The sequence below is a fragment of the Bacillus sp. FSL W8-0848 genome (assembly GCF_038007805.1).
Classification (GTDB): domain Bacteria; phylum Bacillota; class Bacilli; order Bacillales; family Bacillaceae; genus Bacillus; species Bacillus glycinifermentans.
This window is the reverse complement of sequence record NZ_JBBOYB010000001.1, coordinates 3215230-3272900: the sequence shown is the minus strand read 5'-3', so window position 1 is coordinate 3272900 and position 57671 is coordinate 3215230. Positions and strand designations below refer to the sequence as shown.

General features: G+C 48.3%; 56 protein-coding genes (2 of these 56 only partly in view). 45 read left to right on the top strand and 11 right to left on the bottom strand.

Annotated features, from left to right (window positions below; genetic code table 11):
- The 13 genes from NSQ39_RS17245 to NSQ39_RS17185 form a co-directional block, all read left to right on the top strand.
- A protein-coding gene (locus NSQ39_RS17245) for a phage tail tape measure protein (RefSeq protein WP_341016177.1) crosses the window boundary here: on the top strand, nt 1-2924 show its 3' portion. Its footprint begins 214 nt before the window's first position; 2924 of the gene's 3138 nt are visible here — the last part of the coding sequence; the start codon falls outside the window, past its left edge; the stop codon is at nt 2922-2924.
- Between the two features lie 2 nt (nt 2925-2926).
- The gene (locus NSQ39_RS17240) at nt 2927-3739 is read left to right on the top strand and encodes a phage tail family protein (protein ID WP_236689802.1); all 813 of its coding nucleotides are present in this window, start codon (nt 2927-2929) and stop codon (nt 3737-3739) included.
- Nucleotides 3740-3750: 11 nt separating this feature from the next.
- Complete coding sequence (locus tag NSQ39_RS17235) at nt 3751-5100, top strand: phage tail protein (RefSeq protein WP_046132541.1); 1350 nt, start codon at nt 3751-3753, stop codon at nt 5098-5100.
- A gap of 15 nt (nt 5101-5115) precedes the next feature.
- On the top strand, nt 5116-7680 hold the full coding sequence (locus NSQ39_RS17230) for a peptidase G2 autoproteolytic cleavage domain-containing protein (protein WP_341016170.1): 2565 nt from the start codon (nt 5116-5118) through the stop codon (nt 7678-7680).
- Nucleotides 7681-7692: 12 nt separating this feature from the next.
- The gene (locus NSQ39_RS17225) at nt 7693-9039 is read left to right on the top strand and encodes a phage baseplate upper protein (protein ID WP_341016165.1); all 1347 of its coding nucleotides are present in this window, start codon (nt 7693-7695) and stop codon (nt 9037-9039) included.
- Between the two features lie 14 nt (nt 9040-9053).
- The gene (locus tag NSQ39_RS17220; RefSeq protein ID WP_048355856.1) at nt 9054-9338 is read left to right on the top strand and encodes a hypothetical protein; all 285 of its coding nucleotides are present in this window, start codon (nt 9054-9056) and stop codon (nt 9336-9338) included.
- A 1-nt stretch (nt 9339) separates the two neighbouring features.
- Nucleotides 9340-9561, top strand: a complete 222-nt coding sequence (locus NSQ39_RS17215; protein ID WP_048407040.1) for an XkdX family protein — start codon at nt 9340-9342, stop codon at nt 9559-9561.
- A 3-nt stretch (nt 9562-9564) separates the two neighbouring features.
- Nucleotides 9565-9771 (top strand): BhlA/UviB family holin-like peptide, encoded by a 207-nt coding sequence (locus NSQ39_RS17210; protein WP_046132536.1) that lies wholly within the window; start codon nt 9565-9567, stop codon nt 9769-9771.
- A 69-nt stretch (nt 9772-9840) separates the two neighbouring features.
- Nucleotides 9841-10779, top strand: coding sequence for an N-acetylmuramoyl-L-alanine amidase (locus NSQ39_RS17205; protein WP_341016158.1), 939 nt, complete (start codon nt 9841-9843; stop codon nt 10777-10779).
- 20 nt (nt 10780-10799) lie between these two features.
- Nucleotides 10800-11030: a phage holin gene (locus NSQ39_RS17200; protein ID WP_046132534.1), complete on the top strand. Its 231-nt coding sequence runs from the start codon at nt 10800-10802 to the stop codon at nt 11028-11030.
- Between the two features lie 286 nt (nt 11031-11316).
- A complete protein-coding gene (locus NSQ39_RS17195) occupies nt 11317-11472 on the top strand; it encodes a hypothetical protein (protein ID WP_161797081.1) in 156 nt (51 codons plus the stop codon).
- A 5-nt stretch (nt 11473-11477) separates the two neighbouring features.
- On the top strand, nt 11478-12077 hold the full coding sequence (locus NSQ39_RS17190; RefSeq protein ID WP_046132532.1) for an N-acetyltransferase: 600 nt from the start codon (nt 11478-11480) through the stop codon (nt 12075-12077).
- A 204-nt stretch (nt 12078-12281) separates the two neighbouring features.
- Complete coding sequence (locus tag NSQ39_RS17185) at nt 12282-12623, top strand: hypothetical protein (RefSeq protein WP_052948561.1); 342 nt, start codon at nt 12282-12284, stop codon at nt 12621-12623.
- 50 nt (nt 12624-12673) lie between these two features.
- Here NSQ39_RS17185 and NSQ39_RS17180 read toward each other — a convergent pair whose 3' ends face one another.
- Complete coding sequence (locus NSQ39_RS17180; protein WP_046132530.1) at nt 12674-12886, bottom strand: helix-turn-helix domain-containing protein; 213 nt, start codon at nt 12884-12886, stop codon at nt 12674-12676.
- 162 nt (nt 12887-13048) lie between these two features.
- Between NSQ39_RS17180 and NSQ39_RS17175 the strand changes: the two genes are divergently transcribed.
- The gene (locus NSQ39_RS17175; protein WP_341016148.1) at nt 13049-13864 is read left to right on the top strand and encodes a helix-turn-helix domain-containing protein; all 816 of its coding nucleotides are present in this window, start codon (nt 13049-13051) and stop codon (nt 13862-13864) included.
- Nucleotides 13865-14149: 285 nt separating this feature from the next.
- On the opposite strand, the gene NSQ39_RS17170 is transcribed toward NSQ39_RS17175, so the two are convergent.
- The 4 genes from NSQ39_RS17170 to NSQ39_RS17155 form a co-directional block, all read right to left on the bottom strand.
- Nucleotides 14150-14581: an SMI1/KNR4 family protein gene (locus tag NSQ39_RS17170; protein WP_046131842.1), complete on the bottom strand. Its 432-nt coding sequence runs from the start codon at nt 14579-14581 to the stop codon at nt 14150-14152.
- A gap of 196 nt (nt 14582-14777) precedes the next feature.
- Complete coding sequence (locus tag NSQ39_RS17165) at nt 14778-16307, bottom strand: glycoside hydrolase family 32 protein (protein ID WP_046131843.1); 1530 nt, start codon at nt 16305-16307, stop codon at nt 14778-14780.
- 86 nt (nt 16308-16393) lie between these two features.
- Nucleotides 16394-17845 (bottom strand): glycoside hydrolase family 68 protein, encoded by a 1452-nt coding sequence (locus tag NSQ39_RS17160; RefSeq protein ID WP_175075583.1) that lies wholly within the window; start codon nt 17843-17845, stop codon nt 16394-16396.
- A gap of 347 nt (nt 17846-18192) precedes the next feature.
- Nucleotides 18193-19284 (bottom strand): NADH-dependent flavin oxidoreductase, encoded by a 1092-nt coding sequence (locus NSQ39_RS17155; RefSeq protein WP_175075581.1) that lies wholly within the window; start codon nt 19282-19284, stop codon nt 18193-18195.
- A gap of 178 nt (nt 19285-19462) precedes the next feature.
- Here NSQ39_RS17155 and NSQ39_RS17150 point away from each other — a divergent pair, with 178 nt between their 5' ends.
- The 9 genes from NSQ39_RS17150 (at nt 19463) to NSQ39_RS17110 (ending at nt 28431) form a co-directional block, all read left to right on the top strand.
- On the top strand, nt 19463-19786 hold the full coding sequence (locus NSQ39_RS17150; protein ID WP_175075579.1) for a winged helix-turn-helix transcriptional regulator: 324 nt from the start codon (nt 19463-19465) through the stop codon (nt 19784-19786).
- Between the two features lie 99 nt (nt 19787-19885).
- Nucleotides 19886-21604 carry a PrpR N-terminal domain-containing protein gene (locus NSQ39_RS17145; protein ID WP_175075578.1) on the top strand — a complete coding sequence of 573 codons (1719 nt, stop codon included), beginning with the start codon at nt 19886-19888 and terminating at the stop codon, nt 21602-21604.
- Nucleotides 21605-21751: 147 nt separating this feature from the next.
- Nucleotides 21752-22639 carry a 4-hydroxy-tetrahydrodipicolinate synthase gene (gene dapA, locus NSQ39_RS17140; protein WP_175075576.1) on the top strand — a complete coding sequence of 296 codons (888 nt, stop codon included), beginning with the start codon at nt 21752-21754 and terminating at the stop codon, nt 22637-22639.
- 13 nt (nt 22640-22652) lie between these two features.
- Nucleotides 22653-23819, top strand: a complete 1167-nt coding sequence (locus NSQ39_RS17135; RefSeq protein ID WP_175075574.1) for an iron-containing alcohol dehydrogenase — start codon at nt 22653-22655, stop codon at nt 23817-23819.
- Between the two features lie 3 nt (nt 23820-23822).
- Nucleotides 23823-25103 carry a four-carbon acid sugar kinase family protein gene (locus NSQ39_RS17130; RefSeq protein ID WP_236809556.1) on the top strand — a complete coding sequence of 427 codons (1281 nt, stop codon included), beginning with the start codon at nt 23823-23825 and terminating at the stop codon, nt 25101-25103.
- 3 nt (nt 25104-25106) lie between these two features.
- Nucleotides 25107-26105 carry a 4-hydroxythreonine-4-phosphate dehydrogenase PdxA gene (gene pdxA / locus NSQ39_RS17125; protein WP_341016135.1) on the top strand — a complete coding sequence of 333 codons (999 nt, stop codon included), beginning with the start codon at nt 25107-25109 and terminating at the stop codon, nt 26103-26105.
- Nucleotides 26106-26132: 27 nt separating this feature from the next.
- Nucleotides 26133-26639: a hypothetical protein gene (locus NSQ39_RS17120; protein ID WP_236809555.1), complete on the top strand. Its 507-nt coding sequence runs from the start codon at nt 26133-26135 to the stop codon at nt 26637-26639.
- On the top strand, nt 26620-27078 hold the full coding sequence (locus NSQ39_RS17115) for an NAD(P)-dependent oxidoreductase (RefSeq protein WP_236809554.1): 459 nt from the start codon (nt 26620-26622) through the stop codon (nt 27076-27078). The genes NSQ39_RS17120 and NSQ39_RS17115 overlap by 20 nt, the downstream gene beginning before the upstream one ends.
- Before the next feature lie 69 nt (nt 27079-27147).
- Nucleotides 27148-28431 carry an MFS transporter gene (locus tag NSQ39_RS17110; protein ID WP_175075569.1) on the top strand — a complete coding sequence of 428 codons (1284 nt, stop codon included), beginning with the start codon at nt 27148-27150 and terminating at the stop codon, nt 28429-28431.
- Between the two features lie 38 nt (nt 28432-28469).
- Here NSQ39_RS17110 and NSQ39_RS17105 read toward each other — a convergent pair whose 3' ends face one another.
- Together NSQ39_RS17105 and slrR are read right to left on the bottom strand one after the other, a co-directional pair.
- Nucleotides 28470-28994 carry an NAD(P)H-dependent oxidoreductase gene (locus NSQ39_RS17105; protein WP_175075567.1) on the bottom strand — a complete coding sequence of 175 codons (525 nt, stop codon included), beginning with the start codon at nt 28992-28994 and terminating at the stop codon, nt 28470-28472.
- A gap of 394 nt (nt 28995-29388) precedes the next feature.
- The gene (gene slrR, locus NSQ39_RS17100; protein ID WP_046131057.1) at nt 29389-29847 is read right to left on the bottom strand and encodes an HTH-type transcriptional regulator SlrR; all 459 of its coding nucleotides are present in this window, start codon (nt 29845-29847) and stop codon (nt 29389-29391) included.
- A 236-nt stretch (nt 29848-30083) separates the two neighbouring features.
- On the opposite strand from slrR, the gene NSQ39_RS17095 reads away from it, so the two are divergent.
- From NSQ39_RS17095 to NSQ39_RS17025, 15 genes are all read left to right on the top strand, one after another.
- On the top strand, nt 30084-30836 hold the full coding sequence (locus NSQ39_RS17095; protein ID WP_046131056.1) for a YveK family protein: 753 nt from the start codon (nt 30084-30086) through the stop codon (nt 30834-30836).
- Nucleotides 30826-31509 carry a CpsD/CapB family tyrosine-protein kinase gene (locus NSQ39_RS17090; RefSeq protein WP_175075565.1) on the top strand — a complete coding sequence of 228 codons (684 nt, stop codon included), beginning with the start codon at nt 30826-30828 and terminating at the stop codon, nt 31507-31509. The genes NSQ39_RS17095 and NSQ39_RS17090 overlap by 11 nt, the downstream gene beginning before the upstream one ends.
- Before the next feature lie 256 nt (nt 31510-31765).
- Nucleotides 31766-33583, top strand: coding sequence for a polysaccharide biosynthesis protein (locus NSQ39_RS17085; protein ID WP_175075563.1), 1818 nt, complete (start codon nt 31766-31768; stop codon nt 33581-33583).
- 11 nt (nt 33584-33594) lie between these two features.
- Entirely contained in the window at nt 33595-34743 is a 1149-nt protein-coding gene (locus tag NSQ39_RS17080; protein ID WP_175075560.1) for a glycosyltransferase family 4 protein, read from the top strand.
- Nucleotides 34740-35582: a glycosyltransferase family 2 protein gene (locus NSQ39_RS17075; RefSeq protein ID WP_046131052.1), complete on the top strand. Its 843-nt coding sequence runs from the start codon at nt 34740-34742 to the stop codon at nt 35580-35582. The genes NSQ39_RS17080 and NSQ39_RS17075 overlap by 4 nt, the downstream gene beginning before the upstream one ends.
- Nucleotides 35575-36735, top strand: a complete 1161-nt coding sequence (locus tag NSQ39_RS17070) for a glycosyltransferase family 1 protein (protein ID WP_175075559.1) — start codon at nt 35575-35577, stop codon at nt 36733-36735. The genes NSQ39_RS17075 and NSQ39_RS17070 overlap by 8 nt, the downstream gene beginning before the upstream one ends.
- A gap of 2 nt (nt 36736-36737) precedes the next feature.
- Nucleotides 36738-37841 (top strand): EpsG family protein, encoded by a 1104-nt coding sequence (locus NSQ39_RS17065; RefSeq protein ID WP_175075557.1) that lies wholly within the window; start codon nt 36738-36740, stop codon nt 37839-37841.
- Between the two features lie 69 nt (nt 37842-37910).
- Complete coding sequence (locus NSQ39_RS17060) at nt 37911-38942, top strand: glycosyltransferase family 2 protein (protein ID WP_175075555.1); 1032 nt, start codon at nt 37911-37913, stop codon at nt 38940-38942.
- An 11-nt stretch (nt 38943-38953) separates the two neighbouring features.
- Nucleotides 38954-40033 (top strand): polysaccharide pyruvyl transferase family protein, encoded by a 1080-nt coding sequence (locus NSQ39_RS17055; RefSeq protein WP_175075553.1) that lies wholly within the window; start codon nt 38954-38956, stop codon nt 40031-40033.
- Nucleotides 40030-41049, top strand: a complete 1020-nt coding sequence (locus NSQ39_RS17050; RefSeq protein ID WP_046131047.1) for a glycosyltransferase — start codon at nt 40030-40032, stop codon at nt 41047-41049. Before NSQ39_RS17055 ends, NSQ39_RS17050 begins: the two co-directional genes overlap by 4 nt.
- Nucleotides 41046-42602, top strand: coding sequence for an MATE family efflux transporter (locus NSQ39_RS17045; protein WP_236809550.1), 1557 nt, complete (start codon nt 41046-41048; stop codon nt 42600-42602). The genes NSQ39_RS17050 and NSQ39_RS17045 overlap by 4 nt, the downstream gene beginning before the upstream one ends.
- Nucleotides 42603-42621: 19 nt before the next feature.
- The gene (locus NSQ39_RS17040) at nt 42622-43224 is read left to right on the top strand and encodes a sugar transferase (RefSeq protein WP_175075549.1); all 603 of its coding nucleotides are present in this window, start codon (nt 42622-42624) and stop codon (nt 43222-43224) included.
- On the top strand, nt 43224-43850 hold the full coding sequence (locus NSQ39_RS17035) for an acetyltransferase (protein WP_175075548.1): 627 nt from the start codon (nt 43224-43226) through the stop codon (nt 43848-43850). Before NSQ39_RS17040 ends, NSQ39_RS17035 begins: the two co-directional genes overlap by 1 nt.
- Before the next feature lie 22 nt (nt 43851-43872).
- A complete protein-coding gene (locus NSQ39_RS17030) occupies nt 43873-45018 on the top strand; it encodes a DegT/DnrJ/EryC1/StrS family aminotransferase (protein WP_175075546.1) in 1146 nt (381 codons plus the stop codon).
- An 11-nt stretch (nt 45019-45029) separates the two neighbouring features.
- Nucleotides 45030-45995, top strand: coding sequence for a polysaccharide pyruvyl transferase family protein (locus NSQ39_RS17025; RefSeq protein ID WP_175075544.1), 966 nt, complete (start codon nt 45030-45032; stop codon nt 45993-45995).
- A gap of 21 nt (nt 45996-46016) precedes the next feature.
- Here NSQ39_RS17025 and yvfG read toward each other — a convergent pair whose 3' ends face one another.
- Nucleotides 46017-46229: a protein YvfG gene (gene yvfG / locus NSQ39_RS17020; RefSeq protein ID WP_175075543.1), complete on the bottom strand. Its 213-nt coding sequence runs from the start codon at nt 46227-46229 to the stop codon at nt 46017-46019.
- Nucleotides 46230-46304: 75 nt separating this feature from the next.
- On the opposite strand from yvfG, the gene rpoN reads away from it, so the two are divergent.
- On the top strand, nt 46305-47615 hold the full coding sequence (gene rpoN / locus NSQ39_RS17015; RefSeq protein WP_236809574.1) for an RNA polymerase factor sigma-54: 1311 nt from the start codon (nt 46305-46307) through the stop codon (nt 47613-47615).
- Nucleotides 47616-47645: 30 nt separating this feature from the next.
- Here rpoN and lutP read toward each other — a convergent pair whose 3' ends face one another.
- Nucleotides 47646-49334 (bottom strand): L-lactate permease LutP, encoded by a 1689-nt coding sequence (gene lutP / locus NSQ39_RS17010; protein ID WP_175075539.1) that lies wholly within the window; start codon nt 49332-49334, stop codon nt 47646-47648.
- A 213-nt stretch (nt 49335-49547) separates the two neighbouring features.
- On the opposite strand from lutP, the gene NSQ39_RS17005 reads away from it, so the two are divergent.
- The 4 genes from NSQ39_RS17005 (at nt 49548) to NSQ39_RS16990 (ending at nt 53338) form a co-directional block, all read left to right on the top strand.
- On the top strand, nt 49548-50276 hold the full coding sequence (locus tag NSQ39_RS17005) for a FadR/GntR family transcriptional regulator (RefSeq protein WP_046131064.1): 729 nt from the start codon (nt 49548-49550) through the stop codon (nt 50274-50276).
- Between the two features lie 159 nt (nt 50277-50435).
- The gene (locus NSQ39_RS17000; protein ID WP_341016111.1) at nt 50436-51152 is read left to right on the top strand and encodes a (Fe-S)-binding protein; all 717 of its coding nucleotides are present in this window, start codon (nt 50436-50438) and stop codon (nt 51150-51152) included.
- Nucleotides 51153-51191: 39 nt separating this feature from the next.
- Nucleotides 51192-52619, top strand: coding sequence for a LutB/LldF family L-lactate oxidation iron-sulfur protein (locus NSQ39_RS16995; protein WP_175075538.1), 1428 nt, complete (start codon nt 51192-51194; stop codon nt 52617-52619).
- On the top strand, nt 52616-53338 hold the full coding sequence (locus tag NSQ39_RS16990) for a LutC/YkgG family protein (RefSeq protein WP_175075536.1): 723 nt from the start codon (nt 52616-52618) through the stop codon (nt 53336-53338). Before NSQ39_RS16995 ends, NSQ39_RS16990 begins: the two co-directional genes overlap by 4 nt.
- Before the next feature lie 43 nt (nt 53339-53381).
- Here NSQ39_RS16990 and NSQ39_RS16985 read toward each other — a convergent pair whose 3' ends face one another.
- Complete coding sequence (locus tag NSQ39_RS16985) at nt 53382-55139, bottom strand: CocE/NonD family hydrolase (protein ID WP_175075535.1); 1758 nt, start codon at nt 55137-55139, stop codon at nt 53382-53384.
- The gene (locus NSQ39_RS16980) at nt 55136-55972 is read right to left on the bottom strand and encodes a MerR family transcriptional regulator (protein WP_175075533.1); all 837 of its coding nucleotides are present in this window, start codon (nt 55970-55972) and stop codon (nt 55136-55138) included. The genes NSQ39_RS16985 and NSQ39_RS16980 overlap by 4 nt, the downstream gene beginning before the upstream one ends.
- A gap of 159 nt (nt 55973-56131) precedes the next feature.
- Here NSQ39_RS16980 and NSQ39_RS16975 point away from each other — a divergent pair, with 159 nt between their 5' ends.
- Together NSQ39_RS16975 and NSQ39_RS16970 are read left to right on the top strand one after the other, a co-directional pair.
- Nucleotides 56132-56821: an ABC transporter permease gene (locus NSQ39_RS16975; protein WP_175075532.1), complete on the top strand. Its 690-nt coding sequence runs from the start codon at nt 56132-56134 to the stop codon at nt 56819-56821.
- Nucleotides 56821-57671: the 5' portion of an ABC transporter ATP-binding protein gene (locus NSQ39_RS16970; RefSeq protein WP_175075530.1), read on the top strand. Its footprint extends 76 nt past the window's final position; the window shows 851 of its 927 coding nt (coding positions 1-851); its start codon is at nt 56821-56823; the stop codon falls past the right edge of the window. The genes NSQ39_RS16975 and NSQ39_RS16970 overlap by 1 nt, the downstream gene beginning before the upstream one ends.

Genomic DNA, 57671 nt, shown 5'->3' with positions numbered 1-57671 from the left:
CCAACGTTAAGGCTGTTTCGGGTGCTACTAGTGCGGAGATGGCAAAACTTTCGAAGTTGGCGGAAGATTTAGGGGCAAAGACAAAATATAGCGCGGTTGAAGCCGGCCAAGGTATCGAGGAACTCATGAAGGCCGGTGTATCTACTGCGGATATCTTAAACGGTGGATTAGCCGGTGCACTAGACTTAGCAACAGCGGGCGAGCTGGATCTTTCCGAAGCTGCGGAAATTGCATCGACTGCGCTTAATGCATTCAGAAACGACAATCTGTCCGTGACGGATGCGGCGAATATGCTTGCGGGTGCGGCTAACGCTTCGGCGACCGATGTGCACGAACTAAGATATGGCCTTTCAATGGTTTCTGCTGTTGCTTCGGGGGTCGGATTGTCGTTTAAAGATACGTCGACAGCGCTTGCCGTTTTCGCTCAGAACGGGTTAAAAGGTTCCGATGCGGGTACTTCACTTAAAACGATGCTATTAAACTTAGAACCTACGACTAAAAGTGCTTATGAAACGATGGTCGACTTGGGCATCGTTACGAAGAAAGGCGCCAACTTGTTTTATGATGCTCACGGAAATGTTAAGTCTTTAGCACAAATATCGCAAGTATTACAAGACAAGTTAAAAGGGTTAACGTCTCAAGAGAAGCAAGTCGCACTTAAAACAATGTTTGGTACAGATGCGATTCGTGCAGCGAACATTATGATGGAAGAGGGCGCCAAGGGTGCCGATGCAATGTGGAAGTCAATGTCGAAAGTTACGGCTGCCGAAGTAGCTGCGGAAAAAATGAACAATTTAGCGGGGCAAATAGAAATCCTCAGCGGAAGTACAGCTACAGCGAAAAAGGCGATTGGAGATGCGCTAAAACCAGCTCTAACTGAGATCATAAAATTTTTAAACCGACTCGTTGAAGGTTTTAATAGTCTTTCTCCGCAAATGAAAAAGTTCATCGCTTACGGACTCGCAATAGCAACCGTTTTAACAGGTTTTGTAGCGGCAGTAGGGGTGGCTCTCATGTTCATCGGCTCCGCAGCATCCGGAATTGGCGCCCTAAGTACCGGCCTAGGTCTACTCGCAAACAAATTTAACATGACTCGCGGTGCGCTTTTATTAACGATGGGCCAATTCGCTTTAATCTCCGCAGCAGCCATCGCCCTTGGAGTTGCGCTCGTCTACGCCTACAAACACAGCGATGTCATACGCGAGAAAATCACGGCATTAGGCGAAGCAATCAGCCGGAAAGTGTCGCCGATGGTCGATAAACTTACGAAGTTGTTCAAAGGCCTAGCCGAAACGCTGACCGGAGACTTTACGCAAGGATCGATCGCGCTTCACAACCTCCTGCCGCCTTCTGTTGCGAATGTTGTCGTCAAAGGAGTCGCAATTATCCGAGGCGCATTCGAGGATCTGAAGAAGACGATCACCGACGCCTTTAACGGAGATTTTTCAGGATTAGCGGAATTCATTCCGAATATCATCGGAATCATAATCGGCGGTATTCCGGGATTAATGGTCGCAGGATCGAAATACTTGCCGGCGATCGCGAAAGGTATCGAGCAGAATATGCCGAAGATTCTCGAAACAGCGACTAAAGCCGTTGATTCTTTCGTTAACATGATCGTAAAGAATCTCCCTATTCTCCTACAAGCGGGTATTCAGATTATCCAAGGTTTGCTAGACGGATTTACTCAATCACTACCTAGTATTCTAGCGGCCGTAACGCAGCTTATCGATTCGCTTGTCCAGACGATCGTCACTTTATTACCCGCGTTGATCGGTGCCGGCATTTTGATCTTGACTTCGCTAATCGAAGGAATAGTCGAGGCGCTGCCGCAAATCATCCAGGCGGCGACAACAATGCTGACGACGCTGATTAATACGATCGTAACGCTTATGCCGATGATTATCCAGGCCGGAATACAAATTTTAAATGCGTTAATTTCTGGGATTATCCAGGTTCTTCCACAACTGATCGAAGCGGCGTTACAGTTAATTCTCGCACTTGCAAACGCGATCCTTGAAAATTTACCAACGATCATTAACGCAGGGATTCAAATTTTAACTAGTTTGATTGACGGCATCATTCAAATTCTTCCGCAGCTCATCGAAATGGCGATTTATCTAGTCGTTACTGTAGCGCAAGCGTTAATCGAAAATCTACCGAAAATCATTGACGCCGGGATTCAGTTATTGCTTGCTCTTATTGACGGGATTCTCCAAAACCTACCGCAATTAATTGAGGCAGCGATAGAGCTCATCTTTGCTATTGCGCAGGCTTTGATAGAACATCTTCCTGAAATACTGGATGCCGGGATGCAGATCCTCATGGCGGTAGTTGATGGGATCATGCAAATGCTGCCGGAATTATTTTCAGTGGGTATGGAAATTGTCGGTGAAATTGCCGGCGCAATTATAGATAACAGCGGCCAAATTTTTGATGTAGGCGCTGATATAGTCAACGGTTTATGGGAAGGTATAGATTCGATGAAAGGGTGGCTCAATACCCAAATAGGCGGATTTGTAGACAGCGTTACGGACTCCTTTAAATCCTTCTTCGGAATTCACTCGCCGTCACGTCTATTCCGTGATGAAATCGGTAAATTCCTTCCGATGGGGCTTGCGTTAGGTATCGAGCGCAATATTGGCGTTGTCAAAGCGGCCGCAAACGAAATGGCAAATGCTGCGCTGATCAACCCGCAATCTTACGCTTTTAATCCGAGCATGGCACTTGGCGGAGGAACACTCGTAACGGTTAAATACGCGGTTGAGTCCGGAAACGGAGTAGATCCGAAACAACAGCAGCCGATTGTTATCGAATCTGTATTCGTGGTTGATAGCGAAGAACTTGGCCGTATGACAGAGAGCGCAGTCAGCGCCGAACAAGGAAAGAAAATAACGATTACAAACTACATGCGAGGTGAATGAGGTTGAGTACGACTATCACGACGTTAACCGGAACTGTTTATGACTTAGACCAGATCGGCATCACTACTCGTGAATTTAATCCGTCTTCTCCTTCACCTCGTCACTCGACGGAGCAAGTCGACGGATTAAACGGGCTTGTTGATTGCGGAACAACTTACGACGCCAGGACGATAAAATGTTCGTTTTATTTAAAGGCCGCAGATATTCCGGATTATTACTTAATGCGTGACGAAGTATTTAAACTGTTTGAAACGCGGCAGCCGTTCTATATTACTGAATCGTATAATCCAGGTAAACGTTGGCTCGTCAAAACAAACGCATCATATTCGATAGATCAACAACGGATATACGGTATGTTCGATATCGAACTTATTGCGTTCAGTCCGTTCGCAGAATCGATCGGAACCACGCTTAATCCGTTCACTTTCGATTCGGATTTATGGCAGATCGGCGAAGGGCTAATCGATGAGACCCCGACGTATAAGCACAAAACAACCTCGTTTAAAATTTTTAACGCGGGAACCGAAACGATTAATCCTCGCCAGTTTCCGTTAGTCATCGTGTATAAAGGTGCGTCTAATAACCTGACGATCACTAACAAGACGACAGGTGACGTTTGGAAATACACCGGATCAACATCGTCGGGGGATACGATCATTCTTAACGGAGTACGAGCAACGAAAAACAACGGTAGCATATTCGGTGCTACTAATCGGAAGCTACTGACGATAGCGCCCGGTTGGAACAACTTTCAATTATCGGGTACGAGCGGAAGTTTCGAAATCTCATTCGACTTTCGCTTTTACTATTTATAGGAGGTGGTTGCGTGAAGGATTTATTCATACGAAGCCTCGCCGGCCAGTTCGAAATGCTAACGGATTTTAGTACGACTCGTAAGAATGCGATCAACAACCAAAAAACTATCGATGTAACTGGCGTGTTGACTGACCGAAATCAGCACGCTTTTCCTTTAGTACAGAACGAGAATTTTCTGATCTACGACGAGGAAGAGTACGTCATTATAAACTCGTCAATCAAGCCGTTTGGTACCAAGATAAAAGCTACTGCATCGGCAATTCACCGGATGTTTGTCGATCTGGATAACATGTACATCTATGACGTAATCAAAGGAGAAAAGGCGCTTTCTATTGACGATATGCTTAAATTTGCGCTCGCAGGCACCGGCTATTCTTATCAAGTCGATACCACAGGTCTAGCGAAGTCCGTAACCGTCGAAAACTTCGGAGATTCGAGATCCCTTGCGTTATTAAACTCTATCGCAGAGAAGTTCGGAGTTGAATATGAATGCGTCAATAAAACGATCTATATTGCCAAAGAGATCGCCAGATATACCGATAATCAGCTTAGATATGCGTTCAATATTAAAGAGCCGTCAAAAGACATCGATACAAGTTCGCTCAAGACGTATATTCGAGGATTCGGTAAAAACATCACGGCGGAGTATAAAAGCCCATTGGCGGAAGTCTTCGGTGTTTGGCACGCAGATCCGGTTCGCGATGACCGGTATACCGATAAAGAGAGTTTACTTGCGCGATTAAAGTCCGAACTTCACGATCGCATCGATATCTCGATCACGCTTACCTACGTCGAGCTTCAGTCGTTAGGAATTCAAGACATCCGAAAAGGGGATTACGTTTGGTGCATCATCGAACCGTTCGAAATAGATGTCCAGATTCGCGTGGTACAAGTCGAGGATTATTCGGACCCTTCTAAATCACCGAAATATACACTCGGATCAATTACGAGAAAATCGACGGACATCATCTCCGATTTTAAACGAACGCAAAGGACCGTCTCAAAGATCGTTGACTCGGACACCGGCAAGATTCGCGAAAGCTCAATTAAAATCGGCAGCAATACGACGTTTGATCCGGGATACGATCCGACGAAGCTCAACATTCCGCAATATGGATTAGCTTCGGCCAATTCGGATGGTTTGATGAGTTCGGCTGACTATGTAAAGCTCGCGAACATTCTAGTCGGACCCGACGGTAAAGTCATTGTCGATTTGGCTTCGGAAGTCACTAACGGCTTGATGAGTTCGGCCGATTTTATAAAACTGAAGCGGATTATTATGCCGACAACAGGCGACGTCGATATGCAGTCGATATTGGATCGGATAGCTGCGCTTGAAGCGAAAGTGGGAGGACAATGATAAAGGAGGAGACGAATGGCGAAGTATCCGTACAGAAAAGCTGGTAGTGCGTGGGATCGCATTTTCCGGAACAATTACAATCAGAACATGGAAGATATTGAATCGGATATAAGAAGTGCAAATTATGATTTAGATGCGCATAAAAAAGCTCGAACCGCCCATACATCGGATCAAATCAGCCACGGAGTTTTTTCTTTGCGAACTTATATAGACGGTCTGTACAACCGATTGCGCAACTTAATTTTAAACGCTGACGGGACCAACGTAAAAGAGGTCGTCGATGCGCGGGTCGGTGCTGACGGCGAAGTATTTCCGTTGCTTAAAGAGCGGTTAGATACGGAATACGTTAAACTTTTGCAGAAAATCAAACGGACAGTAAACGTTGATGATTTCGGAGCAGATCCGACAGGCGTTAACGACAGTACAGAAGCGTTTCAAAAAGCGCTCGGAACCGGTAAAGTCCGATTGGTTCTTTCCGCCGGAACTTATCTCGTAAAAGGCGTCAAACTTCCGTCCTGGACGTATATGGTCGGCCAAGGTATCGGAGTTACTACGCTAAAACTTCACGAGGATACTCCGGCCAGCGAATGGGTCGTAACAAACGCGGATCATACGAACGGAAACCGAAATATCATGGTCGAAGGAATGTCGCTTGACTGGAACCCGGAGCGCCAAGGCGGTCTTGGACCGACTGGCGGACTACACTCGAGCTGCCTAACTTTAGCGAATGTTAAGTTCGGAATCGTGCGCGAAGTAGAAGGCATCAATCCGGCCCTTCACTGTTTCGATGCGTCTGCGCCTACCTACAATATTTCGGACGCTGACTATACGAAAAACGGTTGCCGATATATCTGGTTCGATCGATGCGTCGGGTCCGGGTATGGTGACGACGGAGTGACTACGCACTATAGCGAGTACATTTTCATCACAAACTGCGTCATGACAAATCCGAGCGGAAAGGCGCATGCCACGGGGTCCTCAAACTCAAACGGTATCGAAGTCGACGACGGATCTAAAAACGTTTGGGTTATTGATTGTTTTACGTCCGGGAATGTTCGCGGTTACGAGGTGAAGGCGCACACTGAATGGCCGGCACCGTCAAACGTTCATATTCGCGGTTGTGAATCCTACCGTGACGTCCGCGCGTTTGACCTTCGGCATATCGGCCATCACTTAGCAACCGAGCCGTGGAGCGAAACGGCACGAGACGTAACACTAGTCGATTGTACGGCGCGTGAGCCGATATTCAACGATCTATATGTCGGACTTGAACCGAAAGCACTCGTCGTTTCGGCTTATCAGCGTGTCATGATTTCGAATTTCCGTGCGATTGGAGATCCGACATACGACTATAAAGGAACATCAGCGATCGCATTCCAGTACAAGAGTCGGAAAATAAACGTTAACGGGTTGCAAATGTACGGTTTCGCTAAAGCTGGTTCCGATATTCACGTTACCGGCGGCGATCAACGGACAGATGACGTATTTATCTCGAACTTTGCGATTCATGATTCGGCGCCTACCGCCATCAGTTTGGGCGGCGGCGTATATAACGTTAATTTAACGAACGGTATCGCTCACACAAGCGGAGGTACTGCCGGAATCACGTCTCCGAATAACCAAGCGAATATCATTGCGGTGCGTGCCTACGGATATACAGATGCGGCCGTTATTGGGGGCGAGCGTTATTCAACCGTACCAAACAACATTAAGAGCGGATTCCGTGCGGCTTCGTCTTCTGGATCGCCTATATCAAATACAAGCGCAATTATTGCGTCCACTGGCAACGGAAAAACGAAAGGCGACGCGAACGCACTCATCGCAACTCGTACCGGATCATCTACTGAAGGATCGCGGTCTGTCGTAATGGGATCGAACAATTCCCACGTAAAAGGGACCGGTTTAGTTTCGGCAATGGTCCTCGGTTCCGTTAACGTTATCAACGATAAAAGCTATACGACCATTTGGGGATTCGGAAGCGAGCCGTCTACAGCGAATAAACGAGTCGAAATCAACGCCCAGGCAGGATCGGTTCGGGGGATTGGAGCCGTCGAAAGCGTATCCGACCTAAAAGACCTTGCGGAGTATTTCGAATCTAAAGACGGCAGCAAAATTGAGTCCGGATATCTTGTAACGCTTGATGGCGATAAAATTCGGAAAGCGCAAAAAGGCGAAAAAGTTCTCGGAGTTATTTCGGAGACGGCCGGCGTTATCATGGGTGGAGCAGCGTTCTATTGGAACGACCGGTACCTCCGAAATGATTTCGGCGGACTTATTTACGAAACAGTTACCGTAGATGGCGAGAAATACGTGGTTCCAAAGGAAAATCCGAACTATGATCCAGATCTCGAATATGTTCCACGCGAAGAACGTGATGAATGGCATATCGTAGGGCTGATCGGGCAAGTTTTCGTCCGCGTAGACGATACGGTTCAGGTCGGAGATAGTATCGTTCCAAACGACGGAATCGGCACGAAATCGGAAGACGGATCGGGTCTTTTTGTGATGCGGATGCACAAGGAATATGATGCGGATAAAGGATACGGGGTCGCCCTCGTCTTTATTCATCCGCAAATGTAGAGGAGGGGCCGGATGATATATAAAGATTCAAGCGTTCAATTCGATGTGAACTCGCAGACCAAGCGGATCATATCGGTTAACATTCAATACAGTACGCAAGATATCGGGACGGCAAAGATAACGTTCAAGCTGACGAAGGACGGCGAACCGTTGCCGATCTCAAACGCAACACACGGCAAGCTATTCATGCGGATGGCGGACGGCAGCGAATTTTACGTTAATACGGAAGTCGGGGACGCTTTTGAGGGCGTCCTTTTTTACGTCCTAACTGACGATCAAATTAAGCATGCCGGCACCGTAACGGCAGAGCTTTACGTTAGTTATGACAACGGACAGAGTCTAAGCGTCCATAAATTTTCGTTCGAGATCGATAAGGCGCTCATCGATGCCAATATCGCTCCACTTGCGGAATACTATATCGAAGATTTCGAAGATCTGAAGACGGATATCAACCAAACGCTCAACGAAATAAAAGCGAAGTTTGACGAATTCGAGAACATCGAAACGAAAGCCGGAGCCCAAGAGAAGGCAAACGCTGCGGAAACGAACGCGAAAGCTTATACGGATCAGCACGCAGCTAAAACAGATAATCCGCATAAGGTTACGAAAGCTCAGGTCGGCTTGACTAACGTTGATAACGTAAAGCAGGCGGCAAAGACGGATTTTGATGCGCATACTGCGGATAACAATCGGCATATTACGGCTGATGAGCGATCGAAGTGGAACGGAAGTCAGCTATTTAAAGTAACCAATGACGTCGGAGGCGTTTATACATCAATAGCGGATTCTGACGATTTTTATACGAAGATTATCCAAAGCGGGAGACGGTTCGGCACTTTTTATTCTACGGGCAAAGCAACAAACGCGGCTTCTACTAACTCTACAAGAGGCGTTTTTCATATGACGTCGACCGATAGTAGTGGGCAGCCTTCGTACGGTTACGTTATTGCGATCGACTGGCAAAATAACATGTTTACGAATTATTTAGACCCGAATTTAGGATGGCAAGGGTGGCGTCGTGTTTTAACTTCGTCTGACCTATCGCCGGCCTGGAATAACGTGACGCTCATAAACGGAGCTAAACAGGATTCGGTGTATCCGTTGAAATTTTCCGTTAGCAACAACGTTCTATGGTTGCGAGGATCGTTCGGGACTCTCCCGGCTATCGGAACATCTGTCGCGAAATTTACAAATAAGCCGACGCAGACAGTCGATTTTGTCGTACCGACGATCGGATCTTACGGAACGGCTCGGTTCGCACTAACGACTGACGGAGATTTAAGATACGACGGTATGTTGGCGAACGATGGAGCAAGTGTGTCGCGAGTCTCATTTAACATCGGAATTCCATTATGGTAACGGAGGCGATGAATATGCACGTTCTTTTCTACGATGAGAACTTCAAATATGACGGCGAGGCCGATATCGAAATAAATACTGAGGAAGGCGAGGAGCTGCCGCCAAATTGTACAACAGCTTTAATTCCTGCGGGACTTTACGATCCAAAGTATGATCCGAAAAAAGGCGTTTGGGTTGAGTCGGCGACACAAGACTATATCGACAGTGTGAAGCCGCCTGCACCGAAACCAAGCGAAATCGAAGTCCTGTCTCAACAGGTCGCGGATCTATACTATCTAATTGCGATGGGAGGAGCGTAATATGATAGATTGGTTCACGTATATCAAAGGGTTTTATGAAAAGGGTCGATGGACGAAAAAACAAGTTTATGATGTCGTTGCTGTCGGCCGCATCACGCCGGAACAATACGAAGAAATTACCGGGGAACCGTACGATCCCAATACGCCTCCCAGCGAAGACCCTTCTGGGGAAACTAGCGAATCTACTGGGACTAACGAAGAAGTGAGCGGACAGGAGGCGTAGTCATTGGGCGGAGAATTAGACGTAATCAAATATTTCCTAACACAAGGGCCGTTCGCGGTCCTTTTTACGTGGCTGCTGATTTACGTCATGAAATCGAACCGTGAACGTGAGTCGCGGCTACAAGATCTACTCGATAAATTCAGCGATAAATACGACGTCATTATCGACAAGCTCGATAGGCTCGAGGAAAAGTTTCGCGGAAGAGATTAACGCAGCCCGTTCGGTGAGAGTCCGGCGGGCTTTTTATATACGGAAAAATAACGAAAGGGAGACGATTGCATGGCGATCACAGTAAAGAAAAATCTCGTTCCATCCAGTAAGTATTCGGTTAAATGTCCGTATTCAATGGATGCGAAGTACATCACGTTCCACAATACGGCAAACGACGCATCAGCAGTGAATGAGATTGCGTACATGATTCGGAACAACAACGAAGTATCGTATCACTTCGCGGTAGACGATAAGGAAGTCGTTCAGGGACTTCCGACTAACCGTAACGCCTGGCATTGCGGAGACGGTAACGGTGTTAATTCCGGAAACCGTACGTCTATTGGCGTCGAGGTCTGCTATTCGAAATCAGGCGGCGCTAAGTATAAAGCGGCCGAAAAGCTTGCGATTAAATTCATTGCGCAGCTATTGAAGGAGCGCGGTTGGGGCGTTGATCGAGTTAAGAAGCATCAGGATTGGTCCGGAAAATACTGTCCGCACCGTGTACTCGATGAGGGACGTTGGGACGAAGTAAAAGCGGCCATCGCTGCGGAACTTAAAGCGCTCGGCGGTAAGGCATCCTCTGCGAAACCAGCGTCTAAGCCATCCGGTAAAACTTATACCGTAAAGAAAGGCGATACGCTTTCGGAAATCGCGGTGAAAACAGGCGTCAGCATGGCGAAACTTCAGTCCTATAACGGTATTAAAAATCCGAATAAAATCATGGTCGGCCAAGTGCTGAAGCTTACGGGAAGTAGCGGTTCCAAGTCGTCATCTAGCGGTAAGAAATACGTATATCTTCCGGCATCTGCCGACTCATGGCGCATCTATCCGACAAACAAAGCGCCAGTCAAAGGCAATGAATGCGGATTCTTGCGTCCGAAGAAATTCGGCGGCCTTAAATACGAAATCCTTGCGAACCCACAAACGGACGTCTATACGATCAAAACGGATCAGTTCGGAAAAGTGCATATCTACGCGGCGAAATCAACCGGTGCAACTGTAAAGTAAACGAAAAGGGAGACGATATTATGAACGAAAAAACAACTGAAAAAATTAGCGCAGGCACAATCGCTCGGTTCGTGCTACTTGCGATAGCACTCGTTAACCAGACGCTTACGATGACGGGTCACAGCCCGATTCCGGTCGATGAGAACGGCGTGCAACAATTCATCTCGCTCGCGTTTATTGGGGCGACTTCGCTATGGGCGTACTGGAAGAATAACGATGTAACGAAGAAAGCACGGACTAAAGGCGAATAGATAACGGAACAATTTCGGAGAGGACGTTTGAGACGTTTTCTCCGATCATTTTTCATTGCATTTTCCATGCACAAAAACGTGTCATACTTTTGCCACCTAAGGGTGATTAAAAAAGTTTACGATAGGAAAGCCTAAAAAAGGCAACGTAGCGTGCAGAAAAACTTGTTTTCTTTGTGCCAATATTTTATAATCGTAATATACATTGACTATTCGCTGAATGTATATTGCGATTACCATCTCAAAAAAAAGGGTGATCGAAATGAGCGGAAAAGGAGAGAACAAATTTATGGCTAAGCCGATTGAAGCAACGCCTACTTTATACGGTCAAGATGCACAAAAAGTTATTTCAGAAGTATTAAGCAAAACGAAAGTAGCAGACAGCAAAAAGAACCTCTATAAACAAAGTACAGCCTTAATTAAAAAGTTGAACTTTAGGGGATAAGCACTATGATATCGACGGATGATTTTAATATTGATGAATTAGAGATAGCTAAGTTGTCCGAAGAAAATTTGGATGACTTAGCTAATTTTGATTGTTCGGGTGATTGGAAACCAGATAATCAAGATGATGAAATAATAAAAGAGGGCGAAGAAGACATCAACAATTTTTTAAGGCATGATGCTTACATACAGCAACAACAAGGAATGAATACTACATATCTCTTTTATTACAATAATAACATTGTAGCTTTTGTTTCATTAACAGCAGATTCCATTAAACTTAGTAACAAAGAAAAGAAGAAAAGTGAACTACCATATCGAGATGTGCCCGCAGTAAAAATCGGCAGACTCGGCACTGACTATAGATTCAAAAAACGAGGTATCGGTACGTTTGTGATAAATTTTGTGAAAGCTATGGCTTACAATTTGTCCCAAGGATTAGATGTTCGAGGAGAGCCTATTGGTACTAGTATGGGTATACGTTACCTTACCTTAGACTCTTACAAACATAATATAGATTACTATATGAAACAAGATTTTGTGAAAAATCAAAGCGATAAATACGCTGACCAAGAAACAGTAAGTATGAGATATGATCTATTTTAATAATATGCAATCAGACGAAGACTGCCGAAACCGATCGACGGTCTTTTTGTGGTTGCGAAACGTGAGGGAACGACTAAGTAAGCGGAACTTTTTGCGGGCGCCTGCGTATACAGTCGTAGGTGCTCGTGGTACATAATGAGATTGCGGTTAGGTTTGGCGATAGAGTATAATTTTAGTAATGCTATAAGAACGGAGGAAGAAACGGTGGATTTTGTACGAGTAGAAGTTGAACGACGACGGATGACGCCTAAACGGTGGATTCCTCGTTTATTTATGTTTTTTGCTGGTTTTGTGCTCTTATTAATAAGCTTAATTTTGATGATTACTATTATAGGCATCCTGCCGGGCTTAGGTCTAGGTTCGCTCGGCGTCTTTCTTATCTTCGGAGCCTTTTTCGGAGGCGAACGTTTTGAATGCCCTCGATGTGGTTTTAAGAATAACTTTGTGACTTATGGAAAACATAATGAAACTTGCCGGAAATGTAAACAAAATATAGCAATCGATTGGATAAAATATAACAAAGGTGAGAAAGTTAATCTTAATTAATAGTAGCCCCGTCCTTAACCGGATGGGGCGTTTTTTTTGTTTACTTGGATTTAATCAGAAACAATATCGATAATCTCCCTGACATCGTCAATTTCAAACGTATTTACAATTCGGTCTAAATGATCGATAGTGATTCGCGCAACATGGTTTCGAGATAGTTGTGATATTGCAGCAGGACGTATCCCCACTTTTTCCGCAAACGCTCCTTGATTCAATCCGTGACGTTCCATCAATTTATCTATTCGTAAAACTACTCGCCGCATCAACATGCCTCCGTTCATTTTTTATTTAATTATAATGCCCTTTATATTTTTCGTAAATACGCAAAAACGAAAAAAACGCAAAAGCGTAAATTTATGTTGACTTTAAATTACGTATATGCGTAAAATACGTATAAGCGAAAAACGTAAAGGTGGGTGGAGAATATGCATTACTTAGCGGAACACCAAACGTTCGACTCAACGGCTGAACTCAACACGGCTGTTTACGAACATATCAAACGCAATACATACGAATTAAACGACACGGACCGGCTCACGCTGAAGACGATCGCCCGTTACGCGGTCAAGTTCGCCGGGGCTGCGCATCTCAAAGCGGAAACACTCGCGAACCTTATCGGAAAGTCCGTCAAGACTGCGCGTCGTGCCGTCAACAAACTCGCATCACTTTCGATCATCCAAAAGATCGCAACGACCCGGAAAATAAACGGCGGTCACGGCGCAAATATCATCGTTATTTTGCCGGTCGGAAGAAGAGTCGAGGACACGCAATTGTCCGAAGATGACCAGTCGACAATGACCACGCGTGAGGATGCCGAAATGCCAACGGAGACAACGGATGAAGCGCCTAAAACTACGAATGAACCATCGCATTCTATAAATCTTTCAAAAAATCACGTAATAGATACGGTGCCGGCCTGCGGTCTTAAAAACGCGTTACCAAACGAAATCTACTCCGCAATGGCGCGCTACTTCGAAGCAGACGAAATTTATAAATACTACGGAATCTTATTGCGGGCTAAGGCAAGCGTAGATCCAACGCTGATACTCGAAGAACATCCGCAACCATTCGTTGAAGCGTGGCATGCAGCGATTCTCAAACGAAAACAGCGGAAAATTAGACGCTTTGACGACTACCTATACGCTAGCTTCCGACAAGCCGCATGGACAGTAAAAGCCCGTGAAAATCGCGTTAAAAACGTTGGGCTATTGGCGGAGTTCGAAACGTTCCTCGAGGTGTAATTTAATCGTCCCAATTTGAGACGATTGCCGAAAGACGCGGATTTTAAAAGGCGTTGACATACCGTTTAAAATCGTTGTATAATCGCACATGAAAATATCGATTTCGTGTCCGTAAAATGGCGGACCGTTATCGAAAATAAGTGTGCGTAAGGCTTTCGTAAGTAAATACGAACTGGATTTCGTAATAGGTTTCCGGTACCACGTCTGCCGGGGGTTCGAATCCCTCCGAGCGCGTCATATAAAGTCAGGGAAACAAGGGTTTGGCATGGTGCCGCCCTTGTTTTTTTATACATCAAACCAATCATTGTCTATCGCATTTTTAATTTCGTCCAACATAAATTCGTAGAAGTGATCTGCCATATGATAGATTCCTTCTTCGTACGCGCTCCAATTGACGACCGGACATTCTCCGTCCTTCATCTTTTCGGTATCAAGGCAATAGCAGTATTCATCAACATCCTGGATGATGACATACCCTTTTGGAATACGAAAAGACTTGAATGAATGATGGTACGCCAAGATGTCACGGCATCCGTTGATATCAAGTTCATGGCCGCCGCCGCCGAACTCTTTTAAAAACCATCTGAAGCTTTGAGGAAATGTCACTTGAAGCTCTTTTTCAGTTGCTTGAATGTCTTCTTCGCTTTGCTTTTCAAACGTATGTTCACGATGATGCTCTTTTAACAGTTGCCTAATTTTATTTTTGTATGTTTCCAATTGAATCCCCCCGCAGGACCATTTTAACAGCTTTAATCATTTACATCCATTTGAAGCGTGATGCAATACATAAAAATACGCTCCACTCGGATCCCGCATCATCAGGGAGAGAAATTGAAACAGACTGGGCGCGGATTGAAGGAAAAAAGGGGAAAGACAAGGGTTTCATCATGCCCTTGTCTTTTTTCGCTGAGTGTCACTGAAAGTGTTTGATTTTCAAATGTTCAAAAACGGCTATCCCGTTTTCGGCAAACAGGGTGATGCCTTGATCGTGCAAGCCGGGAAAAGCCTGATTTGAATGAACAACCCGGCCGTCGTCAACGAACATTTCCACCGTTGTTTTATCGACGATGATCGTGACATGGACCTTTTTGTTGTTTGCATCAAACGGCGCTTTGCTTTCAATGTAAGTGCGGCTTTTGTCGGGCTGTTTCGTAAAGCCTCTGTTCACATAAGAGTATCCGTCTTCCGCGCATATTCCCGCATCAATGTGGCGCTTTCCGTCAGCCGATTCCCTGAGCCTCAATCCGATATTTTTAGCGTCAGACCAGGAGATATCTGCGTCAAGCATGTAGGTATCTCCTTTGACAGACAGCGTTTTTGACCCGTTGACTTCGATTTTTTCAAACTCATCGGTTGAAACGGTTAATTGGTCTAATTGGCTGATAGGCTGCGATGCGAGGCTGTATGTATTCCCGCCGTCGTGTTTTAAGCGAATCTCCCGGACGATCGAATCTGTCCCGTTGAAGCCGTCATTCTGCGTCGGCGTATCATTTGCATAATCCCAATTATTCATCCAGGCCATGGCATAGCGCTTGTCGTATTGATCGCTGGACTCGCCGTCTTCGAAGGTCACGCCGGCATACCAGTCAAAGCCGTAGTCGAGCCATTTCGGTTCTTCTTGATCGGCCTTGAATTCCTTTCCGGTGAAGGTGCCTGTCCAATATGCATACGTATTCGGTTTGCCTGAAGGCTTGCCGTTGGCGCTCGTGCCGAGCACCCACTTATACGTTCCGTCGTCTGCCCGCATCATGAAGAGATCTGGACATTCGACCGTGCCGATGTTTTGCGTGAGAAATCCTCCTGTATACCGCCATTTCTTCAAATTATGAGATTCGTAAAAACCGATTTTCGCTCCTTCCGCCAGCGCCATTACCCATTTTTGATCCTGCTCATCCCAGATTACTTTTGGATCTCTGAAATCCACCGTACCGGGATTTGACAAAACCGGGTCGTCCCCGTAAGGAGTAAACGTTTTTCCGCCGTTTTTGCTGTACCATAAAAACTGTTCTTCTTGGCCGCTGTCTGATGCCGGCTGGGTCATAATCGCAATGACCGCTCCTTTTCCAAAGCCCGCCGTGTTCTTTGAATCAACGACGACTGATCCGGACCATGGATCACCGTTTTTGTTTGTATATTTCGGAATGGCAACTCCTTCGTCCTTCCAGTGCACCAGATCGCTTGATACCGCATGGCGCCACTCCGTTCCGCCACCGTCCGGATAATCGCGGTTGTAAAGATAATAGTAGTGGTACTGTCCGTTCATATAGACGGGCCTTTGGGGATCGTTTTTCCATTTATCCGGCGCCGTCAAATGAAACGCGGCACGGTGTGATGCGACGGTTCGGATTTCTCCCTTTTGTTCCGTCTCGCGGGCCGGCAGCAGGATTGCCGTGAAAACCCCGAGACAAGAGATAAAAACGCTTATCCGTTGATATACTTTCATATTCAAGCAAATTCCTCACTTTATGTTATAAGATGACACACGAAAAGAAAATGCCGATTGCGACCGGCATTTTCTTTTTCGCTTTATTAATCGATTGTTAATTGTCCTTGCGCCAGAATGCTGTTTTGAACGACGGATGTTTTTGACCCTTCGATGTTTAGCAAAAAGCTTGGCGCAAATGTGGAGTGATGCTCGTTCGAAATACCTCTGTTTGTGATATAGCTTGTGATCACAACTTGATTGCCTTTCGCTTGCGGAACGGCAAAGTGTGAATAAGTAAATGTGATGTCATTGTAATCCTGATCCATATGAAGTACGAGTCCGGATTTATTTAATGGCTTGAATGGCCCGGTCAGAGAATTTGATACATAGCCGAGCATATAAATATCCTTTGAACCAATGCCGTCAATCGTCATTTTTGAGCCCCTTGAATCTGTGAGCAGATACCATTTGCCGTTCATTTTAAAGAGGTTGGCGCGTTCGATTTCGTCTGTCACCGTATTGGAAGCGATCAACGGTTTCATCACTTTTTTCAAGGTGTAATCATTGTTTAATTCAACTATTCCGAGCGCACCGTTTGCCAATTCAGCGTCTTTTTTCTTCGGTCCCTGAAGCAGTTTGGTGCTTTCTTCCTTGAAGAACGATTTGTTTCCGCCGTAGTAAGCTCTGTTGAATAGAGAATCTTCGCCTTGGTAGCCGGTTTTTGTGCCTGTGTTTGCTTCAAACACGAGGTATTTATGGCCGTGGTCTTCGACATAATGCGGATCTCTCATCGTATGATTGTCGCCTGAGCTGTAGTTTCCTTCGTCAATGAACTGCTGGACGTTTTGGTATACCGTTCCGTCGGCGCCGTCAAAGACCGATTTATGGTCTTCCACGCCTTCAATTTTGAGAGTGTCTGAATCCGGCTGAGAGAAATTGACTTGAGCCGTTGTCAGCGTTTGCTTGCCGTATTGCGAGCCGGAGAACGCCGTGTAAAACAGTCGGACTTTTCCGTCTTTTGTTAATGTGGCAGAACCTGACCATTCCTGTGTTTGATATTTAAGGTACGGATCGTTAGGAATGAATTTATCGCTGTCTTTAAACACTCTGCCGGCGTTTTTCCAGCTGTCGATCGATGTCTCGCCTTTCTTTTGATAGAACAGGTAGATCGATGTATCATCGACGTTTTTCGGGTCTCCCGCCAAGGCGAATACGAGATTGTAGCCGTGGTACGTTGCCACTGTGCCGTCAGGATTTTGCAGCGGCCAGCTGTCCCAAACGTCTAAGTCGATTAATTTTCCTGAGCTGTCATATCCTTTTGCCGAAGGAATGTTTTTGATGGATGCCGGATCGAATTGAGGGACTTTAAATTGTGCGCTTTTCTGCTGTTCAGGAATTTTCAGCATATCATTTCTTGTAATGTGCGAAATTCCGTAGCTCTTCTTGTAATCTTTCGTTTCGGTTTCTTTGGCAAAAGCCTGTGTTGCTCCTCCTGTCAGCAGTGCGGCTGCAAAGGTTAGGGCTGCTGTTTGTTTTGCGATTTTTTTGATGTTCATCAAAATTCCTTCCTTTCATGATCGTGATAGGTCAATCTTTCAAAAACGATCTTTTTGGTTGTCAGTCACCTCCAGATGTCGCCGGAACAGAAAAAAGACCTAAAATGTGTAAGGTCATAACGGCAAAAAGATAGACTTTGCCCTTCACACATTTTAGGTCTTGCCTGCTAAAGCACAGTAACAATCCCGACGTTATTGAATTATCATCATTCTAATATACCCGGGTCATAGACTCAACAGGTCTAAGTTCCTTTTTCCTTATACATTTTTTTGAAAACGGCATTTATTTTAAGATAAAAGACACCTTTTTTATATGAATCTATAGTCTGTATAAGGAGGCAAAATCTTTAATCATTGAAATCAATATACATCGGGATGCTTTTCCAAAAAGCGTCTGGCATCATGAGCTTTCTCTGGTCATGTCTTGACAGGGTTGTTTGAATATCGTCCTCTTTTCCGGCTTTAACTTTTTGAAGCCATTCCGGATCCATCAGAAGGCCCCGGCCGATTCCGATGAGATCGGCTCCTGTTTTCAGCGCTTGAACGGCATCTTCCGGTGCGCGAACTTTCCCTGCTCCGATTAGGGGAATGCGGTCTTGGACCGCTTCTTTGATCAGTTCCATCCGCGTGCGGGATTTGTCTGCACCACGGCGCGGAAAAGACCGGAAATCAATCAGAGAAACGTGCAGGTAATCCAATGCTTGTTCCCGCAGTACATTGACGAAAGACAGCGTTTGATCCATCGTGATTCCGGGCGTTTCCGGCTCTTCGGGCGAAAACTTGTAACCGATGATAAAGGATGGTTTATGGCAGTTTTCCGCTACGCGTCTGATTTCTTCTATAATCTGAAGCGGATACCTCATCCGTTTCTCTAAAGTGCCGCCCCAGCTGTCATTGCGCCGGTTGTAATAAGGTGAGAAAAACTGATGGACGAGAAACCCGTTCGCGCCGTGAATTTCTACTCCGTCAAACCCGGCTTCTATCGCTCTTCGCGCCGCCTGGCCGAAGGCATGGATCAGTTCTTGAATCTCTTGTTCAGATAGTGCCCTTGGCACCGGTGCATCCGGATTTGGAGCGACGGCGCTGGCGCTGACTGTCCGCTCTATACCTTTGGCTCCAGGATGGAAGAGCTGCAGGATCGCTTTTGCTCCATGTTTCTTTAAAGTGGCTGCAAGCCGGGTAAGTCCCGGGATTTGATCATCGTTTTCAGCTCCGGGGACGCCGGGGAATCCGGTTCGGGGCTGTATGGTTGTTCCTGATGTGATGACCATCCCGACATCTGTTGCCCGCGCGGCATAATAGACGAGTTCGTCATCAGAAATGAATCCTCCCGGCATTGAGGATGAATGCCCCATTGGCGGCATGATCATCCTATTTTTCAATTGGATGCCGTTTTTAAAAGTAAAGGGCGTGAATAATGAAGCGTATTGTTTTTTCATGTTTTTTCCTCCTTTTCGATATAGCAATAACAATAACAATCACCGGGAGGCTTCACAAGAACGCAATTTTTTTATATATGCTTTACAAAAATAAACTGCAGTACATTTGTCTTGATACCTTTACATTCCTGTGATAGGATTAGTCAAAATTGATCAGCGAAGCAAGGAGGATTTGCTTATGAATTCGGCTGTGCGGTATCAGGAATGCTCTTCTTTGATTCACGATGTACTCCATATTCTGTCGGGAAAATGGTCATTTGCTGTTCTGGCTGAATTGATAAAAGGGAAGCGGCGCTTCAACGAACTTAGAAGAAACTTGGGCAACGTCAACACAAAGGGATTAACGGATACTTTAAGACACCTTGAAGAAAACGGAATGATTTCCCGCAGGGTGTTCCCAACGGTTCCGGTCACTGTCGAGTATGCCTTAACAGAAAAAGGAAAAGAGTTCCACATCGTATTTAAGGAGATGGCCAGCTGGGGAGAAAAATGGCTTCCGTAATGGAGCCTTTTTATTTTGCCTTCGTTTTGCAGTTCCAAATATTTCTGCCTTTTGGTATAGTGTTAATATGTTTAAATTTGCAACAAAAGGTGATCGAATATGAAAGTGATGGCAATTGCTCCTTATGAAGGATTGAAAGAGCTGATGATTCAATTGGCCGGCGGCGAGGATTTTGAATTCGAGGCGGCTTCCGGAGATTTAGAGAAGGGCGTGGAGCTGGCGAAACAAGCGGAAGCAAACGGGACTGATTTGATTATCAGCAGAGGTGGAACCGCTGAGCTGATCCAGCAAGAAGTTTGCATACCGGTTGTGGATATCGAAGTGTCGGGATACGATATGCTGCGTGTGCTTACGCTTGCCAAGGGCTATCCCGGCAAGGCGGCAATTGTCGGATTTCCGATGATTGCCGATGGCGCGTCGGCAGTGTGCGAAATTTTGGATATCCGGATCGATGCCTACGCCGTATCAGACGAACGCGATGTTGAACCGGTGCTTCTTCAGCTCAAAGAACAGGGCTATCAGATCATTATCGGCGATGTGATCACAATTGAGAAAGCAGAGCGGCTCGGTTTAAACGGACTGCTTTTGACATCCGGAAAAGAAAGCATTGCCAAAGCTTTTGCATACGCTAAAAAACTGTATTCCTTTTTAGAGGGCATCAAGCAGAAGTACGCTGTGCCGTATCACATTTTACAAAAGGCCGAAACCGGTTATGCAGTATATAACAAGACATTGCGGCAGGTTTTTCAAAACGGCGTATTTGCCGAACATATCGGCTTGCTGGATAATCTGGAAGAGCTGATCGGGGAAGCGGAAAAGAAGGGAATCATCCATTTTAGACTCCGAAAGCATGGGCGGACATGGAATATCACGGGGCGCAGGTTTTTCGCATCAGACGAGGCATTGACCGTATTTACCGCGGAAAAAGCAAAAGATGTTCGCGTTTCTTCGTTGCCCGGTGCAGCGATTCTTTCTCCTTTGCGGACAAGCTATATGGAAACATCGAGGAATGAAACGATGCAGCAGGTGCTGAAAAAAGCGGAGTTGTTCGCGGCAAGGCGGGAACCCGTATGGATCAACGGAGCGCCCGGCTCAGGGAAAGAGAGCCTGGCCGGGCTGATCCATATGAAGGGTGAGGACAAGCATGAGCCGTTTCGAAAAATCGATGCCGGTTTGCTGTCTGAAGCAGAATGGGAGCAAGCGTGTGAAAGCGAAGAATTCTTTTCAGGGAGAGGAACGCTATACATCAAACAAGTCGATCGCATGCCGCTGTCCTCGCAACGGCTTTTGCTCAGGCGGATCAGCGAACCGTATGATGGGCCGAGGCTGATCGTTTCTTCTTCCCGCAGGCGCGCCGGGGAATTTTCAAATGAATTATATGATGCGCTTTGTCATTTGGAACTGGACGTTCCCCCTCTTTCCGAAAGAAAAGAGGATATTTTATATCTGGCTTATCAATTTATTGCAGAAAGCAATGAGGCATTCGGCAAACAAATCGTCGGCTTTCGAAGTGAAGCTGGTGTTCTGCTTGAAGAAGCGAAATGGCCGGGCAACCTCAGCCAATTGAGAAAAGCGGTCCAAAACTGTGTTCTTGAAGCGCAGGGCGTTTATATCGAGAAAGCTGACGCTGAACGGGTCCTGTGCCGCTTGAACGAAGAAGAAAGAGAAGACATCGATCTATCCGGAACGCTCGAAGAGATCGAAAAAAGGATCATTCAAAAAATCTATGCCGAAGAAGGGAACAATCAAACAAGAACAGCGGAGAGGCTCGGCATCAACAGAACGACGCTTTGGAGAAAATTGAAATCGCCGCATTGATAAACACCCGGTTTAGCCGGGTGTTTTATTTTGTTTGTTTTAATATGCAACGCTAAATAAAAATTATTTAGATAAATAACGTTGATTATTGAAACATTTATGTATATAATCGTTTTTGAAAACGCTTTACAGGAAGGGGAGGCAATCATGGGATTCGTACCAAAGGGGATTTATCCCGCCATGCTGACACCGCTCACAAAAGATCAAAGCATTGATGAATCGGCGTTGAAACAGTTGACGAACCATTTGATCGATGCTCATGTACACGGGCTTTTTGCGTTGGGTACCAACGGGGAATTTCATATGTTCAACATCGAAGACAAGCTGAAAGTTGCAGAAATCATCATTCAAGAGACAGCCGGACGCGTTTCCGTCATGGTAGGGAGCGGGGGAAACAGTACAGAAGAAACGATCTGGCTTTCTAAGGAAATGGAGAGGCTTGGCGCAGATGCGCTGTCGGTCATCACGCCGTTCTTTATCCCGCCGACACAGGAAGAAGCGGTGGCGCATTATAAAACAATCGCGGCATCCGTTTCACTTCCGGTCCTTTTGTACAATATCCCTTCAAAAACAGGTTTCCATTTAGAACCGGAAACGGTGGCAGAGCTTGCAAAAGTGGATAATATCGTCGGAATTAAGGACAGCAGCGGAAAATTTGAAAACATACAGAAGTATATCGAGCAGACGAAACAAGAAGACTTTGCCGTTTTTGCAGGCACCGATTCGCTCATATTGAAGACGCTTCAAGCGGGCGGAGCGGGAGCAGTCGCAGCAACGGCAAATATGCTCCCTGATATCGTGACGTCGATTTATCGCCATTGGACAGAGGGTGAGACTGAAAAGGCGGAGGCTGCCCAGAGGGAGCTTCAGCCGCTTCGCGATACGTTTCGGTTAGGAACGATCCCGGCGGCCCTGAAAAAAGCGGTGGAGCTTTATTCGATCCCTGTAGGCCCGCCGAAAGCGCCCGTCAAAGAGCTGACCGGTCCGGCGCTCTTGGAGGTCGAAAAAATGGTCGCCTACTATCAATCAAAATAGGGAGGTTTCAAAAATGCCAGCGAATTATCAATTTCGGACGGCCGCTCATATCGTCGCAGGCGAACATTCGATCCGCCGGCTGAAAGATCATGTAAAAACGATTGTGCCGAAGGCGGACAGAGCCCTGATTATTACCCAGCCGTCGATCGTCAAGCTCGGCACGATCGGCGAAGTACAGGCTCAGCTTACAGAGATCGGCATCCAGTCAGATGTTTGCACAGCCATATCGCCGGAACCGACCGTTCAAAATATTGAAGATGTATTTAGAGGCATCCGTGAGAAACGATACGACATTCTCATCGGAATCGGCGGAGGCAGCGTTTTGGACGGAACGAAAATATTGTCCGTGCTGCAAACGAATTCGAAAAGGGTCGAGGAGTTGCTCGGGACTGATTTGGTCGAAAAGCCGGGAATCCCGACCGTGCTGATTCCAAGTACTTCTGGGACGGGCGCAGAGGTGACGCCGAACGCAATCGTTACGCTTCCCGAAGAGGAATTGAAAGTCGGCATCGTCAGTCCGCTGATGTTGCCGAAGCTGGTCATTCTTGACCCGGTTATCACCCTTGGATTGCCAAAACCGATTACGGCGGCTACCGGAATGGACGCGTTCACCCATTCGCTTGAATCGTTCATTTCGACGAAAGCAAACCCGATCAGCGATATGTTCGCTTTAGAATCCATCAGACTGATTTCGGCAAGCATTGTGGAAGCATATGAAAACGGTTCATCGATACAAGCGAGAGAAAACATGCTGCTCGGTTCGATGTATGGCGGCATGGCGCTGACGGCCGCAGGAACTGCTGCCGTTCACGCCCTTGCCTATCCGCTTGGGGGGAAATACCGAATTCCCCATGGTGTCGCCAATTCGATGCTCCTTCCGCATGTGATGGAGTTTAATATGGATGCCATTACAGAACGGCTGTCTCTTGCCGCTGAACCGATGGGAATCACCGCCTCTGATCTGACCGTTGAACAAGCGGCTGAGGCCGTTGTGCAGAAAATAAGAGAGTGGACGAAGCGGCTGAATATTCCTCAAAATTTAAAAGCGTACGGCGTAACCGCAAGCGATGTGGACGATTTAGCCGACTCAGCTTCAAAAGTGACGCGCCTGCTTCATAACAATCCGAAACCGCTCAGCTTGGAAAATATAAAAGATATCTATCGAAAACTAATCAACTAAAGGATGAAGACATTGAAAATTGCAATCATCGCGGATGATTTGACAGGGGCGAACGACTGCAGCGGCCAGCTGGTTCATTACGGGATGGATGTTTCCGTCAAACTCGACGCCGAATTCACCAGACGGGAAACGGACGGTGCCGTTATTTTCAATACGGACAGCAGATCGCTGTCAGCCGCAGAGGCGAAGGCGGCTGTGAAAAACATCAGTGAACACATCTCCCGGCAATCGTTTGATATCGTCTACAAAAAAATTGACAGCACGATGAGGGGAAATATCGGAGCCGAACTTCAAGCGATGTCCGAAGTGTTTCAGCCGGATTTCGTGCTGGTGGCTCCCGGATACCCCCAAAACGGACGCCAGGTCATCGGCGGCGTCCATTATGTGAACGGCGCAAAGCTGGAAGAAACCGAAGCGGCGAACGATCCGAAAACGCCTGTAGCAGAATCGAATATTCAAAGGTTAATAGAAAAGCAGACTCGAAAAAAGAGCGGGCATCTATCATATGAAGACATCCGCCGCGGAGACGGGCATGTCCGAAACAAGCTGGAACGCTTTCGGGCGAAGGGGATTTCGTATGTCACGGCTGATTCGGTTCATGAATCCGATCTGCAGGATCTGGCGTTTATCCTGCGGAGTTTGCCGTATTCTATCATTTTGGCCGGCTCGGCGGGCTTGATGAGCTGTCTGCCTAAAGCGTTCAATCTGAAAGAAAGGAAGCTCGGGCAAACCGTTCCCTCTTCCGGTTTACCGGTTATGTTTGTCGTCGGCAGCATGAGCCCGACGGGGAGGAAACAGCTTCAGGAGCTATTTGCCGCACGTTTGGCTGAAAAAGTAGAACTGAGATCAGAACGCGTGCTGTGCGGCGAAGCTGAGAAAAGAAACGAGTTCGAACGGCTGAAGGAAAGGGCGGCGGACGTCCGGCGCCGTTCGAAACACATCGTCCTCTGCACCTCGGATAATGCAGCAGAGACACAGAAGATCGGTGAAAGCCGCGGATTCACCCCGGTTCAAACGAGCAATGCGGTGTCCGGCGCACTTGGCGAATTGGCGGGCGAGCTGATTCAAGCTTTTCATGTGAATCGGCTGTTTTTAACCGGAGGTGACACGGCATACCAAGTGCTGCGTCAGCTTCGCGTCCATGAGATACGATTGCTGGACGAAGTAGAGCCAGGCGTTCCGCTGGGAGCAGCCGGAGACGATTTGTACATTGTGACAAAGGCCGGAAATTTTGGCTCCCGGTCGGTGATGGCAAATGCGGCAATCAAGCTACAAGGAGGATAAACAATGGAGAAACCGGTTATCGGCATTACAATGGGCGACGCGGCAGGCGTCGGTCCGGAAATTATCGCAAAAGCTCTCAAATCCCGCAAAGTGTATGACATGTGCAAGCCGCTCGTCATCGGCGATATGAAAATGATGAAAAAAGCCGCCGTCCAAATCGGATCAGAGGTTGTCATTAACCAGGTGATGCATCCGGACGAGTGCGGTTTTGTACATGGAAAGATCGATTGTCTCGATATCGATCTGCTGCCTGAAAACCTGCCAGTTGGAAAGGTATCGGCTGAAGCCGGAAACGCCGCTTTTCATTTCGTGAAAAAAGCGGTTGAACTCGCTCAAGAAGGCTGTATTCAAGCGATTTGCACAGCACCGTTAAATAAGGAGGCGCTGCATAAAGGCGGACACCGATACCCGGGGCATACGGAAATTCTCGCTCATTTAACAAATACAACCGACTACAGCATGATGCTGGCTTCGCCAAAACTGAAGGTGATTCATCTGACAACGCATCAAGGGCTGATTGAGGCGATTCAGTCGATTACGCCGGAGCGGACCTATAAAGTCATCCGTCTCGCACATGATACATTGACAAGAGCCGGATTCAAACTGCCGAAAATTGCGGTTTGCGGAATCAACCCTCATGCAGGGGAAAACGGGCTGTTCGGAAACGGCGAAGAAGAACGGCAATTGCTTCCGGGGATCGAGCAGGCGGCAGCCGAGGGAATCGATGCCGACGGCCCATACCCCGCAGACACACTGTTTTACAAGGCTGTTCTGGGAGATGTTGACCTTGTCGTAGCCTGCTACCATGATCAGGGGCATATTCCGGTCAAAGTCCTCGGGCTGGAAGAGGGCGTCAACATTACGGTCGGATTAAACGGCGGGATTATTCGCACCTCTGTCGACCACGGAACCGCATTTGACATTGCGGGGCAGAACAAAGCCGATGAAAGAAGCATGCTCGCTGCTTTGCGGTCAGCCGCTGAGCTTGCGCCCAAATCGTAGAAAAATGAAAGAAGGTTGGTGCATCTCATGAAAGTTGTATGTACATCACCGTCATTTGCGAAATACTCTGATGATCCCGTCTTGTTTTTGGAAAAAAGGGGCATGTCGCTCGAACGCCTTCCTGCAGATATAACCGAGGAGCAGTTCATTGAAGCGGCAGGAGGAGCGGATGCCGCGATCGTGGCGTTTAACAAGATTACGCCGTATGTCCTGGATCGTCTCCCTTCTTTAAAAATCGTCTGCAAACATGGCGTCGGCGTTGACAATATCGATCTGCACGCTGCGAAAGAGCGCAGCGTCTGGGTGACGAATGCCCCTAACGCCAACAAACATGCAGTCGCAGATTTTGTATTCGGCCTCATGCTATCGGCTGCAAGGCAGATTCCCGCGGCCGACAGGGAAACAAAGCTAGGAAATTGGCCGAGGATTTTTGGATCTGACGTTTACGGCAAAACGCTCGGCCGGACTTGGCATGATCGGAAAAGAAGTCGCCAAACGGGCGCGAGGCTTCAATATGAGTGTTTTAGCCTATGATGTATTTCCCGATCGTGCATTCGCAGCCGATCATCACATCCAATTCACAGAGCTTGATCAGCTCTTGAAAGAAAGCGATTTTATCACGCTTCATATGCCGCTGACAGCCGAAACTGAAAACATGATCGGCGAACAAGAATTAGCCGCCATGAAAGAAACGGCTTATCTGATCAATGCTTCAAGGGGAGGCATCGTGTCTGAGCGTGCGTTATATGACGCCTTGGATAACGGGAGCATCTCAGGGGCTGCGCTTGACGTATATCAAACCGAACCGCTGAAGCAGCACCCTCTCTTTGAGCTGGACCGTTTTATCGCCATGCCGCATATCGCGGGGTACACCCGCGATGCCGTACAGAACCTTGGCATGATATGCGTCAAAAACATTGCCAGTGTACTGATCGACAAACAAAAACCGGAGTTTGTCGTCAACGGGCTGTGAATGTGTTTTTATTCATGCCCTGCATCAAGATTTGAAAGCGTTTTCTACAAAAGGGATGAGGTGGATAACATGTTGAATCACCCGGTTCAAAAAAAGTCGAATGTACGCTGGGTTGTCGCGTTTATGATGTGGGCTGCCATTGCCATCAATTATATTGACCGGACAGTGCTCTCGGCTGCTGCTCCCTATATTACAGAGGAGTTCAACTTGACAGCCGGCCAAATGGGAATCATCATGTCCGGTTTCTTCTGGTCGTACGCTCTGCTGCAGCTGCCTTCAGGCTGGGCGGCCGACAAGTACGGCCAGAAAAAAACGCTCGGTTTTGCGGTCGTCTGGTGGTCTGTTGCTACGGCGCTGACGGGGCTTGCGACAGGCTTCAAATCCCTGCTCGGGCTGCGGATCGCACTAGGAGTCGGGGAGGCTGCTGCATATCCGAGCAATGCGGGGATCGCCGCCAAATGGTTTCCGAAGAAAGAAAGGGCGACAGTAGCCGGAATTTTTGACAGCGGGTCAAAGTTTGGCGGAGCTGTTGCAATGCCTTTGATCGCCTGGATGATTGCGGTCTTTGACTGGAAGCTGACATTTCTTTTGATCGGACTTGTCGGCGTCGTGTGGGGAATTGTCTGGATGATTTTCTTTAAGGAGAATCCCGCCGATCATAAGCGCGTCAATGAGGCTGAACTTGCCCATATTAGGGAAGGGCAGGCTCACACGGAAGAAACGGGCGGCGGCCAGCCGCTGAAGTGGTATCAGCTATTTAAATATCGCAACATATGGGCGATGTGCATCGGATTTTTTATGATCAATTATAATTCTTACTTCTTTATCACATGGCTGCCGACTTACCTTGTCAAAGAAAGGGGTATGGATTTAATCGAAATGGGGATCATGGCGTCTCTCCCGCTTTTGACTGCAATGGTCGTCGAAGTCGGAGCCGGGTGGATGTCCGACCGGATATATGCAAAGGGAAAACTGTCGCTGACAGCCGTCCGGAAGCTGTTTTTAATTATCGGGCTTGCCATGGCTTCGTGCATCGGTTTTGCCGCTTTTGCAGATTCGGCTATCTTGGCCGTCATCCTTCTTTGTGTAGCGAAATCGGGAACGACCGTTGCCGCGTCCCAAGTCTGGGCGCTTCCGGGGGATGTGGCGCCGAAAAATATGACATCGATGGTTGCTGGTATTCAAAATACAGTCTCTAATATGGGCGGAGTCGTCGGACCAATCATCACCGGCTTCATCGTCGGCGCAACGGGTTCTTTCGTGCCGGCGCTCCTTTTTTCGGCTGCCTTGATCATCGTTGCCATTTTAAATTATCTATTCCTATTGGGAAAAGTGAAACAGATTCAAGTATAAGGAACAGCCCGGCTCATGAGCGGCCGGGCGTTCTCTCATTAAAATGATTTCAGCACATGCTCCCTGTATTGTTTCGCACCTTCAGCAAGCTCGCTTTTTCCGGCCGTGCCCGCTTGATAGAAGACGTACGGCGGAAGGTATGTAGTGCCTATGAAGTTGCTTGTAGCCTGAAAAGGCCTTAACAGTTCGCTGATCGAATAGTGGTTTGAACCGCCGGCCTGATAGGCCTCTTCACCGGCCCCGGCAGAAACCGCAACCATGAATTCTTTCCCTTGGAGCGCCTTGCCGGTTGATCCGTAGGCCCATCCGTAGAGAAGGACGTGATCCAGCCATTTCTTCAAAAGCGGCGGCGAGCTGTACCAATACAGCGGGAATTGAAACACAATCCGGTCGTGCTCCTCCAAAAGGCGCTGCTCTTTTTCCACGTCAATGACCTCATCCGGATACTCTTTATACAGCTCATGTACCGTGATATTCGGCTCGCCTTTCAATTCTTCGACAAATGCCTTGTTCACCGCGGATTGTTCCATATTCGGGTGAACCGCCAGCACCAACACTTTCATAATATTCATCACCTTCTTTTCCATTTTATTCATTTTAATCGATGTGGGATGAGCGATTCAACAAATATGCACAGCCGCCTCTTTCTAATCAAATCTACCGATGACAAAAGTCACTTTGTTTCAGCCGGCTGCCTGGTGTCCGGGGATCAAAAACCGAGTTTCTTCATTATATATAAAAGTCTTTAAAGACCTGTCATGAAATCAAAGGTTCGGTAAATAAAACAAATAGGTGAAAACGGAGCTAAAGACGCATGTCATTCGCTCGATTTAGTAACACGACTATTCCGAATGTTTGGCAATTTTGTATTGGATTGTTTTTGCGATCATTTGAAGATTCAGAATGATCAAAGTCAATGATCTCCGTTTTATGCAGGTAATATGGATGAGTGCTGTCCTAACTGTTTCGTGTCCTCATCAAGAATGCTTTCACTTCCTGAATCGTTAACCCCAGTTCCTTCGCCTCTGTCATGAGCGCTCTCCAGTCGTCGATGTTGGCTTGTGTAATCTGTCTGCTTCGGTAAAAGGTCCGTTCTTTCTTTTGCTGCCTGAGGCGGTGTGTAAATTGAAACAGTTCTTCCTGGTTCATCCCCGCCTGAACAGCCTCTACCAAATGGGTTCTCCATTCCTCATCATGTTCGGCCCGACGGTAAAGGATCACTTCTGTATCAAACAGCTCTTTCAGCTCCACTTTCAGCGCCTGGGAGATTTTTTTGAGAAATTCGACAGAAGGGTTTCTGTGAACTCCGCGTTCAATCTTGCTTAAATACGATTTTGAAACGCCGGCTATGTCTGCAAGCTGGTTGATGGAGTAGCCTTTTCTTTTTCGGTACATGCGGATGACCTTCCCGATCATACTAAATCCTCCCCTTCCCCTTCACCATTCGATTTAAACGCTTTCTTGTTCATTATAAGAAATAAATTGTTCTTTATAAAATTCAAAAATTTAAGATATCAACAGAAAATAGAAGAAAACGAACGAATTTGTTCTCTAAAGAGAACTATATAGCTAAATTCAGCATTTTTCAATTCAAATTTTTTCTTTTATAATCCAATCATTAACAAACGGCATTCCTGAGGAGGCAGTCAAGCATGAAGGAAAACATAGATTTTAGAGAATTGATTGCGATATTACGAAAACGAACTGTTCTAATCCTGGCTTTGACAATAGGTGTAACGATGATCAGCGGATTCATTCAGTTCTTTGTGCTGACACCTGTCTATCAGGCTTCGACGCAGATTTTGGTCCATCAGGTCGGTGAGAAAAAGGGGAGTGCCACATTCAGCGATATTCAAATCAACCTTCAATATACGCGGACGTTTCAAGCGCTGTTAAAGAATCCGGTTATTTTGGAGCAGGTAAAACAAGAGCTTGATTTACCGGAATCTGTCGGCGGATTGAAGGAGAAAATTACGACGAGCAGCGAAAGCGAATCAGAAATTATCAACATCTCGGTTCAAGATAAAAGCCAAAAAAGGGCGGCCGAAATCGCGAACACGTTAACGGCTGTTCTCAAAAAAGAAATTAAACAGATTATGAATACCGATCGTGTAACAGTTCTTTCAAAGGCTGACATTGTCAAATCGCCGACACCGGTCAGACCGAATTACAAAATGAATATTTTGCTGTCTTTTGGAGCTGCATTGATGGCTGGAATCGCCTTGGCGTTTTTTCTCGATTTTCTCGATGATACGGTGGCGCGTCCGTCGCAAGTCGAGAAGGAGGCGGGATTCGTTTATCTCGGAAGCATCGAACAGATGAAAGGCAAGAAAAGCAGTTTCCGAAAAGACTCTAATATGAATATTCGCGTAAAAACCGGAAGGAGTGAGCCGCTTGGCTATTAGAAAAAAACGCTCGCGAAAATACGAGTCAGCGCTTGTCGCTTTGCATCAGCCAAATACGCCGATTGTCGAACAGTACCGGACGATCAGGACGAACATCGAATTTTCCTCTTTTGAAAAGCCGTTCAGATCACTGCTGATTACATCCGGTCTTCCGGGAGAAGGGAAATCGTTCACCGCTGCAAACCTGGCGGTCGTTTTTTCACAGCAGGAAAAAAAGGTTCTTCTTATCGACGCGGATTTGAGAAAGCCGTCTATACACAAGATCTTTCAGCTTGATAATCATTCAGGCGTCACAAATGTGCTTATGAAAAAAACGCACCTGGAAAACGTCGTTCAGCAAAGCCAGGCAGAGAGCCTCCATGTGATGACAAGCGGGCCGATTCCGCCGAATCCGGCCGAACTGTTGTCATCACAGGCTATGGAGGATTTGCTTGCGGAAGCGTACAAGCAGTACGACCTTGTGCTTCTGGACTCTCCACCGCTCTTGCCAGTTGCCGATGCGCAGATTTTAGCGAATCAGGTGGACGGGAGCATCCTGATCATTTTAAGCGGAAAAACAAAGCTTGATAACGCCATTAAGGCAAGGGATGCGCTCAATTCCTCAAAAAGCGAGCTGCTTGGGGCGGTCTTAAACGGAAGGAAAGTCAAAAAAGCGCGTCAATACAACTATTAGCAATTCAAAGGCCGCATCAGGCCGAAAAAAGGTGATGTCTTCCTTACCTATATCAATGGAGGCACTCGGCTCTACTGTGGGCAGGCGTTTTCGGCTGCCTTAGATGCAAGTCGTCGATGGCGGGGCGTGAGGACGGGTTAAATGCCCATTTTACTCTCATCATTTTCGGATTCATCAATGTTTGTATCTTTTTAGCTGATGGTATTTTGCCTGAAAAAATGTCATCAGCTAGAAAGATACTTGAGGAGGTAGGAAATTGACATATCGGAGAAGGCTTTCCATTATCACCGCACTCGATTCGTACTTGGTTATGCTGTCTATTTTCATCGGGTACCAGCTGATTTTGCCATCATATGAATTATACCCTTCGGAAATGCTGCTGATGACCTCGCTGTTTCTGCTCGGCTCCCAGCACTTATTTGCCCATTTCTTTCATCTTTATAAAAAAGTGTGGGAATATGCGAGCATTGGGGAATTGTGCGTGTTATTAAAATCGATTACATTGTCCCATCTAATGACAATATTTATTGAACTGCTGTTCTTTCAAAATGTTCCGATCCGCCTGCTATGTTTAAGCTGGCTGTTCCAGCTGCTGCTGATCGGAGGATCGCGGATGATGTGGCGGATCATCAGGGAGCGCGTGAACAAAGGAAGCAAGGGATCTGCCAGAGCCCTCATCATCGGCGCAGGTTCAGCAGGCAACCTAATTGCAAAGCAGCTTTTGCAGAAGCACGAATTGAATATCGAGCCTGTCGCTTTTATCGATGACGACAAAACGAAGCACCGCCTCGAAATTATGGGACTTCCCGTATTGGGAGGGAAAGGACAGATCGTTCAGGCGGTCAGGCAAATGAATATCGACATGATCATCATCGCCATTCCGTCCTTGACCGTCACTCAAATGCAGGAGATGTACAAAGCGTGCGCACAAACGGGCGTCAAAACGCAGATCATGCCGAAAATCGACGAGATTTTGCTCGGCAGGCATCCCGTCGGCCAGCTTCGCGACGTCAAGGCAGAGGATCTTCTCGGCAGGGAGCCCGTTCAGCTTGATACGAGCGAAATCTCCAATACCGTAAAAGACCGCGTCGTTCTTGTCACAGGTGCAGGAGGCTCAATCGGCTCGGAAATCTGCAGGCAGATCAGCAAATTCAAGCCCAAATCAATCATTTTGGTCGGCCATGGAGAAAACAGCATTCATTCCATATTGCTTGAGCTGCAAGAGAAATTCGGAGGCAGTGTCAGCTACTATCCCGAAATCGCCGACATCCAGGACAGGGAGAAAATGTTCTTGCTGATGGAGCGCTATAAACCGAATGTCGTTTATCACGCAGCTGCGCACAAGCATGTTCCGCTCATGGAAAAGTGTCCGAAAGAAGCGGTCAAGAACAACATTCTCGGCACGAAAAACGTCGCCGAAGCCGCTGATGAGTCAGGCGTCGAAACGTTTGTCCTCATTTCGTCGGACAAAGCGGTCAATCCGGCCAACATCATGGGCGCGACGAAGCGTTTTGCCGAAATGCTGATTATGAATCTTGGCAAAACGAGCAAAACAAAATTCGTCGCTGTCCGCTTCGGAAATGTGCTCGGCAGCAGGGGAAGCGTCATTCCGATTTTCAAAAAGCAAATCGCCAAAGGCGGCCCCGTAACCGTGACACACCAGGATATGACCCGGTATTTTATGACGATTCCGGAAGCTTCAAGACTGGTCATTCAAGCGGGAGCCCTTGCAAAGGGAAGGCAGATTTTCGTGCTCGATATGGGAGAGCCTGTAAAAATCGTGGATCTTGCGAAAAATCTCATTCAGCTGTCAGGTTACACGACAGATCAGATCAAAATCGAATTTACGGGCATACGGCCGGGCGAAAAAATGTACGAAGAACTGCTCAACAAAAATGAAGTGCTGGCTGAACAGGTTTTTCCGAAAATTCATATCGGCAAGGCGGTCGATGTCGAATGGACAGTGCTCAAAACCTTTATGGATGAGTTTATGTATCTGTCGGACCGCGAACTGAGAGAGCGTTTGTTCAGCGCTATCGGACAGCGTGAGAAAAAGCTGGTGACAGCGCATTAGGAGGAAGAATCATGACGAGAACGGTTTTGTTTTGCGCGACGGTGGATTATCACTTTAAAGCATTTCACCTTCCGTATTTTAAGTGGTTCAAAGAGCAGGGCTGGACGGTTCACGCAGCGGCGAAAGGGAGCATGAAGCTGCCTTTTGCCGATCGGCAATTCGATATCGGGATCGAGCGTTCTCCCTTTCGTACAGGCAACCTGGCGGCATTTCGAGAGCTTTCGCGCATCATCGATGAACATGAGTACAATATCATCCATTGCCACACTCCGATGGGCGGCGTATTAGCCAGACTTGCCGCCAGAAAGCAGAGAAAAAGGGGAACGGCAGTGATGTATACCGCCCACGGTTTCCACTTTTGCCAGGGAGCACCCTTGAAAAATTGGCTGCTGTACTATCCGATCGAAAAAGGGCTCTCCTTTTTGACGGATTGCCTGATCACGATTAATCAAGAAGATTATGAGCTTGCAAAGGGCCTCAGCAGCAGGATGCGGACGGAAAAGATCCACGGCATCGGCGTTGACACCGGGCGGTTTCACCCTGTTGATGAGGAAGAAAAAAGACGGCTTAGAGCAAAATACCGTCTGAATGAAGACGATTTCGTTCTCATTTATCCGGCTGAGCTGAACATGAACAAAAATCAGGCGCTTTTAATCGAAACAGCGGCTTACTTAAAAGAAAGGATGCCAAACGTCAGGTTCGTCTTTGCCGGGAAGGGGCTGATGGAAGCCGAGTACCGCCGCCTGGCCGAGCAAAAAGGAGCTGCTGACCATGTTACGTTTGCGGGGTTTCAAAAGGACATTCACGAATGGATCAAGCTTGCCGACGTATCTGTCGCCTCAAGCATAAGGGAAGGCCTCGGCATGAATCTCCTTGAAGGAATGGCAGCCGGAAAACCCGCCGTTGCCACCGACAACCGCGGCCATCGCGAAGTCATCAAAGACGGAGCAAACGGCTTTCTCATTTCGCAGGGAGACGCCCGAACCTTCAGCGACCGTCTTTTCCAGCTTTACCATTCTCCCGAATTGCGAAAACGGATGGGTGAAGAGGGAAGAAAAACGGCTGCCGCTTATTCGCAGCAGCGCACGGTCAAAGAGATGGCGGACATATATTCTTCCTTTATGAAAAACGATGCAGCTGAAAGGAGGCTGAAAGGATGACAAACCGGCAAAAGCCGAAAGTATCGGTCATTATGGGAGTGTACAATTGCGAAGACACGCTAGCCGAAAGCATCGAGTCGATTTTGAGCCAAACCTATAAAAATTGGGAGATGATCATCTGCGACGACGCTTCGACAGATCGGACCTATGACATCGCCAGGCGGTATGCCGACCATTACAGCGATAAAATCAGGCTGGTCAGGAATGAGAAAAATAAGCGCCTTGCCGCTTCACTGAATCATTGCCTCCAATATGCCGGCGGGACATATATCGCGCGCCAGGACGGCGATGATATCTCTTTGCCGCGCCGCTTTGAAAAACAGGTCGCGTTTTTGGAAAAGCAGCCCCATTACCATGTCGTCGGAAGCGGGATGATCGCTTTTGATGAAGAAGGCGTGAGAGGCGTCAGAATGCTGCCTCCTGCGCCGACTCCGCGAATCATGGCAAAAGGGACGCCGTTTTGCCATGCGACGATCATGATGCGTGCTGAAGCTTATCAGGCGCTGAAAGGCTACCGCGTCGGCAGGCGGACGAGAAGAATGGAAGACATCGATTTATGGCTCCGGTTTTTTGAAGCGGGATACAGAGGCTACAATCTTCAGGAGGCATTGTACAAAGTAAGGGAAGACGAATCGGCGTTTAAAAGGAGAAAGCTCAGTTATTCCATCGATAATGCGTTTATCGTCTATGACGCATGCAGACGGCTGAAGCTGCCGCTTTCCGACTATGCCTACATCATGAAACCGATCATCAGGGGGCTCATGCCTCCCTTTATCATGAACAAATATCATAAAAAAAGACTGATGAATGAAGGCGGAGGGGTCGTAAAACATGAATGACAGAAGCGCGAGACCAAAACGGGTGCTCCACATCGTAAGCGGAATGAACCGCGGCGGCGCGGAGACGATGATTATGAACATGTACCGCCATGCCGACAGGAGCCAGATCCAATTCGATTTCATTTCACACCGGGAGGAAACGTGCGACTACGACCCGGAAATCATATCGCTCGGCGGGCGCGTGTTTTATGTGCCGAGCATCGGCACGGCCGGTCTTCTTTCTTATATCAAAAGGATCAGGGACGTTTTGATCGAAGAAGGGCCGTTTTCCGCAGTTCACGCTCACACCGACTTTCAGACGGGCTTCGCCGCTTTGGCGGCAAAGCTTGCGGGCGTTCCGGTCCGCATCTGCCATTCGCATAATACGGCCTGGAAGCCGAATCCCCGTTTTATGGATGCGGTTCAGCTCCGGTTGTTCCGCCGGCTCATGTTTGCGTGCTCCACGGCGCTTTGCGCCTGCGGCCAAGATGCCGGCCGTTTTTTGTTCGGCGGAAAGAAGATGAGCAAAAACGCGGTTCACCTTTTGCAAAACGGGATTGACCTTGACCGTTTTCAAGTGGCGAACAGCCGCTCAAAAGCCGGTATGAGAAAAAGGTTCGGCATCAGCGAAAACGCGTTTGTGATCGGTCATGTCGGCCGCTTTTTCGAACAAAAAAACCACCCGTTTCTGCTTGAGCTCGCCGGCCGCCTCAAAAAAACGGGCACTCCCTTTCAGGCGGTTTTCGCAGGCGACGGACCGCTTCGCAAACAAATCGAAGAACAAGCGGCAAGGCTCGGGTTTGAAGACGAGATCTTGTTTCTCGGCGTTGTTGAAGACGTTCCTTCCTTGATGCGGACGTTTGACGTATTCGTGATGCCGTCCTTGTTTGAAGGGCTGCCGCTCGTTCTTGTGGAGGCGCAGGCTTCCGGTCTTCCTTGCGTCGTCTCGGACACCATCACGAAGGAAACCGACCTGGGTCTCGGCTTATTGAAAAGGGTCAGCCTTGGAGCGGGGTTTGACCGATGGGCAGAGGAGATCGGCAGGGCACAGCAGGCGGAACAGCCGGCTTGGCCCGAAATCGAAAGCGCCCTGGCGGCGAGGGGATATGATGCGAAAGCGAATCTGACAAGGTTAATGGATCTCTATTCGATCTCCTTAGCAGAAGGACAGTAAACATGGCCGTTTACATGCTGAATATGGGGATCGTTTTCGTATGGTCATGGTTTGCGAAAATGTACGGCAAAGAAGATCATTCTCTGCCGACGGGCTACCGTCCGAATGCGATTCTAGCTGCCGTGCCGCTCGCTTCCCTGATCATCGTCGCCGGATTGAGGTACAAGGTCGGAACAGACTTCCAAACCTATATGCTGCTTTACGAATTGGCCGGCAAATACGACAGCATTTGGGCGATCTTCGGATTCGGCGGGGCCAAAGCCTCGACAGATCCGGGATTCACAGCGCTCTTGTGGCTGTTGAATCATATCACAAGAGATCCGCAGATCATGTTTGTCACCGTCAGCATCATCACCTATTTTTTTATCGTCAAGACGCTTTATGTATACGGACGGCCGTTTGAATTAAGCATGTTTTTATTTTTAGGTATGTTCTATTACTATGCGTCATTCAACGGGATTCGCCAGTACATGGTGGCGGCTGCCTTGTTTTGGGCTGTCAAATACGTGATCGGCGGAAACTGGGTGCGCTATACGATGACCGTGCTGATTTGCTCGCTGTTTCATTCATCTGCACTTATCATGATTCCCGTCTATTTCATTGTCAGAAGAAAAGCGTGGTCGCCTGTCATGGGTCTGCTCACTCTTCTATTTTTAGCCGGGACTTTCATGTATCAAAAGTTTCTTTCCGTCTTTATCGTCGTGCTTGAAAACAGTTCATACGGACATTATGAAGAGTGGCTTATGAAAAATTCAAACGGGATGAACTCGATTAAAATCATCGTCCTTCTCCTTCCGCTCGTGCTTGCGTTTTGCTTCAGAGAGCAGCTGAGGAAGCGCTGGCCAGAGATCGACTATATCGTCAACTTTTGCCTAATCGGTTTTTTATTCGGTGTTTTGGCGACAAAGGATGTCATCTTTGCAAGGTTTAACATCTATTTTGGACTTTATCAGCTGATTCTCGTTCCTTACTTTGTCCGGATTTTTGAACCGAAATCGAATGCGCTTTTATACGTTTTGTTTTTGATCTGTTATTTCTTATACAGCTTTATGCTCATGCCGTTCGATTCTTCGGTGCTGCCGTACAGAACGATTTTTGAACGTTAATCTATGAAACAGACAAGGCGGCGGATCATTCCGGTCTTGTGAAAAATGTCGACAAAGGAGTCAATCATATTGGAAAACCCAGCCGTTAGCTTACTGGTCGCAGTATACAATACAGAAGCTTTTTTGCTGAATTGTTTACAATCGCTGATCAGCCAGACCTTAAAAAATATCGAAATCATCATCGTCAATGACGGTTCGACGGATGGAAGCCAGAAAATCATTGATCATTTTGCCAGGAAGGACGGCCGGATCAAAACGATCCAGCAGGAAAATCAAGGGCTCGGGGCCGTGCGGAATAAAGGAATAGAAGCCGCCGAAGGAGAGTATCTGGCTTTCATCGATTCGGATGACTGGATTGAGCCCGACTATTGCAGGGCCATGTATGAAAAAGCGAAGGCCGAGGAAGCCGATCTCGTCATCTGCGATTATGCCGTAGACATTCAGGATACGGGGAAAACGATCTTTCCCGAGATTGGGAAACGCTACGCCGGAAAGCCGAAAGACGCATACATCACAGATCTGCTCAAGGGCAAGGTGAGCGGTTTTTCCTGGAACAAGCTTTACAGGCGCAGCCTGATTGAAGAGCACCGGCTCGCCTTTCCGCTCAGGGATGAATTGGAGAATATCGAAGATCAATACTTCAGTTTCAGGTGCCTGTTTTTTGCAAATACAGCGGCGTTTGTGACAAAGCCTTTGTACCACTACAGGGTTCACCTGACATCGATTGTCCAAAAGTATCAGCCGGGGCTTTACGAAGACGGCCTTGCCCTATACGAGGCAAATCTTGAATGCCTGGCAAAGCACGGCGGGCTTCAAGCTTTGGAAGACGCGCTTCACGTCTTTCTCGTCAACCACGCGTTGGGCAGCATTTTGAATGAGTGCAAAAGCCTGAATAAAAACCCTTCGGCGGAAAAATACAAAAATATCAGGCGGATTTGCGCCTCTCCTGAGTTTAGAAGGAAAATTCCCGCTGTCGACCTGACGGCTTTTGATTCGAAGAAGAAGCTGCTGCTGTTGCTCGTACGCTGGCGTCTCGTGCCGGCCGTGTACGGATTCGCAGCGCTGTATCAGAAAACGATCGAGTACAGAATGAAGAAATAGGCGGTGAGGACATGACCTTTCAGGAATGGAAAGTCAATCTTGCGGAATGGCTTCTGCTGAAGGTGAAATATCCATCAGAATTCGTGATGGGAACACCTGGTTTAAAAAGATTTGACCAATATAACGGGAAGAAAAAGATCATTTTGACGCTAATTCCTTCCCACGATAATTTGGGGGATCACGCGATTGCCCTGGCAAGCAGAACATTTATAGAAAATGAGTTTCCCGATTTTGAAGTTATCGAGATCGGCATCAATGATATTTACAAACACGCAAAAGCGCTGCGGCGCGTCCGCCACCCCGAGGATATGGTGTTTATCATCGGCGGCGGCAATATGGGCGATTTATACAGAAATGAAGAATGGACGAGACGCTTTATCATCAAGACCTTTAAGCAGTATAAAATCGTGCAGCTTCCGGCCACTGCCCATTTTTCGAAGACGCCTTACGGACAAAAGGAATTAAAAAGGGCAAAAAAAATCTACAATGCCCATCCCCGCCTGTTGCTGATGGCGCGCGACGAGACAACCTATCAATTTATGAAACGGCATTTTGCGGGCAAAACGATTTTAAAGCAGCCGGACATGGTGCTGTATTTAAAGAAAGAGAAGCAGGAGGAAAGAGACGGCATTTTGGTGTGCTTGAGGGATGATAAAGAAAGCTTTCTAAAAAAAGAAGAGCGAAAAGCGCTGTTGAAAGCAGTTACTGACGAATACGGAGGGGTCAGAACGTTTACGACGACGATCGGCAAGAGAGTGAGCAGCGTCTCGCGCGAGATGGAGCTGAACAAGCTCTGGGATCAATTGGGAGGCGCTGAAGTTGTGGTGACGGACAGGCTGCACGGCATGATCTTTTGCGCGATTACCGGAACGCCGTGCGTCGTGATCCGTTCCTTCGACCATAAGGTGCTTGAAGGATTCAACTGGCTGAAAGACATCCCATCGATGAAGCTTGTCGAAAAGCCCGGAACGGCAGAGGTGCTCGGTGCGATCAAGGAATTGATCAAAAGAGATGCATCATACGAAAACGCTCCGACGAGGGATCATTATTTCACCGATCTGAAGCGGAAGATATTAGGTGATGCCCTATGAAGCCGTTCGTCAGCATCATCGTTCCGATGTACAATGTCGAAGCTTATATTGAAGAGTGCGTCAATTCTTTGCTCAGGCAGACGTTGAGAAATATCGAAATCATTCTCGTTGATGACGGGTCACCCGACAGATCGGGAGACATCGCAAGACGGTATTGTGATCAGGATGCAAGAGTCAAAGTGATCCATAAAAAGAACGGCGGGCTGAGCTCCGCCAGAAATGCCGGGCTCCATGCAGCAACAGGGGAGTATGTCGGCTTTGTCGACGGAGACGACTTTGTGTCGCCGGCGATGTTTGAAAATATGTACGCCGCTGCGAAGGAGGACGATCTTGATATCGTCATGTGCGGCTATCATAAGCATTCTGATAAAGGAAACGAGTATGTTCCTCCGTCTTTGCCGGCCGGACGCCTGCTGCTGGGCTGGGATATTAAGCATGAGCTGAGAAGGGCGCACGAAACCCGGTTCATCTGGTATGTATGGCGGAATTTGTACAGGCGCGACCTGCTGAAGCATAACGAGCTTTATTTTTATGAAGATATTCGCTTTGCGGAAGATTCGCCGTTTAACCTGTACGCTTTTTACGCCGCAAAGCGCGTAAAAGCGATTGATGAAGGCTATTACATGTACAGGTGTAATCCGGAGAGCCTGACAGAGCTTCCTTTTAAGCCGTACATGGATGACAGCCTGATCAGGCAATATCGTGCAAAAAAGAGATTTTACGAGACATTCCAGATGTTTGAGGAATGTTCCGAGGATCTGCAGACGTACATGTGCAAACACCAGATCCCGATGCTTCTGGCCAATGCATGCGCCGAACCGAAGCCTTCAAAACAAGTGAGGCGGCATATTAAGGATATTTTATCCTACCGGATGGTACAGTCATCGGTGGAAAAAACGTCATTGCGCAATAAAAAGCTTTTGCTCGGACAGCGGATTGTTTTACTGTTATGCAAATTGCATGTTCCGATCCTGCTCGAATTGTTTTTTAAACGAAATCTGCCCAGTAAGGGATGAGCCTTTTGAATAAGACATTTTTACTGAATCTGGGCGCCAATGTGGCGTCCTTTTTGCTATCCGTGCTGTTTTCGATGTGGCTGACTCCGTTTGTCATCAAAACGCTCGGAGTTGAAGCGTTCGGCTTCGTTCATTTAACGCAAAACATGATCAATTATTTTTCGATAATTACAGTCGCCTTGAGCGCGGTCGTCGTCAGATTTTTTTCCGTCTCGGCCCACAGGGGGGCGCTCGATGAGGCAAGAGGCTATATGAATACGTATATGATTTCGTCTTTTGCCCTTTCGCTCGTTTTGCTCTTGCCGCTTGGCGGAACGATCTATTTTGTCGACCGGATCATCCGCGTCCCTGCGGGTCTCTTGAGCGATGTGCAAATCGCGCTGTTCATCGGCGGCCTGCTCTTTCTGCTGACGTTTTTTATGTCAGGATTTGCGGCAGGTCCATTTTTCGCCAATAAAATCTATATCACGAGCACGATCCAGGCGGTGCAAATGCTGATTCGCGTGCTGTCGGTCGTCTGCATTTTTTCATTGTTCGCGCCGAAGATTTGGCACATTCAGCTTGCCGCTTTCATCGCTACCGTGTCAGCGTGCATGCTGTCTTTCGTTTTCTTTAAAAAACTGATTCCCTGGTATTCGTTTCGGATCAAGGATATGTCGCTCAAAAAATGCAGGAAGCTGCTGCAGTCCGGGGGATGGAGCTCGGTCAGCCAGGTCGGCGTGCTGCTGTTTCTGCAAATCGATTTAATGGTGGCCAATCTTATGCTTGGGGTCAGCGAATCCGGAATGTACGCGGCGATCATTCAGTTCCCGCTTTTATTGAGGACGCTGTCGTCAACGCTTGCGGCCGTATTTTCCCCGACGATTACGCTCTATTATTCAAAAGGTGACAAAGAAGGGCTTGTCCGCTATGCCAATCGGGCCGTCAGGTTCAACGGATTGATCCTTGCGCTGCCTGCGGCATTGCTCGGCGGGCTGGCCGGCCCGTTTTTGACGATTTGGCTCGGACCTTCTTTCGAGCATTTGAAATGGCTTTTATTGATACATGCCGGCTATTTGGTCGTATCTTTAAGCCCTGCGCCGCTTTTTTACATTTTTACAGCTTACAACAAGCTGAGAACGCCGGCCTTGACGACGGTCGCCTTCGGCGCCGTCAACTTGATCCTTGCCGTCGTGCTGAGCGGTCCGGCGGGACTCGGCCTTTACGGAATCGCGCTTTCCGGGGCTGTTGCGTTAATGCTGAAAAACGTCGTCTTCACCCCGATGTACGCCTCAAAGATCACGGATGAACGAAAACGGGTCTTTTATAAAGGCGTGTATGCCCCGCTTGCCGGCGCTTCATTCGCATTGGGCGTCTGCTTCGCAATCCAGTTCTTTTTTGCGGTCGACGGCCTGCCGTCCCTTATCATGACGGCGCTGGCAGCGTCTGGTGCGTACGTATTGTTTGCATATTTTGTGTTATGTACAAAAGAAGAACGGCTTTCAGTTCTAAGCTGGCTGCAAAAGTTTCGGACTTCTGCGTTGCTCCCTTTTCAGAAGGGATTTTTCAAATAGGAGAAAGGGTGCGGTATTCGTGAAAGCTAAACGGTTTTTTGATCTTGTGTCAGCGATTGTTTTGCTCCTTGTTCTCAGTCCGGCCATGCTGCTTGTGGCTTGCATCATCAGGTGGAAAATCGGCTCGCCCGTGTTGTTCCGCCAGACGCGTCCGGGGCTGAACGGGAAGCCTTTCACATTGTATAAGTTTCGAACGATGACAGATGAAAGGGATGAAGCAGGGAACCTGCTCAGCGACGAAAAACGGCTGACAAAGACGGGAAAGCTGATCAGAAAAACGAGCCTTGATGAACTGCCGCAGCTGATCAACGTCATCAAAGGCGATCTCAGCCTCGTCGGTCCGCGGCCGCTGTTGATGGAATATGTTCCCTTATATACAAAGCGGCAGTGGAGGCGGCACGAAGTCAGACCCGGCATTACGGGCTGGGCGCAAATCAACGGCAGAAATAAAGTGACATGGGAAGAAAAGTTCGAACTCGATGTTTGGTATGTCGATCACAGGTCTTTCTTTCTCGACCTGAAAATCATTATGTTGACGATCGGCAAGGTGATGAAGTCAGAGGGCGTCAGCCAGGACCATCATGTCACCGCCGAAAAATTCACGGGGAGAAGGAATGCATGATGCAAAACGTGGTAATCATCGGCGCGGGGGGCCACGGCAAGGTCATCCGGGAGATCGTCGAAGAGCTGCCGGATACAGTGCTGGCCGGAATTCTTGATGACCGGTTTCAGAAGCTTCAGCTAGTAAACGGGCTTTATAAAGGACCTTCCCATGCGGCGAGAGAGCTGATTCAGGAGCTTTCGGACGCGAAGTTTATGCTTGGGGTCGGAAGCAATGAAACGAGGGAAAAGCTGTTTCAAAATCTCGGCCTCCCGCTTGAACGGTATGCGGTGCTTATTCATCCGTCCGCCGTCATCAGCAAATCGGCGCAGATTCAAAACGGGACGGTCGTCATGGCGGCGAGCGTCATTCAGGCTGATGCCTTTATCGGTGCACACAGCATCGTCAACACCGGCGTGATCGTTGAACACGATAATGTGATCGGCGACTATGTCCACCTGTCGCCGGGAGCGATTTTGACCGGAAGCGTGACCGTTAAAGACGGAGCGCACGTCGGCGCAGGAACCGTTGTCATTCCCGGAAAAACGATCGGAGAGAGAAGCGTGACGGGCGCGGGCGCGGTGGTGATCACCGATATTCCGGACGATTCGACCGCAGTCGGAACACCGGCGCGAACGATTAAATAACTGCGTAAAAAGGGTGAAAACAATGGATCAGAAAAAGCGAATTTATTTATCGCCTCCGCACATGAGCGGTGAGGAGGAACGCTATATAGCGGAAGCTTTTCGGACAAACTGGATCGCGCCTCTCGGTCCGCTCGTCGATGCGTTTGAAGAAAAGCTGGCATCATATGCCGGAACGGCCGGAGCGGCAGCCGTCAGCTCGGGGACGGCTGCGATTCATCTCGCCCTCAAATTATTGGGGGCCGGAAAAGGCGACAAAGTATTTTGTTCCTCCTTTACGTTTGTCGCCAGTGCCAATCCTGTACTCTATGAACAGGCCGAACCTGTGTTTATCGATTCTGAACCGGATACGTGGAACATGTCTCCCGAAGCGCTCGAACGGGCGCTGGACGAAGCGGAGCGCGAAAGGAGCCTTCCAAAGGCCGTCATCGTTGTCAATTTATACGGGCAAAGCGCCAAAATGGACGAGATCATCGCGATCTGCGACAAATATGCCGTACCGGTCATCGAAGATGCAGCCGAATCGCTCGGATCAGAATATAAAGGAAGAAAGAGCGGAACGTTCGGCCGGTTTGGCATCTATTCATTCAACGGCAATAAAATCATCACGACTTCCGGCGGGGGAATGCTTGTCAGCGATGATGAGGAAGCCCTGCAAAAAGCGCGGTTTTTGGCGACCCAGGCGAGAGAGCCGGCCGTTCACTACCAGCATGAGAAAGCCGGCTTCAACTACCGGATGAGCAATGTCCTGGCCGGGATCGGCATCGCCCAGCTCGGCGTTTTGGATGACAGGGTAAAAGCGCGGCGCGCTGTTTTTAAACGGTATCAGGAGGCGCTCTCTGACATCGACGGCATCGACTTCATGCCTGAAATCGGCATGTCAAACAGATGGCTGACGACCTTGACGTTTGATGCAGAAAAGATCAAAACGTCACCGGCGGACATCATCGAACAGCTTGCACGCGAAAATATTGAAGCGCGTCCGTTATGGAAGCCGCTTCACAGGCAGCCGCTTTTTAAAGGCGCCGCCTTTTATGCGCATGATGAAACCTGCCCGGTTGCCGACGACCTTTTTGAACGGGGGCTCTGCCTGCCGTCAGGCTCAAGCTTGACGCGCGAAGAACAAGACCGGATCATTCAGGTGCTCTGTGACCGGATCATATATAAATGAGGTGTAAAACAATGACCACAATCTATTCCATGGACAGCTTGAAGGAAAAGCTGGCGGAATTGCTGGATGTCATTCCAAAGCATTCGTCAGTCGTTTACTTGGATTATCCCCTCTACGGGAATGTAGGCGATTTATTGATTATGAAAGGAACGGAGGCCTTTTTTAAAGCATACGGCATTCGCGTCCGCGAAAGGTGGAACGCGGAAAACTTTAATCCGGGACGGAAAATTCCCGAAGAAGCGATTATCGTTTGCCAGGGAGGCGGCAATTTCGGAGATTTGTACCCTCATTTTCAACAGTTCAGGGAGCGCGTCATCGAGCATTACCCGAACAATCGGATCGTGATCCTCCCGCAGTCGATTTACTATGAAAATGAAGAAAACATCAGGCGGACAAGAGATATATTGACGGCACACCCGGATCTTCATTTATATACGAGGGAAAAAGCGTCATTTCAATTTGCAAACGAACACTTTGAAGGGCTCAACAACATCAGGATGATGCCTGACATGGCCCATCAGCTCTGGCCGATTGAGCCGACGGAGAAGCCGTCGGAATCCGTGCTGCGCTTAATCAGAACGGATAAAGAAGCAAACGGAAGCCTGCAAAAAGCGCAGGAGCCTGATACATACGACTGGCCTGTGATTTTGTCAGACCGCGACAAACGCGGCATCAGGCGGCTGCAAACGTTGAACGCCCTTAATAAAAAAGCGGGGAACCCGCTGCCGATCGCTCATTATTGGGAGCGTTATTCAGACATGCTCGTCAACAAATCGATCCGATTTTTCAGCTGCTACGAATCAGTCGTCACCTCACGGCTTCACGGGCACATTTTATCTTGCCTGCTTCAAAAGGAAAACATCGTGATCGACAACTCCTACGGGAAAAATGCAAACTACTACAACACATGGATGAAAGATATCCCCAATACGAAGCTCATCCAGGAAAAAACAGAAGAGCCGCCTGTTCCCGTGTAACAGACGGCTTTTTTCTTTCCCTTATTCTCCGCGCTTTACTTTGTTGTAAGCCTCATCCAAATGCTGAATCCGTTTTAGGACAACTGCGTTCTTTGTCAGCTGGTCCTGCACAAGCGTCGAAACGACGGAACGGTAATAGCTGTTCATGGCATGAATCTTATCCTCGTCTGGATTCATTTCAATATGGGCTTTAAAATTTTCTATGAAATAAGGCACTGAAAATAGTTCTGTCATTACAGAAAACACTCCTTTTTATGTCTATACGGTAAAGATTCGATCGTGTAAACTAATAATGGGAGGGGAGAAATGATGAAACTGCATGTGCAGCAGCAGCAAACGGTAAAACTTCACTTGACCCAGGGGCTTACACAAGCAATTACCATGCTTCAGTACACCTCGGCCGAACTCAACAGCAAGATAGATGAGCTCTCAATGGAAAACCCTCTTATCGAACGGAAGGACTCCGACGTTCCCCGATCATTTTACCATAAAACAAAGCAGCATTTGCAGCGGGAGCAGACGATTGTTCCAGAGGCGGCGTATCACCGCGAGACGCTAAAAAGCGCCCTGAAACGGCAGGCGCTTGACCTGCATTTGTCAAACCGGGAAAAACGGATTTTCGCCTACTTGGTTGAATCGCTTGATTCAAACGGCTATGTGACGGAAAAGCTGTCATTTATCGCGTCCGAGCTGTCCGTACCAGCCGGGGAGGCAGAAGCGGTTCTGGCCAAACTGCAGTCTCTGGAGCCTGCAGGCGTCGGTGCGCGTTCTCTTCAGGAATGCATTCTCATCCAGCTAAGACGGCTGCCGAAAGATACCTATCAGGCGGAAACCGTCATTTCAAGCTATTTTGAGCTTTTCGCAAAAAAAGCGTGGAAGGAGCTTTCTGTTAAAACAGGCCTGTCTCTGGCTGAACTTCAGAATATTCAAGATATTGTCGCCAACTTGTCGCCAAGGCCGGGGCTGGCGTATGATGCTGATGAACGGGACGTCTATATCGAGCCTGATGTCGTCGTCTCCGCCGAGGACGGAAAATTGACGCTAGAGCTCAGCCGCCGCTCGTTTCCGGATATCCAGCTCAATTCGTTTTACGAAGCGTTTCTCGAAAGGCGGGCAAAGGATGAAACTGCCTCGTTTTTATCTGAGAAATACAGGCAGTGGAAATGGCTTGACCAGGCGCTCAGGCAGCGAAGGGAAACGATGACAAGGGTCATGAAGGAAATCATGGTTCGCCAAAAGGGGTATTTTCTTAACGGACAGCATGATATTCAGCCCCTGACCTTAAAAGAGGTGGCAGATGCCCTCGGCATCCACGAATCGACAGTGAGCCGGGCGGTAAAGGGGAAAACGGTGCAAACGCCTTATGAACTTTGCGAGCTGAAGCGGTTTTTTTCGGCAAAAGTAAAGGATTCAGGCGACGGCCATACGTCAAGCCATACAGTGAAAGCGCATCTGTGCCGCCTGATCGAAGAGGAAAACAAAATGAAACCGCTTTCAGACCAAAAGCTGGCCGATTTATTAAAGGAAGCTCACGGGATCGTCATTTCGAGGCGAACCGTCGCCAAATATCGAGACCAGCTCAACATTTTGCCGTCATCCGTCAGGAAACGGTACGAATAAAGGCCGACGTGCGAACCGCCGGCCTTTTTTTTACGGAATCATCCATGAGAACGCATGATGCTGCAAAAACGTGATGATGCATACGAGCAGCAAGAGAAATAAACTGTATTTCACCGTAAAGCGGAGCAGATCGGATTCTTTTCCGGCCAGACCGACGGCGGCGCAGGCTACTGCGATCGATTGCGGGGATATCATTTTCCCCGTAACGCCGCCCGATGAATTGGCGGCAACCGCAAGCACCGGCTCCATTCCGACCGATGACGCCGTCACTTTTTGCAGGCTGCCGAACAACAGGTTTGCCGAGGTATCGGAGCCTGTAATAAAGACGCCGAGCCAGCCGAGCACAGGAGAGAAAAATGAAAACATCGCACCCGTCATGGCAAGCGACATACCGAGCGTTGTGCTCATTCCCGAAGAGTTGGTGACATAGGCAAAGCCGACGACGGAAGCGATCGTCAACACGGGCTTTCTCAGTTCCTTCAGCGTGTCGATAAAAACGGCGCCCCACTCTTTCCATGAAACAGCCGTGACAAACTTGGTCAGCACAGCGGCAAGCAAAATCGCAGTTCCTGCTGAGCCGAGCAGATCGAGTTTATAAAGGGCTTCAAGCGGCTTGCCTGACCCATCGAGGATCTCGTTGTTCAAAAAAGGCACACCAGGAGCAAATGACAGACGGCTGCCGATTTCATTGATGAAAAGCAGGAACGGATTTGCCCCTTGATAATGACCTGTCAGCGCTTCTTTCACAGCGGGAATGCCCCATATAGAGACCATTGCAGTCAGCAATAAAAACGGTGTCCATGCTTTTAAAATGCGGCCTGCCGAATACGTGCGCTCTTGTTTTTCCTCTCTCGCTTCCGCGGCGGCGGCCGCCTCTTTTTCTCCCGGAAATCTGAAAGTCGTCTTCGGCTTCCAGAACTTTAAAAATACGGCGAGCGCAACAAGCGAAACGATGGCCGACAGGATATCCGGAAGCTCAGGCCCCAGGAAATTCGAGCTTACATATTGCGTGGCGGCAAAAGAAACGCCCGACACCAAAATGGCCGGCAGCACTTCCAAAGACCTCCTGAAGCCGCTTATGATCACGATCAAATAAAACGGAATAAAAACGGATAAAAACGGGAGCTGACGGCCGACCATTTTTGAAATATCCATCGCCGGTATTCCGGTCGGCCCTTCGACTGCGATAATCGGTATCCCGATCGCCCCGAAGGCGACAGGCGCCGTGTTGGCGATTAAACAGATGCCTGCCGCGTATAAAGGATTGAATCCGAGCCCGACAAGCAGTGCGGCCGATATCGCAACCGGGGCCCCAAACCCGGCTGCTCCCTCTAAAAACGCGCCAAATGAAAACGCTATCAAAAGTGCCTGCAGGCGCCGGTCATCGGTGATCGACAACACGGAGCTCCGAATCACGTCAAATTGCCCCGTTTTTACCGTCAGCTTGTATAAAAAGACCGATGTGACGATAATCCAGCCGATTGGCAAAAGTCCGTACACCGCGCCCTGCGATGCGGACATAACGGCTTTTTCGGCGGGCATGCCGTAGACGAAAACGGCCAAAACAAGCGCAATCAATAAGGTCGTCAACCCGGCTGTATGCCCTTTCATTCTTTTGATGGCCAAAGCCCAGAAAAAATATAAGATCGGTATAAGCGCTGCAATTGAAGAGAGCAGCAAATTGTTCCCCAGCGGAGTGTAACTTTGAGTCCATCCCATCTCCTCATTCCCCCTTTGTTGTTAAAACGGCCTGTCCAAAATCAGACATCTGATGACATGATGACAGGACCAATCACATTAAGCATTATATTTCTGAATGTTCAAAATTACAATCTTTTTTTGCATGACGCTCCGGCTATATATTCAAACTGGAAAGAGCGGTATAATAAAAAAATGAAGCATCACGTGCAGTCTGTCGATGAGGTGAAAAAATTGAAATATAAGCAAATCAAGACGAAAAAAATATACGAGGAAGTAGCTGAAGCGCTGCTTGATACGATCAAAAAAGGCGAGCTTCAGCCTGGGGATAAACTCGATTCCGTCCAATCGCTCGCCGACAGCTTTCAAGTCAGCCGCTCAGCCGTCAGAGAAGCCCTCTCCGCTTTAAAAGCAATGGGGATGGTCGAAATGAAGCAAGGGGAAGGCACCTATGTGAAAACGTTCGAGCCTGAACAAATCTCAATCCCGCTTTCCGCCGCCCTGCTGATGAAAAAGAAAGATGTCGCTGAGCTGCTCGAAGTGAGAAAAGTTCTAGAAATCGGCGCCGTCTCGGCTGCGGCGGAAAAGCGGACGGAAGAAGACCTGGAACGCATGCATGCGGCGCTTGTCGATATGAATCTGGCCGACGGGAACGATGAACTCGGCGAAAAAGCCGATCTTGCGTTTCATTTGGCGCTGGCCGGCGCATCGCAAAACGGCTTGTTAAAAGGCCTGATGAACCATGTCTCATCCCTCCTGATCGAAACGATGAGAGAAACGCGGAAAATCTGGCTGTTTTCCAAAAAGACGACCGTAAAGCGGCTGTACGAAGAACATGAAGCGATCTACAGGGCCGTGAAAGAGCAGGACGGACAAAAAGCGGAACAGGCGATGCTTGAGCACCTGACAAACGTCGAAAAAGTGCTGGCATCGTACTTTGAAGAAACAGAGCAGCCTCATTGAAAAGCAGACGATCGTCTGCTTTTTTTATCGAGCCGGTCCCAAAACTCGAAAGAAACCCCTTTCAAAAAAAGTTCACAAGGTGTAAGATGAAAAAAGAGGTTTTTACATCCAAGTCATCAGATGACCTGACTAATTCAGGTCAGGGGAGAGGGGATCAAGATGAAAGTTTCACTGTTTATCACGTGTTTGGTCGACATGTTCCAGACGAATGTCGGAAAAGCAACCGTTGAGCTGCTGGAACGGCTGGGATGTGAAGTCGATTTTCCCGAAGGCCAGATCTGCTGCGGCCAGCCTGCATACAACAGCGGGTATGTCAAAGACTCCAAAAAGGCGATGAGACGGATGATTGAAACGTTTGAAGGGGCAGAATACGTCGTCAGTCCTTCCGGTTCATGCGCTTTTATGTTCAAGGAATATCCGCACCTTTTTCAGGATGAGCCTGCCTGGGCGGAAAAAGCGCAGCGGCTTGCCGACAAAATGTATGAGCTGACCGACTTTATCGTCAATGTACTGAAAGTGGAGGACGTGGGGGCAAGGCTTGAGAAAAAGGCGACCTATCATACGTCATGCCACATGACCAGGCTTCTCGGAGTAACAGACGCGCCGATGAAGCTATTGCAGCATGTGAAGGGGCTCGAGTTCACACCGCTGCCCCGAAAGCATGACTGCTGCGGATTCGGGGGAACATTTTCGGTGAAAATGTCGCAAATTTCGGAGCAGATGGTCGATGAGAAAGTGGCGTGTGTCGAAGAAACGGCCGCAGATGTGCTCATCGGGGCGGACTGCGGCTGTCTGATGAATATCGGCGGGCGGATCGCAAGGAAGGAAAAACCGATTCAAGTGATGCACATCGCTGAGGTCTTAAACAGCAGATAACACATCCGGTCATTTCACAGATAGAGGGGGACGATGGTCATGGCAATGAAGATCGGAACACAACATTTCAAAGACCGCGTATCAGAGGGGCTTGAAAATCACTTCATGAGAGGCGCCGTTTCAAGCGCCCAGGAACGGTTGAGGGCACGTCGGCTTGAGGCGGCAGAAGAGCTCGGCAACTGGGAAGAATGGCGGTCTCTCGCAGAAGAAATCAGACAGCACGTACTGGCGAATCTCGACTATTATCTTGAGCAGCTCGCCGAAAATGTCGCCGAAAAAGGCGGACACGTTTTCTTTGCGGAGACGGCAGAAGAAGCGACAGGCTACATACGCGACGTCGTCAAAAAGAAAAAAGGCAAAAAAATCGTTAAATCAAAATCGATGGTCACGGAAGAAATCAATATGAACGAAGCGCTTAAAAGAGAAGGATGCGAGGTGGTCGAAACCGATTTGGGTGAATACATCCTTCAGATCGATGACCACGATCCGCCGTCGCATATCGTGGCGCCCGCGCTTCATAAAAACAAAGAGCAAATCCGCGACGTTTTCAAAGAGCGGCTCGACTACCGCAAAACGGAAAAGCCCGAGGAGCTCGTCATGCACGCGAGAACCGTGCTCAGGAAGAAATTTTTGGAGGCGGACATCGGAATTACGGGCTGCAACTTCGCAATTGCCGATACGGGCTCCGTCAGCCTCGTCACAAATGAAGGGAACGGACGCCTCGTCACGACGATTCCGAAAACGCAGATTACCGTCATGGGGATGGAAAGGATCGTCCCGTCTTTCGACGAATTCGAGGTGCTTGTCGGAATGCTGACGAGAAGCGCCGTCGGTCAGCGGCTGACAAGCTATATCACCGCGCTGACAGGACCGAAGCTGCCCGGTGAAGCGGACGGCCCGGAAGAGTTTCATCTCGTGATCGTCGATAACGGCCGCTCGAAGATTCTCGGAACCGAATTTCAATCGGTTCTTCAATGTATCCGCTGTGCGGCCTGCATCAACGTCTGTCCGGTCTACCGCCATGTCGGCGGACATTCCTACGGCTCGATTTATCCAGGACCGATAGGCGCGGTATTGTCTCCGCTGCTCGGCGGGTATGACGACTACAAAGAGCTTCCTTACGCATCGTCGTTGTGTGCGGCCTGTACGGAAGCCTGTCCGGTGAAAATTCCTCTTCACGAGCTGCTCTTAAAACACCGCCAGCGCATCGTAGAACAGGAAGGACGCGCCCCGATTGCCGAAAAGCTGGCGATGAAAGCCTTCGGTCTCGGAACGTCTGCGCCGTCGCTCTATAAAATGGGATCAAAATGGGCTCCGGCTGCCATGAAGCCGTTTAAAGAAGGCGAAAAGATTACGAAGGGACCGGGGCCATTGAAGCAATGGACGCAAATCCGCGACTTTCCTGCACCGAACCGGTCCAGATTCCGCGACTGGTTCCAGGACAGACAGAAGGGGGAGGACAGATGACAAACGGAACGATCCAAAACAAGGAAAGCTTCTTAAACAGGGTTGCCGAAAGACTCGGCCGCGAAAGGAGATCATCAGGCGTCACAACACCCGATTACGAATATCAGCCGCAGCACAAAGTGTATCAAGGATATACGCCCGATGAGCTCTTAGGCGTATTAAAGGAGCACTGCCTGAAGATTCATACCGAACTGGTTGAAACGGACGCCGTCAGCTTGTACGATTCGCTCTATAATCAAGTATCGCGATTCGGCGGAGGGCCTGTGATCGTTCCGAAAGACGATCGCTTTAAAGAATTCGGACTGTCCGGGCTGCTTGCCGATACATGGCCGCAAGAAGGCACACAAGTGTGGGAATGGGATGCGGCCGCTGGAGACGAAAATATTAAGCGCGCCGAACAGGCGAACGTCGGCATCACATTCAGCGAAATCACCCTTGCGGAATCAGGCACCGTCGTCCTTTTCAGCTCAAAAGATAAAGGGCGCTCCGTGAGCCTTTTGCCGACGACATACATCGCCATCGTGCCGAAAAGCACGATCGTCCCGAGAATGACGCAGGCAAGCCGGATCATTAAACAGAGGATTGCAGAAGGCAGCGTCATCCCCTCCTGCATCAACTATGTGACAGGACCGAGCAATTCCGCCGATATCGAAATGGATCTCGTTGTAGGCGTCCACGGACCTGTAAAAGCGGCTTATATTGTGGTGACAGACCGCTAAAAAAACTTCAGCGCTATCATGCGCTGAAGTTTTTTTTAGAGAGTCACTTTCCCGGTATGACAGGGAGAATGATTGCAGAAGGATGATCTCTGTCATGAAGGATGGTCTGCCTTGCTGCACTGGCATCTTCCTTGCGTCCGCTTCCGATATCAAGCCCGTTGTTGAGATTCCGGTCCCAGCGGGGAAAACTGCTGCTTGTGATATCCAAGCGGATGCGGTGCCCTTTTTTGAATACGTTGCTCGTTGCCCAGAGGTCGATTTCATAAAGATACGCTTTTCCCGGCTCGATCAGGCTTGGTTTTTCGCCTTTTGAGCTGTTTCGGAAACGGGCCCGGATGATGCCGTCGGTCAAATTGTATGCCGAGCCGTCGGGGTGTACGTCAATCAAGCGGGCGACAAAATCGGTGTCAGCCGCACTAGAAACCGCCCACAGCCTGACCGTTACAGGCCCCGTCACTTCCGTGTCTTCTTCGAGAACGGGGGAAGTATACACCAATACATCTTCCCGCTTTTCAACTTCCCTTTGATCATGGGCGCCGCTTGTAAAATCAGGCGGCATCATGATGGCTCCGCCTTTTGTCGGAACGGGATGCAGCGGATCGTAGACAAAATGATCGGGTGCTTCCGCATCAGGGGGCACCGTGCTGAGAGTTCCGTCGCCATGCAATGTATTCGCCTGACCGCCGCTGTGCAAATAATACGGCGTAAACCTGGTGCGGGCGAGCGGCCATTCGTATTCATCGCGCCACACGTTTTCTCCCATCACGAACAATTTGATCGGCGCTTCATTCGTTATCCCGGTATCGATTCCTTTTACGAAATGATCAAACCACCGCAAATGGATGCCGTCCAAATCAATGGAAGCGGAATGGGCGGATAATCCGAAATTCTTTTCGCCCGACTGATGGCTATGATCCAAATGCTGCCACGGGCCGATGATCAGCCGGCTTTGCCGGGCTTCGGGAGTGGCGCCGTTTTCTCGCATTTGCAGAAAGTTCTCAATCGTTCCCGACAGGAATATATCGTACCAGCCGGCGATATTCAGCACAGGCGTCGTGAATGTATGATATTTCCCTTTTACAGATAAATGGGCCGTATATTCCCGATCCATCCCCCTCTTGATCAGTTCAAGAATAGAAGGAGCGACGCCGTTTCGCTGAAACGGCGCAAAATCCTTCAGCGGGAGCGCTTCGATCTCTGTTTTGAGCTGATCGATGTCTGAGATCAATCGTTTTCTCGCAGCCGCGAGTTCGCGTTCGTCTGAATAGAGCGCCGGCAATGTATCAAGATACATGCCCATTTGCCAATAAGATAAAAAACCTAACTCCAATGCACCGCCCCGGAATATCAGGCCGTCAAAAGGATCGCTCCAGGAAAATGCCGGAGCCGCCGCTTTCAGCGCTTTTGCTTTACGCTCTATTCCGCCCCATTGCGTAAATGCGTAATAAGACGAACCGAACATTCCGACCCGCCCGCTGCTGTAGGGGAGCTTTGCCGCCCAATCGACCGTTTCCTCTGTATCCCCGGCTTCATGGGTGCTCGTCACAAGCGGATCCCATTTCCCGTCTGATGAAAAGCGTCCTCTCGTATCTTGAAGAATTACGGCATATCCTTTGTGAACCGCCCGAATCACGTCGTGAAAACCTAACAGCACATGGGGAACGTCCTTCCCGTAGGGGAGGCGGGTCAAAAGAACAGGCCACGAGCCTTCGCCTGCCGGCCGGTAAATATTCGCGCGAAGCACTGTTCCGTCTTTCATTGCCACCGGAACATTCAATTCAGTTATGATTTGATCAGTCATGCTCCAAACTCCTTTCTGATGCCGGCCTTTTCAATCGGGATTTGAACCTCTGCGATATAATCGTTTGAATGTTCATGTTCAGGGTGTAGAAATACTTCGCGGCGCGGCTCATTTTCCTTTATGCGATACCCGTTTTGTTCAATCCAAACCCCGAGATGCGCGCTTGCTTTGCAGGGGCTTGCCGGATTGCAGCGGTGCAGAAGCGTCGCCATTACCGGGATCTCCGGCAGCCGGCGCACGCTGCCATTCGGAAGAGACGGCAGCGGCCGGCTGATGAGATAGCCTGCTTCTAAATCAATTGCATCTTCACACTCTTCACAGCCATGCCAAAGAATGATCTTGGGAAGCGAAGCCGTGAACCGCTTATCGAACCGCCCATCCAGCTCTTGAAAAAGAGCGGGGATTCGATTGATCGAAGTCCGCCTCCGTACGGATATGAGCTGCCTGCTTTCCGCTGTTTTCAGCACGATCTCATGCTCGGCGTCTCCATATCCTTCATTTTCTACCTGCTCAAGCCGTTCTTCAATTCGTTTCAGGCGCGCCTGTTCTTCTTCAATGAGCGTCAAAATCTCTGCCTTCTTCAGCCGGAACATCCCCCTGATCTGTTCTGTCGGCACATTTTCTTCTATAAGCTCTGCAATCTGCTGAAGCGTGAAACCGAGCTCCTTGAAAGCGAGAATGCGATTCAATAGAAAGAGCTGGTTTGCCGCATAATAGCGGTAGCCTGTTTCCTGATCTGTACAGGCCGGCTTTAACAGACCGATCTGATCATAATACCGCAGGGCTTTTACGGAAACCTGGCTCAGTTTGGAAAATTCGCTGATTTTAAACAAAACTATAATCTCCTCCTTTCTAAAAGCGAGTATAAACCCTCCAGCAGAGGGGAAAGTCAAGAAAGCTGCGCACTTTTCGATTTAAGGTAATGTTAAGGATAAAATTATTTCCGGATAATCTCCAGTCTCTATAATAAAGGGATGAAGGAGTGACTTGTGATGAGGGCAATCTGTCTGAATGAATTTAAAAGTCTTTTTAAAAGTATTAAATCGATTATAGTGATCGCTACCATTTTTTTCGTGAGCTTTAAGGTGGCCGATGTCATCGAAAACTTGCCGGCCGATATGGTCGGCGAATTGGATTTGGGAAGCGACGCCAATGCAGCCGGAACTGCTATGATCGTATTCCTGCTCGGTTTCCTGATCATCACCGGACTGTCCCATGACATCGTCAACCGCGAGGTCTATACGCGGACGATAAGATTTCTAGTGACGAAAACGTCGCGTCCAAAAATTATCATAGGCAAATTTTTAGGAGTCTGGCTGTTTTGGTTCACGTGTATTCTGGCATCATACATATTGGTCATGGTCGTATCTAAAACGTTTTTATGGCAGAGCGCTGCTGACAGCATGGCATTTCTGACAGCGGCAATCGCGTTAAATCTCTTATTCTCGGTTATCTTTCCAAAGCCTGCTATGTCAATGTTTTTCGGCATCGTGTTTGCCCTGTTCTTTCCCGCACTCAGCATATGGGCCATCTTCTCGGACAATATGATGATCAGCTGGTTTAAATATTTGTCGCCCTATTATTATTCAAATCTAGGACATTATTTTACCCTGATCAACATCGTTTACGCGATTGCGGTGCTTGGCGGGGCCATCGCTTTATTTAAAAGGAGAGATTTATAATGGGTGTTGTGATCGAGGCAAAGGGATTGACGAAGACATTCGGATCGAGGACGGTCGTAAACAATGTTGATCTTCAGGTGGAAAAAGGGGAGATTTACGGATTCCTCGGCCGCAATGGCGCCGGGAAATCGACGTTCATCAACATGATCACCGGAATTATTGAACCGTCAGCCGGCAGTTTTCAACTATTAAACGAATCTTCTATTGATCATATAAAGCACCGCATCGGCGTTTTGCCGGACTATTCGACCTTTTACGATTCAATGACGGCGGCCTGTCATTTAAAATACTTCGCCAAGCTGACCGGACAAAACGTGTCAAGACAGCAGTGCGAGTCCGTTTTGGCAAGGGTCGGTCTGCTTGAACACGCCGACAAAAAGGCGGGGACTTTTTCCTTCGGCATGAAAAAAAAGCTTGGGATCGCCCAAGCCATTATCCACGACCCGGAGTTGATCTTCTTGGATGAGCCGACTTCCGGAGTCGATGCAGAATCAGCCTTGAATATACAAAAGCTGATCATCGATCTGCAAAAAGAAGGAAAAACGGTATTTATGACGTCCCACAATCTATATGAAATCGAAAAGATTTGTACCAGAATTGCGATCATGAAGGATGGCGGTATTTTATGCGAAGGGACGCTCGATGAATTAAGAAAGCATTTCATGTCTTCTATTACGGTTTATATCAGGCATTCGCAAATTCCCGAACAGCATTTCGGCTTGATCAGCAGTTTCCTCGAGTCAGCAGGCGAGGAAGTCAACTTCCGTGACACTGAGCTTTCGCTCGTCGTCAATTCAGAAGAAAAAATCCCCGCCATTATCCGCGTCTTAACCAATTGCAAAGTAAACAT

Excerpts from the sequence above, each read along its gene's own strand:
- NSQ39_RS17145 (WP_175075578.1), top strand. The coding sequence starts at position 19,886 with ATGAAAGTGATGGCAATTGCTCCTTATGAAGGATTGAAAGAGCTGATG.
- NSQ39_RS17220 (WP_048355856.1), top strand. The coding sequence starts at position 9,054 with ATGCACGTTCTTTTCTACGATGAGAACTTCAAATATGACGGCGAGGCC.
- NSQ39_RS17050 (WP_046131047.1), top strand. The coding sequence starts at position 40,030 with ATGAAGCCGTTCGTCAGCATCATCGTTCCGATGTACAATGTCGAAGCT.
- NSQ39_RS17200 (WP_046132534.1), top strand. The coding sequence starts at position 10,800 with ATGAACGAAAAAACAACTGAAAAAATTAGCGCAGGCACAATCGCTCGG.
- lutP (WP_175075539.1), bottom strand. The coding sequence starts at position 49,334 with ATGGGATGGACTCAAAGTTACACTCCGCTGGGGAACAATTTGCTGCTC.
- NSQ39_RS16990 (WP_175075536.1), top strand. The coding sequence starts at position 52,616 with ATGACAAACGGAACGATCCAAAACAAGGAAAGCTTCTTAAACAGGGTT.
- NSQ39_RS17025 (WP_175075544.1), top strand. The coding sequence starts at position 45,030 with ATGACCACAATCTATTCCATGGACAGCTTGAAGGAAAAGCTGGCGGAA.
- NSQ39_RS17175 (WP_341016148.1), top strand. The coding sequence starts at position 13,049 with ATGCATTACTTAGCGGAACACCAAACGTTCGACTCAACGGCTGAACTC.
- NSQ39_RS17000 (WP_341016111.1), top strand. The coding sequence starts at position 50,436 with ATGAAAGTTTCACTGTTTATCACGTGTTTGGTCGACATGTTCCAGACG.
- NSQ39_RS16975 (WP_175075532.1), top strand. The coding sequence starts at position 56,132 with ATGAGGGCAATCTGTCTGAATGAATTTAAAAGTCTTTTTAAAAGTATT.
- NSQ39_RS17155 (WP_175075581.1), bottom strand. The coding sequence starts at position 19,284 with ATGAAAAAACAATACGCTTCATTATTCACGCCCTTTACTTTTAAAAAC.
- NSQ39_RS17110 (WP_175075569.1), top strand. The coding sequence starts at position 27,148 with ATGTTGAATCACCCGGTTCAAAAAAAGTCGAATGTACGCTGGGTTGTC.
- NSQ39_RS17120 (WP_236809555.1), top strand. The coding sequence starts at position 26,133 with ATGAAAGTTGTATGTACATCACCGTCATTTGCGAAATACTCTGATGAT.
- NSQ39_RS17065 (WP_175075557.1), top strand. The coding sequence starts at position 36,738 with ATGGCCGTTTACATGCTGAATATGGGGATCGTTTTCGTATGGTCATGG.
- NSQ39_RS17115 (WP_236809554.1), top strand. The coding sequence starts at position 26,620 with ATGAGTGTTTTAGCCTATGATGTATTTCCCGATCGTGCATTCGCAGCC.
- NSQ39_RS17035 (WP_175075548.1), top strand. The coding sequence starts at position 43,224 with ATGCAAAACGTGGTAATCATCGGCGCGGGGGGCCACGGCAAGGTCATC.
- pdxA (WP_341016135.1), top strand. The coding sequence starts at position 25,107 with ATGGAGAAACCGGTTATCGGCATTACAATGGGCGACGCGGCAGGCGTC.
- NSQ39_RS17080 (WP_175075560.1), top strand. The coding sequence starts at position 33,595 with ATGACGAGAACGGTTTTGTTTTGCGCGACGGTGGATTATCACTTTAAA.
- NSQ39_RS17195 (WP_161797081.1), top strand. The coding sequence starts at position 11,317 with ATGGCTAAGCCGATTGAAGCAACGCCTACTTTATACGGTCAAGATGCA.
- NSQ39_RS17205 (WP_341016158.1), top strand. The coding sequence starts at position 9,841 with ATGGCGATCACAGTAAAGAAAAATCTCGTTCCATCCAGTAAGTATTCG.
- NSQ39_RS17225 (WP_341016165.1), top strand. The coding sequence starts at position 7,693 with ATGATATATAAAGATTCAAGCGTTCAATTCGATGTGAACTCGCAGACC.
- NSQ39_RS17230 (WP_341016170.1), top strand. The coding sequence starts at position 5,116 with ATGGCGAAGTATCCGTACAGAAAAGCTGGTAGTGCGTGGGATCGCATT.
- NSQ39_RS17045 (WP_236809550.1), top strand. The coding sequence starts at position 41,046 with ATGAGCCTTTTGAATAAGACATTTTTACTGAATCTGGGCGCCAATGTG.
- NSQ39_RS17180 (WP_046132530.1), bottom strand. The coding sequence starts at position 12,886 with ATGCGGCGAGTAGTTTTACGAATAGATAAATTGATGGAACGTCACGGA.
- dapA (WP_175075576.1), top strand. The coding sequence starts at position 21,752 with ATGGGATTCGTACCAAAGGGGATTTATCCCGCCATGCTGACACCGCTC.
- NSQ39_RS17150 (WP_175075579.1), top strand. The coding sequence starts at position 19,463 with ATGAATTCGGCTGTGCGGTATCAGGAATGCTCTTCTTTGATTCACGAT.
- NSQ39_RS17160 (WP_175075583.1), bottom strand. The coding sequence starts at position 17,845 with ATGAACATCAAAAAAATCGCAAAACAAACAGCAGCCCTAACCTTTGCA.
- NSQ39_RS17095 (WP_046131056.1), top strand. The coding sequence starts at position 30,084 with ATGAAGGAAAACATAGATTTTAGAGAATTGATTGCGATATTACGAAAA.
- NSQ39_RS17190 (WP_046132532.1), top strand. The coding sequence starts at position 11,478 with ATGATATCGACGGATGATTTTAATATTGATGAATTAGAGATAGCTAAG.
- NSQ39_RS17130 (WP_236809556.1), top strand. The coding sequence starts at position 23,823 with ATGAAGACATTGAAAATTGCAATCATCGCGGATGATTTGACAGGGGCG.
- NSQ39_RS16995 (WP_175075538.1), top strand. The coding sequence starts at position 51,192 with ATGGCAATGAAGATCGGAACACAACATTTCAAAGACCGCGTATCAGAG.
- NSQ39_RS17070 (WP_175075559.1), top strand. The coding sequence starts at position 35,575 with ATGAATGACAGAAGCGCGAGACCAAAACGGGTGCTCCACATCGTAAGC.
- NSQ39_RS16985 (WP_175075535.1), bottom strand. The coding sequence starts at position 55,139 with ATGACTGATCAAATCATAACTGAATTGAATGTTCCGGTGGCAATGAAA.
- NSQ39_RS17215 (WP_048407040.1), top strand. The coding sequence starts at position 9,340 with ATGATAGATTGGTTCACGTATATCAAAGGGTTTTATGAAAAGGGTCGA.
- NSQ39_RS17165 (WP_046131843.1), bottom strand. The coding sequence starts at position 16,307 with ATGAAAGTATATCAACGGATAAGCGTTTTTATCTCTTGTCTCGGGGTT.
- NSQ39_RS17105 (WP_175075567.1), bottom strand. The coding sequence starts at position 28,994 with ATGAAAGTGTTGGTGCTGGCGGTTCACCCGAATATGGAACAATCCGCG.
- NSQ39_RS17075 (WP_046131052.1), top strand. The coding sequence starts at position 34,740 with ATGACAAACCGGCAAAAGCCGAAAGTATCGGTCATTATGGGAGTGTAC.
- slrR (WP_046131057.1), bottom strand. The coding sequence starts at position 29,847 with ATGATCGGGAAGGTCATCCGCATGTACCGAAAAAGAAAAGGCTACTCC.
- rpoN (WP_236809574.1), top strand. The coding sequence starts at position 46,305 with ATGAAACTGCATGTGCAGCAGCAGCAAACGGTAAAACTTCACTTGACC.
- NSQ39_RS17135 (WP_175075574.1), top strand. The coding sequence starts at position 22,653 with ATGCCAGCGAATTATCAATTTCGGACGGCCGCTCATATCGTCGCAGGC.
- yvfG (WP_175075543.1), bottom strand. The coding sequence starts at position 46,229 with ATGACAGAACTATTTTCAGTGCCTTATTTCATAGAAAATTTTAAAGCC.
- NSQ39_RS17030 (WP_175075546.1), top strand. The coding sequence starts at position 43,873 with ATGGATCAGAAAAAGCGAATTTATTTATCGCCTCCGCACATGAGCGGT.
- NSQ39_RS17055 (WP_175075553.1), top strand. The coding sequence starts at position 38,954 with ATGACCTTTCAGGAATGGAAAGTCAATCTTGCGGAATGGCTTCTGCTG.